The following is a 53390-nucleotide window of genomic DNA, read 5'->3' on the forward strand; positions in this document are numbered from 1 at the left end:
ACACCAAGGACAGCCCGGTCTTCGTCTTCCGCAACGCCGGAAACGACCATCTCAACATCGTCTATCGCCGGCCCGATGGAAACATCGGCTGGATCGACCCGTCCACGACCAAGGTCGCACAAGGATAAGAGCCGGCCGCACGAGGGGTGAGGACTGGTGACGGCAGGCGAACAAGGGATTTTCAAGCATGGATCTGAGCGATCTTATCAACGTTCCGGCGATACTGCCGGCGTTGAAGGCGAACTCCAAAAAGCAGCTGTTGCAATTGCTTTCCGAACGGGCAGCCGCGATTTCGGGCATTCCGGAGCGGGAAGTGTTCGACACCATCCTGCAGCGTGAACGGCTTGGCTCGACGGGCGTCGGCAACGGCATCGCCATTCCGCATGGCAAGCTGGCCGGCGTGAAGCGCATCGCCGGGGTTTTCGCCCGGCTGGAGACGCCGGTCGATTTCGAATCGCTGGACGATCAGCCGGTYGATCTTGTGTTTCTGCTGCTGGCGCCGGAAGGGGCCGGCGCCGACCATCTCAAGGCCTTGTCGCGCATCGCGCGGGTGCTGCGCGACGCCGACACGGTGGCCAAGATCAGGGGGACGCGTGACGCCGCGGCAATCCACGCGCTTTTGTCGGATACCCAGGCCTCGCACGCGGCCTGACATTTTCTGATTGGAACATCCAGCCAAGGGCCGCCACGGGCGGCCCTGTCCATTTTAAGCCCGGCGCGCCTGACTTAGTGAATGGCGACCGTGGTGAGGTCGTTTTCCATGGCGCCGGCCAGCGCGCGGTCACGCGCATCCGAAAGCAGGATCGGCTGGCCATTGGCGGCAAACAGCGCCCACAGTTCCATGCCGGGCGCGATTTCACCGAGGTTCGGGAAACGGCCGAGCAATTCGTCGCTCGAGACCTTGCGCAGATAGGCGACCGAGCCCTCGCCGAGATGGGCGAATTCGCCGCTGGTCATGGTGAGATTTTCATCAGTTCTGGTCATTTCAAAGCCTCCTTGGCGCGAGGACGCCGTTCAAGGCCATCCCGCATGAGAGCCATCGGTAAAGATCAGTCTTTCACCGATATGTTTATTTTCCGTACCAGCCGTTCGGACTCCGGCCGATCAAGATCGATCGACAAAAGGCCGTTCTTCAGTTCCGCCGCGATCACCCGCATGCCGTCGGCCAGCACGAAACAGCGCTGGAACTGGCGCGCGGCGATGCCGCGATGAAGAAACTCGCGCTCGGTATCGTCGGACTGACGGCCGCGCACGACCAGCTGGTTTTCCTCCGTGGTGACATCGAGATCGCTTTCGGCGAAACCGGCGACCGCCAATGTGATGCGCAACCTTTCGGTCTTGCCGTCGGCGCCGCTGAGGCGTTCGATGTTGTAGGGAGGGTAGCTGTCGCCGGACTTCGCCAGGCGTTCCAGGGTCTTTTCCATGGCGTCGAAACCAAGGAGAAGCGGGCTGGAAAAGGGCGTCATTCGGCTCATGTTACACTGTCCTCTGTAGAGCGACATAAAGTGGAAAAACCCAGATGGCATTTTTCCCGGTGGTCTTGATATGGTCCGCCCCGCGACCAAGTTCAAGCCATCAAAAGACCCGCCCAAAAAGACCAGGTCGTGGACTCACAGGAATGATCGACATGGCGCTTGAAACGGCCAGCAGATGCAAGGAGAAGCGCGCAGGTCGGGATTGTCTTCCCCGGTCGAGCGGTTCGACTTGGCAGCCCGCAGCCGCTTCGGCGTCATCCCGGATTCATCCCAAGTCCATGGCTTCGCCAAACAAGGAATTGAAATGCCTCAATTACGCAAGATCATCATCGACACGGATCCCGGCCAGGATGACGCCGTCGCCATATTGCTGGCACTCGGCAGCTCCGAGCTGGAGATCGTCGGCATCACAGCCGTTGCCGGCAACGTGCCGCTGAAGCTTACTGAAAAGAATGCCCGCAAGGTCTGCGAGTTGGCCGGCCGGCCGGACATCAAGGTCTATGCCGGCGCCATCCGGCCGTTGATGCGCGAACTGGTCACCGCCGAGGAAGTGCATGGCAAGACCGGTCTCAACGGGCCGCAATTGCCCGAACCGACGATGAAGCTGCAGGACCAGTATGCCGTCGATTTCATCGTCGAGACGCTGATGAAGGAAGAGAGCGGCACCATCACGCTTTGCGCGCTCGGCCCGCTCACCAACATTGCGCTGGCGCTGATCCGCGAACCGCGGATTGCACAGCACATCAAGGAAATTGTCCTGATGGGCGGCGGCTTCTTCGAAGGCGGCAATGTCACACCGTCCGCCGAGTTCAACATCTATGTCGATCCRCAAGCCGCCGACGTCGTGCTCAAATCCGGCATTCCGATCGTGATGATGCCGCTCGACGTCACCCACAAGGCGCTGACCACCGCCAAGCGCACGCAGGCCTTCCGCGAACTTGGCACCAAGGTCGGCACGGCGACCGCCGACATGCTGGAATTCTTCGAGCGCTTCGACGAGGAGAAATACGGCACCGACGGCGGGCCGCTGCACGACCCCTGCGTCATCGCCTATCTGTTGAAACCGGAGCTGTTCAAAGGCCGCACCTGCAATGTCAGCGTTGAAACCACCTCGGAACTGACCATGGGGATGACCGTCATCGACTGGTGGGGCGTCACCAAGCGGCCGAAGAACGCCATGGTGATGCGCGACATCGACCATGATAGCTTCTTCGCGCTGCTGGTCGAGAGGCTGGGGCGGCTTTAGCCCTCCTGATCGCATGCCGCCCTGCTGCAATTAGTGGGCGGCATGCGTGGGTCACTCACGCGCGAAGCAGACGAAAGGTGTCGGCACCGTATTTGTGATGGTGTCGTTCGATCGGAACATCCGATCCGACAATGTGCGGTGCCTCCACCTCACCATCGATAAATACCAAGGCATTGCTGCCGTTGAGACGGATTCCGTATCTATAGTACAGCCCTCGGCCGACAGCGCTTTTTGGATTGAGAGGCATCAGCGCCACGTTTTCGACGACGCCTCTCACAATCTGCGTGCCGACAACCGGGTTGTTTTGGCTCATCGCAATTGGGATGATCTCTGCAAACGCAATTGCGCAAAAGAAAGCGACGCCGATCACTGCGTCGCGATATTCTTCTTGAAACAGAATTAGTCGATTTCTAAGAGAAAGCCGTTTTTGGCCCATTCTCTACATTTGAGTGGAACAAGAGTCCACTTCAATAGAGCCGCTCCAAAATATGTTGACCAATTCGTTCCTGAGAAATGCCGACCAGGGCCGTTCACTCGCGAAGCAACCGGAAGGTATCGATGCCGTTTTCACGATGCTGCCGTTCGATCGAAACGCCAGATCCGGCGGCTCGCGGCACTGCGTCGTAGACGAACACCAACGGGCTATTTTCGTCGAGACGGATTCCGTAGAGGTAGCGGAACCCGCCCGTCAGCCCGGTATCAGGTGCTGGAGAAGCGTCGAGCACGGTGACGACTGTACCTGTCAAGCGCTCCAGAGTGACTATCGGGCTGCTCTGCCTTGCAATCGGGATGCCGATCACAAGAATACAGGCGCCAACGATCAGGCCAGTAATAGCGATACCCTTGAGATTCTCCCGCAGGAGTATGAAGGCGAGGGCGAACTGCGCTTTTGCCATATGGCTCAATCAGCAAAACGGTAAGAGACGGAACCGTTGTCGTGGATAGCGCGCTCAAGCCTTGCGTTTGAGCCGATGCGGTGCGGTTCCTCGTCGTCGACGAGCACCAACGAGTTGTCGTTGAGGGACAGCGCGTATGTGGTGCCGTGGCCTTTGCCCCAATAGACGCTTTTGATCGTTGCCTCGAACACGTCAACAGATCGGATCGGACTCACTTCATTTGCAAGCCTGAGGAAGAACAGGGCTACCAAAGTTGCAAAGAAGACGCCTATGATGATTGCACCCGGCGTATCAAGTCGTGTTTCCGACGAAGTCCGCGGCACGAACTCTGGCCCCCTTTGTTCGTCAATTCATGTGGAGACCAGAAATCCCAATTTCAATGCATCTGTTTGATGCCCTGACGAACGCATGTCGCCAGTGTCGGTGCTTTCACGGCTTGCGAACTACTTCGACCGTGAAAACGCCAGCCACAGGCCGCCGCCGACCAGGAAGCTGCCGCTGATCCTGGACATGAGCTTGATGCGGCTGGCCGACAGCAGGCGCCCGGCGCGGCCGGCGGCCAGTGCATAGGTCGAATCCGAGATGGCGGCGAAGATCATGGCAGTGAGGCCCATGACCACGATCTGCAGCGAGTAATTGCCCTGAGGCGCGATGAACTGCGGAAAGAAGGCGCCGAAGAACACCAGCGTCTTGGGGTTGCTGAGCGCTACCAGCAGGCCCTGCAGGAAGAAGCCGCCGCGCGGTTTCCTTGCCGTTCCGTCGGCGTTCAGCGTGCCCTTGGAACGGAACATCTGCACGCCCATCCAGATCAGATAGGCGGCGCCGATCAGCCGTACCCATTCGAACCAATGACCCATGCCCGAGATCAGCGTGTTGAGGCCGATGCCGACGATGGCGATCATCACGGCAAGCCCGGCCTGCGTGCCGGCGACATTGGCGAGCCCGGCGCGGGAGCCATGGCGGATGCTGTTGGCGATGATCAGCGTGACCGTTGGGCCGGGCACCAGGATGATGACGATGCAAGCGAGGACATAGGCGGCGTAGAGTTCCAGCGACATGATTTTTCCTCAAGGATGCCGCCAGGGCGGCGCGGACTGACGGCAATCAATGCATAGCAGCGCAGCCGGCGCAAGCCGGCACGCCAAGCTCTGCGATACGCCATGCACCGGTTCAGGCGCCGGTCTGCCACGGCAGCGTTGCCTCATAGGCGGCTGCCGCCTTGAGCACTGCAAGATCGCCGCGTGGCCGGCCGATCAACTGCATGCCCATTGGCCGGCCCTTGTCGTCGAAGCCGACCGGCACGTTGACCGCCGGGCAGCCGCCCAGGGTGGCGAATGCGGAAACCTGCATCCAGCGGTGGTAGCTGTCCATCGCCCGTCCGGCGACCTCGCGTGGCCACGGCGTGCCGACTTCGAAGGGGAAGACCTGCGCGGTYGGCAGCGCGATCAGATCAAAGCGGTCGAAGATCGACAGCAGCGTGCGATGCCAGGATGTGCGGATGACCGAGGCCGCGCGGATCTGCGGCGCCGTCAGCCGCATCGCGTTCTCGACCTCCCAGACGGCTTCCGGCTTGAGCAGGCCAAGCTTCGAGGGATCGTCATAGTGGGTTTTGAGCGCACAGCCGCTGCTGGCCTGGCGCAGTGTGACAAAAGCCTGCCACAGCGCTTCGAAATCGAAATCCGGCTGCAGAGGTTGCCAGGGGAACGAGACCTGCGCCAACCGGCCAAGCGAGGTCTCGCAGAGATCGAGAATCCCGGCTTCGACCGGCAGATGACCGCCGAGGTCGCCGAACCAGCCGATGCGGCCGCCAGTCGTCCCTGTCGCAAGCCCATCGAGGAACGAGCCAGGTTTCTCATAGGACAATGGCGCTTGCGGATGATAACCCGCCTGCACGTCGAGCAGCAGGGCCATGTCGCGGACGTTGCGGCCCATCGGCCCATCCACACCCATCTGCGCATGAAAGACCTCGACGTCGGGTCCGCCGGGAACTAGCCCTTGCGACGGGCGGAAGCCAAAAACATTGTTCCAGGCGGCCGGGTTGCGCAGCGAGCCGCCAAAGTCGCTGCCATCGGCGACAGGCAGCATGTCCAGCGCCAGCGCCACCGCCGCGCCACCACTCGAGCCGCCGGCGGTCAGCGCCGGATCGAAGGCGTTCAGCGTCGGCCCGAACACATTGTTGTAGGTGTTGGAGCCAAGCCCGAATTCCGGAACGTTGGTCTTGCCGATGATGATGGCGCCGGCGTTGCGGATACGCTCGACGAAGAAATCATCCTCCTGCGGCAAGAAATCGGCGAAGATCGGCGAGCCGAGCGAGGTCCTGAGGCCTGTGGTCGAGGCGAGGTCCTTGATGGCGATCGGCAGGCCGAACAACGAGCCGGTTTCGGCATCTGCCCGTCGGGCATCGGTAGCGTCGGCCTCGCGCAGGATGTCGCCACGGTCGCGCAAGGAGACGATGGCGTTGACCAGCGGGTTGACCGCCTCGATCCGGTCGAGGAATGCCGTCACCACCTCGCGGACGGAAAGTTTTCGTTGGCGGATCGCGTCGGCAAGTGCGACCGCGGACAGGCGACAGATGTCGCTGGCCGGCGCCACGGCATGTTTCGTCTGAGGGCGCAGCATCTCAACGCGTTTCCTGCAATGCCTGGTCGACATCCTTGGCCAGCGGAATCGCCGGCTGGGCGCCTGGCTTCAGGCAGGCCAGCGAGCCCGCCGCGCCGGCGCGCGCCAGCGCCTGTTCGAGCGTCAGGCCGGATGACAGGCCGGCGGCGAAATAACCGCAGAACGTGTCGCCGGCGCCGACCGTGTCGACAGGGGTGATCTTCATTGCCGGAACGGTCAGGAAATCGCTTGGCGTCGCCGCCATCACGCCGTCGCCGCCGAGCGTGACGACGATGGTGCGGCCGGTCTTCCCGGCATAGTCTCGCATGCGCGCCGCCCGGTCGCGGCCGTTGAGAGACAGCGCCTCGCCATAGAGGTCGAATTCGGTTTCGTTGGCGACTGCATAATCGGCCTTGGCAAGAAAGGCCGCTGCTTCGCCTTGGAAAGGCGCGGTGTTGAGCACGGTGATGGCGCCAGCCGCCCTTGCCTGGTCGAGCGCGGCACCGACGGTCGCCAGCGGGATCTCATGTTGCAGGAGTACGATATCGCCCTTTTTGAAGAAGGCTTTGGAGAGGTCGCCGGGCAATACGGACGCGTTGGCGCCCGGCACCACGGCGATGATGTTCTCGCCGTCGTCGCCGACCATGATCAGGGCTGTGCCCGTCGACGCAAAAGTCTCGGCGACGCCGGACAGATCGACCTTGCCGTCGCGCAGCAATGCCAGCGCCTCGGCGGCGAAGCTGTCCTTGCCGACGGCGCCGACCATGCGCACCGGGGCGCCGGCGCGTGCTGCCGCCAGCGCCTGGTTGGCGCCTTTGCCGCCGGGCGCGGTGGCAAAGGTCGAGCCGGCTACTGTTTCGCCAGGGCTCGGCAAGCGGTCGACATTGGCGATCAGGTCGAGGTTGATCGAGCCGATAACGATAATCAAGCAAGGCCTCCTGCCAGCACGAACTCAAATATTGGAGCGTCTTTTGTGCGTCCGGGCGAACGCAGGTCGTTCCTATCGTGCGGGAAGCTAGCCTGTAAGGCCGCGGCTTGCCAGACCACGCGAATGGTCCAGCTCGATTTGTGCCTATTCACAACGCAAGGTGACCGTGCCCTGGTAGTTGCCGGCGGGAAAGATACCGCTCGACTTGGTGGCGGTGAGGTCGACCTGCATGGGGTGGGTGCCGTTGACGACACGCTGCGGCACGCTTCCGGAGGTGTCGACGCCGGTGCCGTCGAGGCGGTAGACGGTGCTGAAGTTGACGTTGGTACCGCCGCCGCTTGGCGCTGACGAGAACGAGGCGGGCGCCGGCGCGGAAACGGAATAACAGTCGAGCAGGTTGAGCAAGGTGCAAAGCAGCGAACTGGCGGTGATGGTGGCGGTCGCACTCGACCCGCCTGCCTGTTTGGAGCCCAGGATGCTGATGGCAGGATTTGCGGTCATCGTTCCCGACGCCCCGACCATGATGGTGCAGGTGCCGATGATCGCCGCTCGCGCCGGAAGGCAGAGGCCGGCAAGTGCCGCGGTCGCAAGCAGCGCGCGGCTATTTCTTCTTCTTTTTCTTGCCATCGCCATTTCCGGTCCTGATGCTCCAGCCCTCGTTGGCCCATCCGGGTGATGCGACCGCGGGAGCGGGAGCGCTGGTGGCCACGCTCGCCGTCGGGCCGTCGGCGCCGAGGCCCATTTTGAGGAGTTTCAGCTCCAGTTGCAGGCGCTCGACCTCAAGCTCGTAAAGACGGCTGCAATCGACGCGCTTGGGCGAGCGCCCGATCGGGATCACCACGCGGCCGTAGGTGGCGAGGTCATTGTTCGACCGGTTGTTGCCTCTGATGACGCCGAGGTCGACATAGGCGCCGGTACCCGATACCGCCGAACGGCAGGTGGTGCCGTCGGAAGCGTGGACCTCGTCCTGCCCCTGAGGCAAGGTTACGCCGGGCAGGTTGAAGCCGCTCTCATTCTGGTTGAGATTGTAGACATCCTCGGCCAGAACCGGCGAAATCCCCGCAGACATCGCTGCAAGTGCGACTGTCAGGATTTGCGGTGCCCAAAAAACTTGCCGCATATCTGTGCCTTTATCTGCGTCTGTTGATTGGGAAAAGGGATGCTTTCGGTACAGATACGCACTTTACGCTCGGCGGCGCCGCTGAAGGGCACGACCACAAGGACAGGACGCGAAGCCTGGGAAGCCAGTTGGAAGGCACTCGGAGAGATCCTGGCGGCCACCGGCTGAAAATCCTGATCGTAGACATGGATTTCGACCCTGATCTTCTGGTCGTAGGGATTGGCCGGGAATACGCGGACCGCGAAGACGTCGGTGAAGCTGTTGACCTCGCCCCGCATCGGCGACATCGACTGGGCAGCGGCGGCAATGGGCAACAGGCCGACGGCCAGCGCCGTCGCCAAGGTTCGAGCATGTGTCAAAGGCCCCTCCTTCCGAGAGCTTATTCGCAGCGCACCGTCACCGTTGCCTGGTAGTTTCCGGAGGCGAAGCGGTTGCTGCCGCCCTTGGTGCCGGCGAGGTTGACCGAGACGAGGTCAGCGCCGGGTGTGCCGAGGCTGGTGGCCGAGCCGGTCTCGGCGATGGAGTGCGTACCGGCGGCGGAGTAGGTCGGTGTCCAGGTGGTCGACGTGGTGTCGGCAGCGGGCACAGTGGTGATGGTGACCGGGTCTACGCTGAGCGATACGCCTCCGGTGGTGGTCAGCGTGACCGTTCCGGCCAAGCCGCCGCTGTTGTGCGAGCTTAGCGACTGAAGATCGGGGCTCACCGTCATCGTGCCGTTGGTGGCGACCACAAGCGTGCAGGTTGCGGTGATCGTGCCATTGAAAATGACATTTTGCGTCGTGGCCAATGCGGACTGTTCAATACAGGCGACCAGCAGGGCTGCGCCGAAGACGGCGCGAAACGATGTCATCGAGACCTCCCATTAAGCCGGATAGTCCGAGTTAATATGGGTCATCATCACTTTATCGTAGTTAATTTAGAGTTAATTCAAATAATTACTGAAAATAACAATTGCTAAACCAGAGGTTGCCTTTAGTTGCAATCAAGAAAATCTGATGCAATAATCGCAGTTATACTTGATAATTCTGGCATTTATAGATTCTGCAAGAGGCGCTTGGAAAATCGACATTCACGACACTTGCCCTGCTTCCCAGCCTAAAATGGCACGTTTGCGGGTCAGACCCCAGTGATAGCCGGTGAGGTCGCCGGACTTGCCGATGGCGCGGTGGCAGGGAACCACGAAAGAGAGCGGATTGGCGCCGTTGGCAGCCCCCACGGCACGGCTGGCGCTCGGCGCGCCGATGCTGGCGGCGATCGAGGAATAGGTGCGGGCCTTGCCCATCGGTATGTTGAGCAGCGCCTCCCAGACGCGAACCTGGAAGTCGGTGCCGATCATGACGACATGCAGCGGCTGGTCGGGGCGCCACAGCGTCGGGTCGAAGATGCGCGCCGCATAGGGCCCCGTCGCGGCCATGTCCTCGACATAGATGGCGTTCGGCCAGCGGCTGGACATGTCGGCGAAGGCGGCGCGTTCCTCACCCGGATCACTGAAGGCGAGGCCGGCAAGTCCGCGGTCGGTAGCCATGATCAGGGCAGTGCCGAACGGCGAGGGGTGGTAGCCGTAGCGGATGGTGAGGCCTGCGCCGCGCGTCTTGTAGTCGCCCGGCGACATCGCTTCATGGGTGACGAAGAGGTCGTGCAGCCGGCCGGGGCCGGACATACCCAGCTCGAATGACGTTTCGAGCAGCGGCATGCCTGAATCCAGCAGCTTGCGGGCATGGTCCAGTGTCACCGCCTGCAGGAAGGCTTTTGGCGACAGGCCGGCCCAGCGGGTGAAGAGTTTCTGCAGGCCGGTCGGCGTCTCGCCGACCTCCTCGGCCAGTTCTTCCAGCGATGGCTGGTCGCGATAGTCGAGGCTGATCTTCTCGATGGCGCGGCGCACGATTTCGTAGTCGCTGCCTTCGGGCGTGATGTCCTTTTTGAGAACGGCCGTCTGTGTGCTCATGGAACTGTCTCCTTGGGCAGGAATATCGCCCCTTGGGGCGTCGATCGCCACCCGAAACTTGCCTTCTTGCGGCGCGTACCCAGATAGACTCGGGTTTTCGAGAGCTGTTCCATCCCGATGAGGTCGGGATGGGGCTCTGTCTGTTTGTATGAGCATGATCTTTCCCGAATTCCACTTTTTCGGGATCATGCTCTGATTAGGAATCGCACATGGCTGGCGAGAAGATACATCTGACCGGGGAAAAGGGGACGTTGCTGTTGACGCTCTACGGCAAGGCTCTGGAGAGCAGGTTGCCGGATACGCTGCTCGGGGATCATTTCGCCGACGAGGCGGTGCGCAAGATCGACTACGATTTCTCCAGGCTCAAGGTCGACACCAATCTTGGCGTCGGCCTGGCGATCAGGGCAAAGACGCTGGATGTCCATGTTCAGGACTTTCTCGCGAGAAATCCCGACTCCATCGTGTTGCATCTGGGATGCGGGCTCGATACGCGCATATTTCGTGTCGATCCGCCACAGGGCGTGGACTGGTTTGATGTCGACTACCCTGAAGTCATCGAGCTCAGACGCAAGCTGTACCCGTCCCGGGCCCATTGCCACCTGATCGCCTCGTCGGTGACCGAACCGGATTGGCTGGCCTCGGTGCCGCGCAATCGCCCGGCCATCGTGGTGGCGGAAGGCCTGACGCCCTATCTCCCAGCCAACGAGGGACCACGCCTGTTTGCGCGGCTCGTCTCGCATCTTGCCAGTGGCGAACTGATGTTCGACGCCTACAGCCGTTTTGGCCTGAAGCTGCTTCGCCTCAATCCGGCCATCAAGGCGACGGGTGCCCAGGTGTATTGGGCGATCGACGATCCGCACGACCTGGAACTGGCCATCCCAAAGCTACGGTTCGTCGATGACATCTCGGCCTACAAGCCTGAACACGCCGCCCGCATGGGCTGATTCGCGAAGCTGTTCGTCCGCCTTTGGAGACACATTCCAGCCCTGCGCAAGGTCGGCAGGCTGTTGCGCTACCGGTTCTAGACTCAGCGCGTCTTGGCGGTCGCCAGCGCCCGCGAAAAGGCAGTGGCGAAGGTCTCGCGATCGTCGGGATTGAGGAAACCGCCGATCGGCACGTTCTGTCCCTGTGCTTCCACTGTCATCCTGGTGATGCCGATCTCGGCGTGACGGGCGACCGAAAACCGCGCCCAGAACGGGTTGAAGCGATGCGCTTCCGATTTTCCGGATGGCGCGGTCTTGCGGATGTCGAGGCTAGTGCGCGAGACCGACACCTCCTCGCGGGCACGCGCGGCACGATAGTTGGCGCGGAAAGCGATGTAGACGGCGACTACGTCGAGGCCGAGGAAGCCGAACACCGGCCAGGCGCCACGCGACAGGAAAAAGGCGCCTGTCACCAGCCAGCCGAACAGCAGCGCGCCCATCAGCAAGGCAAAGCCGGTTTTGCCCAGGGACCGGTGCGGGGTCAGCAGCGCCTGAAAGAATGGCTCGTCGGCCTGAAATGAGGCGTTTGTGTCGCTCATGGCGGGATATTATAGGAAGGAAATGGCGAGCCCCAAGTCCAAAGAATCATCCATGCCCAAAAATGAGCTGTTGCCCGGCCGGCGCGACGGGTCGAACGCCAAGCCGCGTCCGCGGCCGGTGCGGCGTTCGTCGCGCTACAGCGCGGCCGAAGTGCACGAGATCTTCCGGCGTTTTGCCGTCCAGCGGCCTGAGCCGAAGGGCGAGCTCGAACATGTCAACGCCTTCACATTGCTGGTGGCGGTGGTGCTGTCGGCGCAGGCGACCGATGCCGGCGTCAACAAGGCGACGCGGGCGCTGTTCAAGGCCGCCGATACACCGCAAAAGATGCTGGCGCTGGGTGAAGCCAAGGTTGGCGACCATATCAGAACCATCGGGCTGTGGCGCAACAAGGCCAAGAACGTGATGGCGCTGTCGCAGGCGCTGATCCGCGACCATGGCGGTGATGTGCCTGACGACCGGGATCAACTGGTCAAGCTGCCGGGGGTCGGGCGCAAGACCGCCAATGTCGTGCTCAACATGGCCTTCGGCCAGCATACGATGGCGGTCGACACCCACATCTTCCGCATCGGCAACCGGCTCGGGCTGGCGCCCGGCAAGACGCCGGAACAGGTCGAGCAGGGACTGTTGAAGATCATCCCGGACGAATACATGCGCCACGCGCATCACTGGCTGATCCTGCATGGCCGCTATGTCTGCAAGGCGCGCAAGCCTGATTGCCCGGCCTGCGTCATTGCCGACATCTGCAAGGCGCAGGAGAAGACGACCGATGTGCCGGCACCGCTGGTGCCGATAGCTCCGCTAGAAACGGTTGCCGCCGGCGATCAGTAGCCGTAGCCGCGTGCCATCGCCGCGGCGAAGACCGGGATCAGCAGGAAGATGAACGCCTCGGCGCGGACATAGGTTTTGACGGATGCAAGCTCTACTGCCGGCACCAGGAACGAGGGGTTGGCGCCTGCCTGCCTTTTCCAGGAWATGATGCGGACGGTCGGGATGATCGACAGCAGGCCGACGATGCCAAACGCCGCCATCTTGGCCCAGAACACCCAGTTGTAGACGTAGAATTCCCAACCCTTGAGGCCATAGAAGACGCGGCCGATGCCAACGATGATGATCAGCGCGGCGATGATCCCATAATGACGGTCGATGCCGGCGAGCCGCTTGAGCGTGGCGGCGGCCAGGTCGCCGCGGATCAGCACGAATTCGGCACCGATGATCCCTGCTAGCGAAAACACCAGCAGATGGTGGACGATGGCAAGCACGAGATCGGTGGTGTCCATGCTTTTTCCCTGGGTTTGACGGCACAAGCCCGTGCCTGAAAGGATTGCGCTTGCAGATGCTGAATCAGCGTGTCGCGAAAATAGCATCGTCGCGCCGAATTCCCATAGCGGAGCTTGAGACCATGTTGCCCACATGGGTGCCCGTCGTATTTGTGGCGCGGCTTAGCGCGATTTTCTCGCCTGGAAGATGACATGCCCTGCCTTGGCCCTTGCCTGGCCCGGGCAATTTGCTACGCGCCGGTGGATAAGCGAGGCAATCCCATGAACAATCCGCGAGCGACCATCGCCCCTGTGATCGAGACGCAGCGAACCATCCTGCGGGCACACCGGCTGGGAGATTTCGACGCCTATGCCGTGATGTGGACCGATCCCGTGGTCACCCGTTTCATCGGCGGCAAGCCGCGCACGCGCGAAGAAAGCTGGATGCGCTTCCTGCGTCACGCCGGCCTGTGGTCGCTGCTCGGCTACGGCTTCTGGGCGATCGAGGAAAAGGCGACGGGCCGTTTCATCGGCGAGGCCGGGTTCCACGACCTGAAGCGCGATATGCAGCCGTCGATCGAAGGCATTCCCGAGGCCGGCTGGGCGCTCGCTCCGGCCATTCATGGCGCAGGCTTCGCTACCGAGGTGGTTGGCCGCGTCCTGGCATGGGGCGAAGAGATTTTCGGGCCCGCTAAGACCGTCTGCATCATCGATCCGGAAAACGCCGCGTCGCTGAACGTTGCTCTGAAATGCGGCTACCGGGAAGTAGTGCGGACCACCTACCACGACGCCCCGACCATTCTGCTGGAGCGACTGCCCTGAGCGGCGTCATCGACTGGAGATCCCCGCGCGGCCAAGCATAGATCGCAGTGCGCCTGTCGCCAGCAATGGCGACGAGGCGGGCCGTGCCAAGAACCGCCGTGTGGTTCTGGTCAAATTGAACTGACGCAGCTCCGGCTGCGGCGCCTTCGACCCCACTACGACACGGCGTCCGCGGCGAGGCTCGCCTGCTCGAGCATCGAGGCGTCCTCGCCGAAGGCGCGGGTGGCGCGCGCCGCTGCCTCGAGCAGCGGGCGTTTCATGCGCTGAAGGAACGCGGCGTCGACGCGCGAGCTGGGGCCGGCCAGCGTCAAGGCGCCGAGCAGGGCCCGGCCCGGACCGAACACCGGCGCCGACACGCCCGCCGTCTCTGGGTCGCGGTCGCCGACGGCGAGACAGTTGCAGGTCTTGCGGATGGTCTCGTAGGGTTCGCCCTGCTGGCCGGAAAACGCCGCAAGCACCCGGCCGCCCGACCCAACCAGCAGAGGCAGCACGTCGCCTTCGCGTATCGTGTAGCGGATCGGGTGCTTGGATTCGACGCGGTAGAGACAGGTGCGGACGTCGCCCGAGCGAACATAGAAGGCAACGCTCTCCCAGCTTTGCTCAGATAGGTCGCGCATGATCGGCAACAGGACGTCGATCGCCACCACCGAACGCTGATAGAGCGCGCCGAGCCGGAAAGTGGCAGGTCCTACGCGGTAGCGGCCATCGTCCAGGCGCTCGAGCAACTGCCCACGCAACAAGGAATGCGCAAGCCGCAGGATGGTGCTCTTGTAGAGGCCGGTACGGGCCGCGATTTCGGCCAGGCTAAGCGACCGGTCGGCCGTGGTGAAGGCGTCGAGGATGGCGATCGCCCGATCAAGCGCGGCAACCCCTTCGGTAGCCGCGTGCCGGATGTCTGGATCAGCCGATCTGCTTGATGAGTCCATTGCAGTTCCCAATTCGGAGAAGGTCCTAAGCAGACACCGCTGGCTTCGCCAACGCGTCGTCTGCTTAGGTTTCTTTGTTTGCAGCAGGTTCTTGTCGCAAAACCGCGGGACACTTCTGCGGAACCTGCTTAGCGGAGCCACTGTGTCGCGCTGCCAATGCGTTCTGTCTAGTAGAATATCGTTCCCGTTGACAGAACTCGGTAACATCTGCTTGAACTCGATTACGGGTCTGGATTCAGGCGCGTTTTGGCAGGCACCGGAGGAGGTGTCGTGATCTGGAGGAATCCCATGCTGAACAGACGCAGATTTTTGATGAGCACGGCGGCGGCAGGCGCTGCCGGCTTTGCAGGACTACATCTCTCTCCCGCTTTCGCCGAAGGCGCGCCGCAGATCCAGATTTTCGTGCCGGCGGCACCTGGCGGCGGCTGGGATCAGACAGGGCGCACGATGGATCAGGTGCTGCGCAGCGAAAAGCTGATCTCCGGTTCGCAGATCACCAATGTCGGCGGCGCCGGCGGCACGGTCGGGCTGCCGCAGTTCATCAACCAATGGAACGGCAAAGGCAATTCGCTGATGGTTGCCGGCATGGTCATGGTCGGTGCAATCATCGCCAACAAGGCTGCCAACAATCTGACGCAAGTCACGCCGATCGCGCGCCTTACCGGCGAGTTCGAGGCCTTGGTGGTGCCGGCGGAGTCGCCGTTCAAGACGGCAGCTGATTTCGTCGCCGCACTCAAGGCCGATCCGACAAAGGTTCCTGTCGCTGGCGGCTCGGCCGGTGGTTCGGACCACATCCTGTTTGGGCTGATCGCCAAGACCGTTGGCGTGCCTGCGACAAACCTGTCCTACGTGCCGTTCGCCGGTGGCGGCGAGGCACTGTCGGCGCTGCTCGGCAATCAGGTGGCGGCCGGCATCTCCGGCTTCGGCGAGTTCTCCGAGCAGGTCAAGGCGGGCGCGCTGCGGCTGCTTGCCATCTCGGCCGACAAGCGCCAGGACGGCATCGACGCGCCGACGCTGAAGGAAGCCGGCATCGATGTCGAGCTGTTCAACTGGCGTGGGGTCTTCGCACCTCCCGGCGTTTCCGATGCCGACAAGGCGGCGATGATCACGCTGGTCGAGAGCATGGCCAAGAGCGATGCCTGGGCGACCGAGTGCAAGAACCGCAACTGGACGCAGATCCTGCTCACCGGCGACGATTATGCGAAATTCGTGGCCGAGGATACGGCCCGCATCGAGGCCATCCTGAAAGACCTCGGGCTCGCCTGATCTTCCCAAAAAGGGGCGGCGCGCGCCGCCCCTTCTCGCATGGAATGCAAAGCCGGCACTGCGGAGAGCACCGGACGTGCGGTGCCGGGCATCTTGGCCAGCCATCCTGGGCCCGTTTTCTTGGGGAGGACACTCATGAGCAGCAGTGACCAGCAGGCGGCGCCGTCGCGCCTTGCCGTGCCGGAATTGTTGATCGGCGTCGGGCTTCTGGCCTGCGCCGGCGCTGTAGCCTGGCAAACGCTGGCGATTCCGGTGTCGCCGCTCTACTCCAAGGTCGGCCCGACCGTCTTTCCCTACCTCACCATGGTCGGTCTGGTGGTGCTTTCCCTGTTGCTCATCCTCGCGGCGCTTCGCGGCGGCTGGCAACCGGAGGAGGAAAAGGAAACGCCGACCGACTGGAAGGCGATGGGTTTCGTCGTCATCGGCCTCGTCGCCAATCTGCTGCTGATCCAGCCGCTGGGCTTCACGGCGGCATCCGTCATCATGTTCGTTCTGGTCTGCTACGGCTTCGGCAGCAAGCGCACACTGCGTGACGTAGGGCTCGGCTTGATCCTGGCGCTGGCCGCCTATTTCGGCTTCGCCAGGGCGCTCGGTGTCAACATCGGCGCCGGCTTCATCGAGAACCAGCTGAACACGGTGATCGATGCGATCATCGGCACGTTTGGAGCCTGACGCCATGGAAACGCTCGGCCATCTCGCACACGGCTTCTCGGTCGCCTTCACCCCTGTCAATCTTCTGTGGTGCCTGCTCGGCACCACGCTCGGCACCGCCATCGGCGTGCTGCCCGGTCTCGGGCCGGCGCTGACCATCGCCCTGCTTTTGCCGATCACCTACCAGGTGGCGCCGGAGGCCTCTTTTATCCTGTTCGCCGGCATCTATTACGGCGCCATGTATGGCGGCTCGACAACGTCGATCCTGCTCAACACGCCTGGCGAAAGCGCCACCATCGTCACCGCGCTGGAAGGCAACAAGATGGCGCGGTCCGGCCGCGGTGGGGCGGCACTTGCCACCTCGGCGATCGGTTCCTTCGTCGCGGGCACCCTCGGCACCTTGGGCGTCGCCTTCCTGGCGCCGGTGGTGGTCAAATTCGCGCTCGCCTTCGGCCCGGCCGAATATTTCTCGCTGATGGTATTGGCCTTCATCACGGTTTCGGCGGTGCTCGGCTCCTCGTCCGTGCGCGGCCTCACCAGCCTGTTCGCCGGTTTCGTCATCGGCATGATCGGCGTCGACCTGCAGACCGGCCAGCCGCGCTTTACCTTCGGCATGACCGAACTGCTTGACGGCGTCGACGTCATCATCTGCGCCGTCGGCCTGTTCGCCGTCGGCGAGACACTCTACATGGCTTCGCGCCGCTATGCCGGCAAGGACGAGATCGTGCCGCTGAGGGGCTCGCTCTACATGACATCAGCCGAATGGGCGCGTTCCTGGAAACCCTGGCTGCGCGGTGCGGCGATCGGCTTTCCGATCGGCGCCATGCCGGCAGGCGGCGCCGAAATCCCGACCTTCCTGTCCTACGCAATCGAAAAGAAGCTGTCGAACCACAAGGAGGAATTCGGTACGGTTGGCGCCATCGAAGGCGTTGCCGGCCCTGAAGCCGCCAACAATGCGTCCGCTGCCGGCGTGCTGGTGCCGATGCTGACGCTCGGCCTGCCGACCTCGGCGACGGCGGCGATCATGCTGTCGGCGTTCCAGAGCTATGGCATCAATCCGGGGCCGCTGCTTTTGACGACGCAGGGCGACCTCGTCTGGGGACTGATCGCCAGCCTGTTCATCGCCAACGTCATCCTCGTCATCCTCAACCTGCCGCTGATCGGGCTGTGGGTGCGGCTGTTGAAGATCCCAGCGCCGCAGCTCTACGCCGGCATCCTGCTGTTCGCCACGGTCGGCACCTATGGCATCTCGCAATCGCCTATCGACCTCGTCATCCTCTATTTGCTGGGGGCGGCCGGGTTCCTGATGCGGCGCTTCGATTTCCCGACCGCGCCGGTCATCATCGGCATGATCCTGGGGCCACTCGCCGAAACCCAGTTCCGCCGGGCGATGACCATCTCGAATGGCGACTGGTCGGTGTTCTACAAGCATCCGCTGTCACTGACGCTGCTGACGCTCGCCTTCATCGGCCTGGTCGGGCCCCATATCTGGGCCTATGTCGAGCACCGCCGGCGGCGCGGACCGGAGCATGTGCCGGGCGATGCCTGATCGATTTGAGCTGTCATGACCGAATTGCTTTCCGGTATCCGCGTCCTCGACCTGACCAACGTCCTGGCCGGCCCCTATTGTGCCTATCAGCTGGCGCTGCTCGGGGCCGACGTGATCAAGGTCGAGGTCCCGCAAGGCGGCGACCTGGCACGCCATCTCGGCGGATCGCCAACGCTCAACAGCGCCGGCATGGGCGCCTCGTTCCTGGCGCAGAACGCCGGCAAACGATCGGTGGTGCTCGACCTCAAGAAGCCGGCCGATCGCGAACGCTTCCTCGATCTGGTCGCGAGCGCCGATGCGCTGGTGGAGAACTTCCGCCCCGGCGTGATGGATAGGCTCGGCCTTGGCTACGAGGCGCTCAAGGCGGTCCGCCCCGGCCTTGTCTATTGCGCGATATCCGGTTTTGGCCAGACCGGACCGATGCGTGACAATCCCGCCTATGACCAGATCATCCAGGGCCTGTCGGGGATCATGAGCATCACCGGCACGCCGGAAACGGCGCCGCTGCGGGTCGGCTATCCGGTCGCCGACACGCTTGGGGGGCTGGTCGGCGCGTTCGCCATCGCCTCGGCGCTGGTCCGACAGAAGACAAGCGGCGAGGGCGCCTTTCTCGACGTCTCGATGCTCGAATGCACGCTCTCGGCGCTCGGCTGGCCGGTCTCCAACTACCTGACGGCAGCGGTCGATCCGCAGCCTATGGGCAATGAGAACATGACCGCTGCACCCTCCGGTGCCTTCCGCACCGGCGACGGACTGCTCAACATCGCCGCCAACAAGCAGGAGCAGTTCGTGGCGCTGTGCCGGCTGATCGGGCGGGCGGAGCTGGCGGTGGATCCGCGCTTTGCCGAGCGCGAGACCCGCAAGCGCAACCGTGCGGCGCTCAAAGTCGAGATCGAGGACGCCCTGGCGGGCGCCGCGGCGGCAGTCTGGGAAGAGACGCTCAATCGCGCCGGCGTGCCCGCGGGCAGGGTGCTGACGATCCCGCAAGTGCTGGCCGAGCCGCAAGTGCTCGAACGCCAGGTGACCGCGAATTTCGAGGGCGTGCCGGGTATGGACAGGCCGCTGACGGTTCTGCGCGGCGGCTTCATGGTCGATGGCGCGGCACCCCTGCCGACGAAGCCGCCACCGGCGCTGGGCGAGCATATGGACGAGGTTTTCGCCGATCTGCCGCCGCGCGCCAAGACAAAGGCACGGGCATGAGCACCGAGAAGAAGACCGGCCGTGAGCGCGGCGAGGAATGGTGGCAGACCGATATCATCGAGATGCGGCCCGGTGTCATCCGGCTGCGCGGCTATGAAATCCAGGATCTGATCGGCCGCGTCAGCTTCCCGGCGATGATCTGGCTGATGTTGCGTGGCGAGTTGCCCAGTGAGGACCAGGCGGCGCTGCTCGGCATTGCGCTGGGCGCCGCCGTCGACCATGGGCCGCAAGCGCCGTCGATCGCGATTGCGCGCATGGCTGCAACCTGCGGCGTCGGCATCAACAGCGCCATGGCCTCGGCCATCAACGTGCTCGGCGACGTGCATGGCGGTGCCGGCGAACAGGCGTTGACCTTCTACGGTGACATCGCTGTCGCGCTCGACGGTGGCATGACGCTGAATGAAGCCGTCTCGACGCGGCTCGACCGGTTCTTCGCCAAGGAGAAGGGTTATGTGCCGGGGCTCGGCCACCGTTTCCATCCGGTCGACCCGCGCGCGCCGCGCCTGCTGGAACTGACCCGCGCGTTTGCCGCGCGTGGTGTCGTCAATGGACGCTTCGCCGACATCGCCGAGGCGATCGAGGCGGACGTCGCCCGGCGCAAAGGGAAAAAGATACCGCTCAACATCGATGGCGCCACCGCCGTCATCTACGGCGAACTTGGCTTTCCGCCGCCGCTGACGCGCGGGCTTTTCGTGCTGTCGCGCTCGGTCGGCATCCTGGCGCATGCCTGGGAACAGTCACAGCAAGTCGAGCGAAACAAAGGGCCGCTGCCGCGCGAATGGTTGTGGGCCTATACCGGCGCGCCGGTGCGCCCCTTTCCCGAAGCGGACGACACGACCGAGTGAAAGTCCAGCCTCAGGCGAGGTCGAGTGGCTCGGGCTTGGCAATCATCAAGTTCGCCACCAGGCTCGAAAGGTCCGGCTCATCGATGAGCGTGGCCGCATCTGCGGCCGGCAGCCAGGCCCGCTGCCGCCGTTTGGCTTCCTGCCAGTCGGCCAGTTCCTCAGTGACCTCCAGCAGATAGACGATGACGTCGACGCGGACGAAGCGGTTGGCCAGCCGTTTCCAATAGGAGTAGCTGCCCGCCGGCTCCTTCAGCGTCTTGCCGAGCACGCCGGCTTCCTCTCGCGCTTCGATGGTGGCCGCCTTGCGTCCGCTCTTGCCCTTCATCGGCCAGCCCTTGGGGACGATGAAGCGTCTTGTGGTTCGCGATGTGACCAGCATCACCTCGACATCGCCACGCGCGTTCAGCCGAAACGGAATCGCCGCCACCTGACGGATGCTCTCGCCCTTCTTTGCCTTGCGTACGGCCTTCTTCTTGGTGGCTGCCATTCGTGGATCCAGTCGATGTAAATGCCGCATAGCGCGACAAGGCATCGTTGCAAAACCAAAACTTTCGCGTGTGCCGAAAGACACTCCGAATACATAAGTCGGCTAATAAATGAAAAACGCCGGCTTGTCAGCGGCAATTGCTCAAGACGGTGGCGCCGATTATCTGCGTCGTACAGCTTGGCTTGTATTGTGGCACCACCGGTTGCGGCTGCTGGACGATCTGGCGGTCCTGGGCACGATACTGCTGCTGTTGCTGCTGGTAGAGCTGCCGCTGCACCCGATTCTGCAGGATTTGCAGGTCGTTCTGCCGGATCAGCGCGTTGTTGCCGTTGACGGAATTGAGGGCTTGCGCGGAAGCCGGCAGGCAAGCGCCGGCCAGCACAGCCGTCGCCAGCATTGCCGATGTGAAAACCATCGATGGTCGAAACGCCGACATCCGCTCATTCCCGCGTGAAGAAGTCACAGCCTTAATATAGGGCGTCTGTGCGGCTGTGCCATATCTTGGGGCTGATCGAAACAATATCGGTTTGTCGACCGGCGAAGGCCACCTCGCGGCGGCGGAGAATCTGCCTGACAACCCCGCATTGCACTTGACGGAGGTCGTCGATTCGCCGCTCTATCGGTCGGCGCCCGTCGTGAGCTGAGTGGCGTCAATGGCGCCGGCCGTCAGCTATGACGGCGCCTCCGGCGAAACGGTTTTAAAAGAACGCGATCGGCGCGTCTCTCAAGGTCAGCATCCAGCTGGCCCCAGGCGAAGCCGGGCGGGAGGAGTCCTGATGAGGAAGTACGCGTATTTCGTGGCAATGCTGGGTCTAGCCTGCGTCGTCGGTGTGCCGGCCATGGCGGCGCAAACCAAGACCGCGGCGGCGCCGGCCGCCGATGCGCCGCAACTGCCCGGTGGCGCGTCGGCGCTGTCCGAGACCCATGGCGACTGGACGGTCAATTGCCAGATTTCAGGCGCGACCAAGACCTGCAGCCTGTCGCATCAGCAATTCAACAAGCAAAACAACCAGCGCCTGCTGGCGATCGAACTGTCGAGCAAGACCGGCGAAGATGCCGCCGGTACACTCGCCCTGCCGTTCGGCCTGGCGCTGGCCAAGGGCGTCAGCCTGAGCATCGACGACCAGAAACTGGATGGCAGCCTGCCATTCAACACCTGCCAGGTCGTCGGCTGCCTGGTGCCGGTCGCGTTCGATGCGACCCTCACGCCGCTGCTGAAGTCAGGCACCACCCTCAAGATCGATGCCTTCGCGGCCGACACCGGACAAGCGGTGACCTTTTCCATTCCGCTCAATGGTTTTGCCGGCGCCCTTGCCCGAACCGCGGAGCTTTTGTCCAATTGACCGCAGGGTCACGCAGAGCCAAATGACCTGAAAGCGCGCCGTCGTTCCAGCGCCACCCGCTCAAACGACGGTCGTCTTCAGCCGTTCGGCGATAAGGGCGGCGAGCCGCGCCGCCACCTCGTCCTTGCTCATCTCTGGCCATTCCTCGACGCCGGCCCTGGACACGATCCGCACCCGATTGCGATCACCGCCCATCACGCCCGAAGGACCGATGCCGCTTTCGTGCGACACGTCGTTGGCCACGATGAAATCGGCGCCCTTCTTGCGAAGCTTGGCCTCGGCGTTGCGCAAGAGATCCTGTGTTTCGGCGGCGAAGCCGACCACAAGGCCAGGTCGCTGGCTGTGGTGGCCAACCCCGGCGAGAATGTCGGGATTCTCGACCATGCGCAGAACCGGCGGTCCTTCGCCGGCGACCTTCTTGATCTTCTCACCGGCCGAGTTCTCGCTGCGCCAGTCGGCAACGGCGGCGACGAACACCGCGGCGTCCGCTGGCAGAAGCTGCTCCACCGCATCGCGCATCTCTTGCGCCCGTTCGACATGGATGGTCTTCACCCCGGCGGGATCGGCGATGTTGACCGGACCGGAGACGAGGCGGACATCGGCGCCGAGCCTGGCCAGTGCCGCCGCGATGGCGTGGCCCTGCTTGCCTGACGAACGATTGGCTATGTAGCGCACCGGGTCGATCGGCTCATGCGTCGGGCCGGAGGTGACGATGATCCTGCGTCCCGACAGCGGCTTGGGACTGACATCAAGCAGCGCCTCGATGGCGGCCACAATCTCCAGCGGCTCGGCCATGCGGCCTTCGCCCGCCTCATTGCTTTCGGCCATCTCGCCCTTGGCCGGACCGATCAAGGCGACGCCATCCTTCTGCAACGTCGCGCGGTTGCGGCGTGTCGCCGGATGCGCCCACATTCTTGGGTTCATGGCTGGCGCCATTAATACGGGCTTGTCGGTGGCGATCAGCACCGTCGAGGCAAGATCGTTGGCATGGCCGTTGGCAAGCTTGGCCATCAGATCGGCGGTAGCAGGCGCCACCACCAACAAGTCGGCCTCGCGCGACAGCCTGATATGGCCGACATCGTGTTCGTCATTGCGGTCGAACAGTTCGGTGAAGACATGGTCGGCGGAGAGCGCGCCCACCGACAGCGTGGTGACGAATTCCTGAGCGGCTGATGTCATGACCACCCGCACCGCGGCACCTCGCTCGCGCAACCGGCGGATGAGATCGAGCGCTTTGTAGGCCGCGATGCCGCCGCCGATGATGAGCAGGATGCGCTTGCCGGAGAGGCCGCGCGGCAAGGCTTTGCCTGCGCGTGCGGCAGCGGGAGTCGCTACGCCGTGCGAACTGGTCAGTTCGCGGAGGGTTTTCTCGATCTGGTCGATGCGGCCCATAGAACCGATCTGCCCGTCAACGGCGGCCCGGATCATCACCCGCGCCTGCTCCTCCATGGAGCGGTCGTTCTCCGCCGCCAATCGGCGCAGCAGTTCCTTGACCTCATCGTCCAGATTGCGGATCGTAATGCTGGCCATATGATTGCACTCTGCCGCAGTTGCTGAATGCAATGATAGCAATGCAATCAGAGCGCTGCAAGTTGCGGCGCCCGGATGTGGCTGGGCTATAGGATCTTCCAGGCGATATAGACCAGCGTCAGTGCGATCACCCATAGCGCCAGGCGGCCGGAGCGGCTGTAACGCGCCTCGGCCTTGCCGATGGCGCGGGCGGTGGTCTCGTCGAAGCGCAAGCCGTGCTCGGCCATCAGGTCGATCTCACGTGACAGCCGATCGGTGCGCGCCGCAAGCTCGGGCGCCTGGCGGGCCAGCGTCAGCAGCGCCTTGGCGCCATCGCGCGCATCGACCATCATGCCACGCGGGCCGAGATTGCCGGCGATCCAGCCACTGACCACCGGCTCGGCCGTCTTCCACATGTTGAAGGCCGGGTCGAGAGTGCGCGCCACGCCCTCGACCACCACCATGGTCTTCTGCAGCAGGATCAGTTCCGGCCGCGTCGCCATGTCGAAGAGTTCGGTCACTTCGAACAGCAGCGTCAAAAGCTTGGCCATCGAAATGGTCTCGGCCGGCTGGCCGTGGATCGGCTCGCCGATCGCCCGGATTGCTTGCGCAAAGGCCGCGACATTGTGCTGGCGCGGCACATAGCCGGCTTCGAAATGCACTTCGGCGACACGCAGGTAGTCGCGGGTGATGAAGCCGTAGAGGATTTCGGCGAGGAAGCGGCGCTCCTTCTTGCCGAGCCTGCCGGCAATGCCGAGATCGACGGCGACTATGGTGCCATTTGCTTCGACAAACAGATTGCCCGGATGCATGTCGGCGTGGAAGAAGCCGTCGCGCAGCGTGTGGCGCAGGAACGACTGGATGAGATTGGCGGCGATTGTCTTCAGGTCGTGACCGGCAGCGGCAAGGCCGGCAATGTCGTTCATCTTGACGCCGTCGACCCACTCCATGGTCAGCACGTCGCGGCCGGTGCGCTCCCAGTCGACGGATGGCACGCGAAAACCGGGATCATCCTTGGTGTTTTCGCCGAGTTCCGAAAGCGCGGCCGCCTCGAGGCGGAGGTCCATCTCGATCCTGGTGGTCTGCGCCAACGTCTCGGTGACTTCGACCGGCCGTAACCGGCGCGACGACGGGATGTACTTCTCCTGCAAGTGGGCGGCGAGGAAATAGCTTTCGAGATCCTGGAAGAAGTGGCGGCGCACGCCCGGCCGGATGACCTTTACAGCGACCTTGGTTGCAGCGCCGTCATGGATGGTTTCGGCAGCGTGGACCTGGGCGATGGAAGCGGCTGCGACCGGGTCGCCGAATTGCGCGTAGAGATCGCCGACCTTGCGCCCGAGCGAAGCCTCGACAGCGGCGATCGCCTCGGCTCTCGGGAAGGTGTGCATCTTGTCCTGCAACATGGCGAGATCGAGCGCCATGTCGTTGCCCACGACGTCGGGGCGTGTCGCCAGGAACTGGCCGAGCTTGACATAGGACGGCCCGAGCCGGACGACCGCCTTGGCCAGGCGGTCGCTGCGCTCATAGGCCAGTGCGCGGCGGCGGGTGAACAGCCGCGCCAGCCGCCAGCCGAACTTCGGCAGGCCCGACAGTTCCTCGCCCGGCAAGGCGGCGACGACGCCTTCGCGCACCAGCACCCAGCCCGCCCGTACGAGCCGAAACCCAGCGCTGACGGTGCTCATGGCCGTGCCCGTCCTACCGGTTCTTCGAACCGGCATGGCGCACGTCGACTGTGAGACATGCGGTCCAGCCTCAAAGCTTCCAGCCCGAATGAAGTGCCGCGATGCCACCGGAATAGTTGCGGAAGGAGACGCGATCGAAGCCGGCACGGGAAATCATCGTCGCGAAATTCTGCTGGTTGGGAAACCTGGCGATCGATTCGACCAGATAGGAATAGGGCTCGCCGTCGCCGGTGACCATCTTGCCGATCTTCGGAATGGCGTTGAACGACCAGGCTTCATAGGCCTTGTCGAGCAGCGGCATCTCGACTTCGGAAAATTCGAGGCAGAGGAACCGACCGCCCGGCTTCAGCACGCGGAACGCTTCACTGAGCGCGACATCGATGCGCGGCACGTTGCGAATGCCGAAAGCGATGGTGTAGGCGTCGAATGTCGCGTCCGCAAAGGGCAGTTCCTCGGCATTGGCCTCGACGAAGTCGGTGTTGCCGGACAGGCCTTTCTTCTCGGCTCGATCGCGGCCGACGGCGAGCATCGAGCCATTGATGTCGAGCACGGTGGCGTGGGCATTGCCGTGGCTCGCATCGACGATGCGGAAGGCGATGTCACCGGTGCCACCGGCAACGTCGAGCACGCGCCAGCCCATCCTTTTGGGAGGATGGAGCCAGGTGACCATGGCATCCTTCCACAGCCGGTGCAGGCCGGCCGACATCAGATCGTTCATCAGGTCGTATCGGTTGGCAACCTTGTGGAAAACATCGTTGACCAGGGACTGCTTGTCGCCAGCCCCTACACGCTTGAAACCATAGGAGGTTTCCATGCCGCCCGCGGCCGTGGTTCTCTCAACTGACATTTTTTTGATCCGTCATAAAACCGGCGGGACCATAGCCGATCGATGGTGCGGGCGCTATTGTTTAAGGCGCGGTGTTCAGCCGCGCTTCCAGGTGTTGGATTTTCAAGACTTGGACTGACCGACGGGATGATTGAATGCCTTTGAAAGCGGAATTGCACTGCCACATTGAAGGGGCAGCGGCGCCTGAACTCGTCATCCGCCAGGCGCAGAAATACGGCAAGGATACTTCGCCCTATATCCAGAACGGTTCATTCGTCTGGCATGATTTCACATCCTTCCTCGCGGCCTACGATTTCTCCGCCGATCTGTTCCGGACGGAGGAGGATTATGCGCGGCTGGCCGACCATTATCTGACCAGCCTCGCCCGCGACGGCGCTATCTATTCCGAGGTGTTCACTTCGCCCGACCACGCCACGAAAGCCGGGCTGTCGCCCAAGGCCTATACCGACGCGCTTGGCGAAGGCATGGCACGGGCCAAGGCCAAGACAGGCATCGAGGGCCGTATGATCGTCACCGGCGTACGCCATGTCGGCGTCGAGTCGATTGAGCAGGCGGCACGCTTCGCGGCGCGCTGCGGGCATCCGCTGGTCACCGGCTTCGGCGTCGCCGGCGACGAGCGTATCGGTGACATGGAGGACTATGTCAGGGCCTTCGAGATTGCACGCGAGGCCGGGCTGGGCATCACCATCCATGCCGGCGAACTGACCGGCTGGGAGACCGTCAAGGCGGCGCTCGATCACATCCGTCCCTCCCGCATCGGCCATGGCGTGCGCGCCATCGAAAACCCGGACCTTGTCCGGCGCATTGCCGATGAGGGCATCGTGCTGGAGTGCTGCCCCGGCTCCAACATCGCGCTCAAGGTGTTCGACAGTTTTGCCGACCATCCCTTTCCGGCCCTGCAGGCGGCCGGCTGCAAGGTGACGCTCAATTCCGACGATCCACCCTATTTCTGGACCTCGCTGAAGCGCGAATACGAAATCGCCGCCGAGCATTTCTCGATGACCGAAAAGGCGCTGACCGCCGTCACCAGAACGGCAATCGAGGCCGCTTTCGTCGACCGAAAGACCAAGACCGCGCTTCTTGCCCGCCTCAACGGCGCCTCGCGCTGATTTCTACCGACAAAGCTGTGGTCGGTGCTGGCCAAACGGTTCCTTGGCCGGCGTATTGCCGCTAGGGTTCACTCAAGCAGCTTGAAGCGCGGCGCGTCCGAAAGGGACCATGCGCGCACATTCGGGCGCAGGCATCAGGAGAACACCATGCAGGGCGTCACCGTCGTCGACCATCCGCTTGTCCAGCACAAGCTGACCATCATGCGCAAGAAGGAGACCTCGACGGCCGGCTTCCGGCGGCTGCTGCGCGAGATCTCGCTGCTGCTCGGCTATGAGGTCACCCGCAACCTCGAACTGACGACGACGACTATCGAAACGCCGATCGAGACGATGGAGGCGCCGACGCTGGAGGGCAAGAAGCTGGTTTTTGCCTCGGTGCTGCGCGCCGGCAACGGCTTGCTCGAAGGCCTGCTCGACCTGGTGCCGGCGGCCCGCGTCGCCCATATCGGCCTCTACCGCGACCATGAGACGCTGGAAGCGGTCGAATACTTCTTCAAGGCGCCGAGCGACCTAGCCGACCGTCTGGTGATCGTCGTCGATCCGATGCTGGCCACCGCCAATTCGGCGATTGCGGCGATCGACAAGCTGAAAGGGCGCGGCGCCACCAACATCCGCTTCCTTTGCCTGCTGGCGGCGCCCGAAGGCATCGAGCGCTTCACCAAGGCGCATCCGGATGTTCCCGTCTTCACCGCTTCGATCGACCGCCAGTTGAACGAGAAGGGCTACATCATGCCTGGGCTCGGTGATGCCGGCGACCGTATGTACGGGACCAAATAGTACCAGGCAAAGTTGCCTGGTACTATTTACCAAATGTTTACGCAAAGGCGTGGTTTTGGCGTGCGTTAAAGCGGCAATCACCATCCGGGCTTATGGATCGGCCGTCACGAAGGCCAATCCATGCTGCGCAAACTTCTCATCCTTGGCGTTTTCGCCGGCACATCGGCATCGATACCGATCGTGTATCAGTCGAATCCGCAAATCATCGAAAACCTGCTGAGGTCGTCGATGACGGGCAAGGCCGCGGTCGAAGCCGAGCCGAACGTCAATCTGGCAGTGGTGCCCGACAAGCCGGCCACGCCGCTGCTGCTTGGCCGCAAGGTCATCGTTACGGCTGACGAGCGCGGACATTTCTCGTCGGCCTTCAAGCTCAACGGACGCCAGGTCGACGGCATGATCGACACCGGCGCCACGCTGGTTGCCATCAACACCTCGACGGCACGCAGGATTGGCCTGTCGCTGAACCCTTCCGACTTCAGCCACGAGGTCAGCACCGCCAACGGCTCGATCAAGGCTGCGGTGGCAATGATCGACCGGCTACAGATCGGCAGCATCACGGTCAACGACGTCCAGACCATCGTGCTCGACGACAAGGCACTGCAGACCAATCTGATCGGCATGAGCTTCCTCAATCGGCTTGGCAAATTCCAGGCCGAGAATGGGACGCTGCTGCTCGTTCAATAATCTGCCGCGCGGAAGAATTCGCAATTAGCCGCGTGGAAGGATCCGCCGGATGACCGACTTGTCGGCGGCCGGCTTCGAGGCGCCAATCGCATAGGCCGAAATCACGGCGGCGGCCGCCGCCTCGGCATCGGCCAATGAGCGGGCATGGATCAGCGCCAGCGGCTCGCCAGCCCGAACCTCCGCGCCGACCGGCAGCAGCCTGGTGATGCCGACCGTGTGATCGACCTTGTCGTCCGGCCGCGTCCGTCCGCCTCCCAGGCCAACCACGGCGAGCCCGATGTCGCGGGTCGTTATGCCGGTGACGAAGCCGTCTTCGGTCGCCTTGACAGCAAACTCGGTCGCCGCCACGGCCAAGTATTTTTCCGGTTTCTCGATGAAATCGGCGGGACCGCCGAGCGCGGCGACCATGCGTGCGAAAGTGGCGGCGGCGCGGCCGCTGGCAAGCGTCTCGGTAGCGCGCCGCATGCCATCCTGGTTCGACGACACCAGTCCCGCCGATTGCAGCATCTCGGCGGCGAGTGCCAGCGTCACGTCCTCCAGTCGACGATCGCGAAGACGGCCGGTCAGGAAGTCGACGGCGTTGCGCACCTCGACCGCGTTGCCGGCGGCCGAGGCCAGCGGCTCGTTCATGCCGGTGATCAACGCCGAGGCCTTCAGCCCCGCGCCATTGGCGATCTCGACAAGGCTGTTGGCAAGCGCGGTCGCGTCCCGCGACTTTTCCATGAAGGCACCGTTGCCGACCTTGACGTCGAGCACCAACGACTGCAACCCGGCCGCCAACTTCTTCGACAGGATCGAAGCGGTGATCAGCGGCACCGATTCGACCGTGCCGGTAACATCCCGGATCGCGTAGAGCCGTCGATCTGCCGGCGCGAGGTCCGCGGTCTGGCCGATAATGGCGCAGCCAGTTTCAAGCACCGCCTTGCGAAACAGCGCGATATCGGGCTGGCTGGCATAGCCGGGGATCGCATCCATCTTGTCCAGCGTGCCGCCGGTATGGCCAAGGCCACGGCCGGAGATCATCGGCACATAAGCGCCGCAGGCAGCGACGATCGGCGCCAGCATCAGCGAGACATTGTCGCCGACGCCGCCTGTCGAATGTTTGTCGGTCACCGGGCCGGGCAGGTCCGACCAGTCGAGCACGTCACCGGAATCGCGCATCGCCAGCGTCAGTGCCACCGCCTCGTCGCGGCTCATGCCGTTGAAGAACACCGCCATGGCGAAGGCGCCGACCTGGCCGTCCGAAACGGCCCCTTCGGTGATGCCTTCGACGAAGCCGGCGATCTCCTGCGCCGACAGCTTCAGGCCATCGCGCTTGCGTCGGATGATTTCCTGGGGAAGCATCAGCTCTCCAGCAGTCCGTCGCGGAACACGCGCTGCAGGATCGTTGCCAGCCGCGCGCCGCCGATCGGCGCCATGTCCTTGGTCTCCTGGTGCGAGAGCTCGGCCCCGGTCATGCCGGCCGCCAAATTGGTGATGACCGAGCAGGCGGCGACCCGAAGTCCGAGGAAGCGGGCAAGAATGACCTCCGGCACGGTCGACATGCCGACCGCATTGGCGCCCATGATGCGCGCCATGCGGATTTCGGCGGGCGTTTCGAAGCACGGGCCCGAGAACCACATGTAGACGCCGTTGTGAAGTGCTGTGCCGGTTGCCTTCGCCGCCCGTTCGATCGCCTTTCGGATGCCGGCGTCATAGGCTTCGGTCAGGCCGACGAAGCGGCTGTCGCTGGGCTCGCCGATCAGCGGATTGGTGCCCGAGAAATTGATGTGGTCCGATATCAGCATCACCGAGCCTGGCGGCATGTCGGGATCGACCGAACCGGCGGCATTGGTGAGGATCAGCTTGGTGATGCCGATACCGGCCAGCACTTCCAGCGCCGGCCGCATCGCGGCCGCGTTGCCGTGCTCGTAGTAATGGGCGCGGCCGGACAGCATCAGCACCGGCACGCCGGCAAACAGCCCCGCCACCACTTGGCCAGCATGGCCGGAGACGCCACTTCTGGGAAAGCCCGGCAGGTCGGCGTAGGAAATGCGGATCGGATCCTCGATCTGGTCGACCAGCCCGCCCAGGCCTGAACCCAGCACCAGTGCGGTCGACGGCGCCAGGCCGTCCAGCCTTTCGACGAGATGGTCGAGCGCCTTTTCCTTCATCGCAGCCAACTCTTCATTTCAGCCAGTTCTTCGTTCAACCAAGTCTTCATTTCAGAACGTCGCCGCGGAAACCGTAGGGCAGCATGTCGCCCATGGTCACGGTCTCGGCCACGCCGGCATTGTCGCAGAGATAGAGTTTTGTTTCCGGCCGGCAGAATTCGGCCAGTCGCTGCCGGCAGCCGCCGCAAGGCGAGCATTTCGCCATGCGTTCGGCAAGGACGGCGATTTCGACGATCTTGCCGCCGCCACCCATGATGTAGTGGCCGAGCGCGGTGGTCTCGGCGCACCAGCCTTCCGGATAGGAGGCAATTTCGATGTTGGCGCCGGCAAAGACGCGCCCGTCCTCGGTGCGCAAGGCGGCGCCGACCGGGAACTTCGAATAGGGCGCATAGGCCTTGGCCATGGCAGCTTTGGCCGCTTCGAACAGATCATGCGACATTGGTTCGTTCTCTCCGACGATCGTGTCCAAAACCCGGCGCCTACGCCGGTCAGCGCTTCGACCTCAGCGTTCCTTGACGTAAGGCACGCCGCCGGCGCGCGGCGGGATCGCCTTGCCGATGAAGCCGGCGAGCAGGATGACGGTGAGGATATAGGGCAGCGCCTGCATGAACTGCACCGGCACCTTGCCGATGATGGGCAGCGGCGAGCCTTGCAGGCGGATCGCCGCCGCATCGAGGAAGCCGAACAAGAGGCAGGCGAACATGGCGTTGACCGGCTTCCACTTGGCGAAGATGAGCGCGGCCAGCGCGATGTAGCCCTTGCCGGCGGTCATGTCCTTCACGAAGCCGCCATTCTGCACCATCGACAGATAGGCACCGGCGATGCCGGTCAGCACGCCGGTGCAGATCAGCGCCCGGTAGCGCAGCCAGGCGACCGAGATACCGGCGGTGTCGACGGCGGCCGGGTTCTCGCCGACGGCGCGCAGCCTGAGGCCGAAGCGGGTGCGAAACAGCACCCACCAGGTGAACGGCACCATCAGGAAAGCGAGATAGACCAGGATCGAGTGGCCCGACAGAAGCTCGGCATAGATCGGTCCGATGATCGGCACGTCGTGGATGGCGTCGGCACCCGGCCAGGTGATGGCCTCGAAGCGCTCGCCCGGTTGCAGCGCCGGCGTGCGCCCGCCTTGCTGGAACCACGCCTGGCCGAGGATGATGGTCGATCCGGCGGCGATGAAATTGATCGCCACGCCAGAGACGATCTGGTTGCCGCGGTGGGTGATCGAGGCAAAGCCGTGGACCATGGCAAAGGCGACGGAGATCAGGATGGCCATGCCGAGGCCGAGAAAGGCCGAATGGAACACGGAAGCGGCCGCGGCACCGGCGAAGGCGCCGACCAGCATCTTGCCTTCGAGGCCGATGTCGAAGATGCCGGCGCGTTCCGAATAGAGGCCGGCAAGGCAAGCGAGCAGCAGCGGGACCGAGAGGCGGATGGTCGAGTCCAATGTCTGGACGATTGCGTTGAACACATCCATCTCAGGCACCCTTCCCCTTGACCGCTTCCATGCCGACCGATCGCGGACTGAACGAGGCGAACAGCGCCTGGATGTAAGGCCTGAACATGTGCTCGAGCGCACCGGCGAACAGGATGACCAGACCCTGGATGATGACGATCATGTCGCGGCTGATCGCCGGCATTTCGAAGGCAAGCTCGGCGCCGCCCTGGTAGAGCATGCCGAACAGGATCGCCGCCAGCACGATGCCGACCGGGTGCAGGCGGCCCATCAGCGCCACGGCGATGCCGACGAAACCGGCGCCACTGACAAAGTCGATCGCGACATTGTGCTGGTCGCCCATCACGGGGTTAAGAGCCATCATGCCGGCCAGCGCGCCGGAGATCATCATGGCGGTGATGATGATGCGGGTTTCCGAAATTCCGGCATAGCGCGCCGCCTTCGGGCTGTGACCGTAGGTGCGCATCTCGTAGCCAAGCTTGGTGCGCCAGATGAGCAGCCAGACCAGGAAGGCCATGACCAGCGCCAGCAGGAAGCAAACATTGAGCGGCGCCGAGCGGATCTTGGCGCCGAACAGTTCGATGATCCAGTTGAGCTTCGGCAGTTCCGCGCCGGCGAGGAAGTTGCGCGTCTGCGGCGCTTGCGACCCTGCCGGCTTCAAGGGGCCGACCAGCAGGTAAACCATGATCGAAGCGGCGATGAAGTTGAACATGATGGTGGTGATGACGATGTGCGAGCCGCGCTTGGCCTGCAGATAGGCGGGGATAAGCGCCCACAACGCGCCCACGACCGACGAAGCGACGATGGCCAGCGGAAATGTCAGCCACCATGGCAGCACGCTGTCGAAGGAAAGACAGACGACGGCGATGCCGAGGCCGGCGATGTAGGCCTGTCCCTCGGTGCCGATGTTGAACAGGCCGCAATGCGCTGCCACCGCCACCGAAAGCCCGGTGAATATGAAGGTCGTGGCATAGAAGAGGGTGAAGGCAATGCCTGTGCCCTTGCCGAAGGCGCCTTCGACCAGGATGACTGCGGCGCGCAACGGGTTCTCGCCGACCAGAAGCACGACGAAACCGGCGACGACGAAGGCAACGAACAGGTTGATCAGCGGGATCAGGCCGTAGTCGGCCCAGGCCGGCAGTTTGGCGTAAGGCGTGCTCATTGGGCGGCCTCCTGGTGCTCTACACCGGCCATCAGCAGGCCAAGTTCGCCTTCGGTCGCTTCCGGGCCGCGCTCGCCAACGATGCGGCCGGCAAACATCACCAGGATGCGGTCGGAGAGCGAGCGGATTTCGTCCAGCTCGACCGAGACCACCAGCACCGCCTTGCCCTGGTCGCGCATGGCGATCAGGCGCTTGTGGATGAATTCGATGGCGCCGACATCGACGCCGCGTGTCGGCTGGCCGACGATGAGAACACCCGGGTCCTGTTCCATTTCCCGTGCCAGCACGATCTTCTGCTGGTTGCCGCCGGAGAAATTGGCGGTCTTCAGCCGGCAGTCGGCCGGCCGGATGTCGTATTTGGCGATCTTGTCCTTGGCATCGTTGCGGATGGCATCGATGTTGAGGAACGGCCCTTTCAAATAGCGAGGGTCGTCGTGATAGCCGAGGATGGAATTCTCGTTCTCCTCGAAAGCCAGCACCAGCCCGACGTGATGGCGGTCCTCCGGCACATGGGCGAGGCCGCGGTCGCGCAATTCGCCCGGATCGGCGGCACCCGTCAGGTCGATCGGCTTGCCGTCGAGCATGACCGAGCCGGAAACGGCGTGCCGGATGCCGGAAATCGCCTCAAGCAGTTCGGATTGCCCGTTGCCGGCGACGCCGGCGATGCCGACGATCTCGCCGGCGCGAATGTCGAAGGAGATGTCGTCGACCATGGTGACGCCGCGCGTATCCTTCACCGTCAGGTTCTTGACCGCGAGCTTGACGGCGCCGGCATCTGCCTCGCCCTTTTCGACCCTGAGCAGCACGCGCCGCCCGACCATTAGCTCAGCCAGTTCCTCGACGGTGGTCTTCTTGGTCTCACGCGTCGCCACCATCGTGCCCTGGCGCATCACTGACACCGTGTCGGTGATGGCCATGATCTCGCGCAATTTGTGGGTGATCAGCACCACCGTCTTGCCCTGTTCCTTCAGCTGCCCGAGGATGCGGAACAGGTGGTCGGCCTCGGCCGGGGTCAGCACGCCCGTTGGCTCGTCGAGGATCAGGATCTCGGCGCCGCGATAGAGCGCCTTCAGGATTTCCACACGCTGCTGGAGGCCGACAGGCAGTTCCTCGATGATCGCATCGGGATCGACTTCCAGCCCGTATTCGCGTTCGAGACGCTCGAGTTCGGAGCGCGCCTTGGCGATGCTCCGCTTCAGCAGCGCGTCGCTCTCGGCGCCCAGAATGATGTTTTCCAGCACGGAGAAATTGTCGACCAGCATGAAATGCTGATGCACCATGCCGATGCCGAGCGCGATGGCGTCATTGGGTGTCTTGATCGAGGCCGGCTGGCCGCCGACGTGGATCTCGCCGCTGTCGGCCTGGTAGAACCCATAGAGGATCGACATCAGCGTCGACTTGCCGGCGCCGTTCTCGCCGACAATGCCATGGATGGTACCGCGTGCGATCTCCAGATTGATGTCGCGGTTGGCGCGCACGGCGCCAAAACTCTTGTTGATACCAATCAACTCGATTGCGGCTTGCGCCATGCAGCCTGTCCCACTCTTATTTTTTATCGCTTGGTCAAAACGCCTAGCATGACACTCCGCCCGTGCCAATTGGCGGAGCATTGGTCACTCTCGACAAATCCCGGTGTGCTTGTCAATTTCCAACGTGGCCGGGGCCTTCACATTCGCTACTATGGCAAAGGTGAAATTGACATCGCGGCGCAAGGCGTCGCCATGCGCTGCGAGGCATTATGCTGCCAGACTGGGGACTTTGAATGATCATGCCCGCCGACCGGCTGACGACGCTGGAGATCCGCGCCGCCGAACAGGAGAAGACCATCGAAGAACTGTCAGGCCAGATCGCCGAGCAGTGGAAGGTGATCGAGCGCATGCAGCGCAAGCTCGATGCGCTGACGGACCGCTTCCTGGCGCTGGAGGAGCAGGCGGCGCCGGACGTGCCGGTAACCAAGCCGCCGCACTGGTGAGGAAGAAGGGGAGGGGGAAGTCATGGCCAGTGAAAGCGATCGCGTTGCGCGCGCCGGCGACTATGTGCTCGGCCAGATGAACGATGCGGAACGCGAACGGGCCGAGCGCGACCTGGAGATCGACGCTGCCTTCCGCGACGCGGTCGTGCAACTTGCCGAACGCATGCATGTCTTCGACCGGGCCAAACCGGCTGAAGGCGAAGAGCGTTGGACGGAGATCACGCAGCGCATTGCCGACCTGCCGCAGATGCGCACCTCCGGTCTGGGCGGCAGCGATGCCAAATCACCGACGGTGATCCGAAGCCTGTCGCAGCGGCCGCACGGCATCGGCCTGCATGCGCTCGGAGGTCGGCGCGGATTTGTCGTCACTGTCGGGCTGATCGTGGCCTTCGCGCTGGGTTACCTGTCGGGCAAGCTATAGGCGAAGTTGGCGCGACATCAGCGCCATCGTTTCGTCATCCTGGCCGAAGATCTCCACCGTATTCCAGCCAAGGTTTGCGTAGAAATCACGCGCATCCCATGCGTAGAGATGGAGTGTCTCGACGCCCAGCGACGCTGCGTGGGCTTCGGTTGCCCTGACCAGTGCGGTGGCGATGCCTTGGCCTCGATGGCGGCTATCGACGACCAGCCCGGCCAACCATGGCGTCAGATCATGCGCGGGCTCGAGTTCGCGGCGAACCAGCAGGCATGTCCCGACCGGCACGTCGCCGATCCGGACCACGAAAGCCGCTTCGAAGCCGTCACCGGCGAGCAGTTCGCGAAGCCCTGCCGCATCCTCTTCAATGGTCCTTCCCGTCCCCTTGAAAAAGGAGGCAAGGCGCAATTGTGCGACCGCTGCTACATCGCTCTCCTGCATGGGTTCGATTGTCGGCTGCATTGCTGTCCTTGGCACTGCCGCATCGCGCGAACGCTTGTTCGATCCGGAAAAGGCAAAAACCGCCGGGCTTGCGCCCGGCGGTTTTGCAGATCATGGCTGTACGTCCGTGCCGATCAATACGGGCAGGCGTTGTCAGCGGTGTAGTCGTGCACTTCGAGCTTGCCGGCGATGATGTCGGCCTTCGCCTTCTCGACCGCCGCCTTCATCTCGTCGGTCACCAGCGCCTTGTTGTTGTCATCCATGGCGTAGTCGACGCCGCCTTCCTTGAGGCCGAGATTCTCGACGCCACCCTTGAAGGTGCCGTTCTTGCCGTCCAGGAAGGCGGTGTAGACGGCAACGTCGACGCGCTTCAGCATCGAGGTCAGCACCTTGCCGGGCTGCAGGCCGTTCTGGTTGGAATCGACGCCGATGCCGAGCTTGCCGGCATCCGCCGCCGCCTGCAGCACGCCGACGCCGGTGCCGCCAGCCGCGGCATAGACCACGTCGGAGCCCTGGTCGATCTGCGTCTTGGCGATCTCGCCGCCCTTGGCCGGGTCGTTCCAGGCAGCCGGCGTGTCGCCGGTCATGTTCTGGATGACGTCCGTCGCGCCGGCCGACTTGGCGCCGCCGACATAGCCGCATTCGAACTTGCGGATCAGCGGAATGTCCATGCCGCCGATGAAGGAGACCTTCTTCGACTTCGAAGCCATCGCCGCCATGATGCCGACGAGATAGGAGCCTTCATTCTCCTTGAATACCAGCGAGCGGACATTGGGCAGATCGACGGCATCGTCGATGATGGCGAAGTTGAGGTCAGGATATTCGGTCGCGACCTTCTTCAGCGCATCCTCCCAGGCGAAGCCGGCCATGACGATCGGGTTGCGGCCGTCCTCGGCGAAGCGGCGCAGCGCCTGCTCGCGCTGCGAGGCGTTGGACACCTCGAACTCGACATAGGCGACGCCGGTTTCCGTCTTGAATTTCTCGGCGCCATGAAAGGCAGCCTCATTGAAGGATTTGTCGAACTTGCCGCCGAGATCATAGAGGATGGCCGGCTGGACATCCGCGGCGAAAGCCGGAAGAACCATTGCGGTTGCGGCCAGGAGGCCGAGAACGATACGTTTCATGTGATCCACACCCTGTCGGTTATTTTTTCCGTTACGCGCCGCATGCCGGCCCGGTTCTTCGGCAGGCATACGACATCAGCCAGGAGTGTATTTCCCTCCCGCTCGGCGGCAATCTGGCACGGCCCGAAACAAAATTCACGCGGAATTTTGACCTTTTGGAAAAGCATGGCGCGGGCAAGCCGCACTGCGGCTCGATCCTTGCGCCAAGGGCGTCAGGCGGAGATGGCAGCCGGGATCCAAGAGATGCCGGTGCCCTTGAGGTTGCAAGTGCCGTAGGGGTTCTTCGCGAGATATTGCTGGTGGTCGCCTTCGGCGAAGTAGAATTCAGGCGCCGGCGCGATCTCTGTGGTGATTCTGCCATGGCCGGCCACGCGCAAAGCGGTTTCATAGGCATCGTGCGAGGCGCTCGCGGCCCGCAATTGCGCATCCCCGAATGTGTAGATCGCGGAGCGGTAGGTGGTGCCGACATCATTGCCCTGGCGCATGCCTTGCGTCGGGTCGTGGCTTTCCCAGAACAGCTTCAGAAGCGCGGCATAGGAGACGATTTTGGGGTCGTAGACGACCAGAACCACTTCGGCATGGCCGGTAAGGCCGGTGCAGGTTTCCTGATGGGTCGGATTGGGCGTGATGCCGCCGGCATAGCCGACCGCAGTGACCCAGACGCCTTCGAGCTGCCAGAACAGCCGCTCCGCGCCCCAGAAACAGCCGAGCCCGAACAGCGCCCTCTCAAAGCCCTCGGGATAGGGACCCTTGAGAGGCTTTTTCAGGACGTGATGCCTGGAAGTCGTCGGGATCGACCGGGCGCGGCCCGGCAACGCCTCGGACGGCTTCGGCAGATTGAGCTTCTTGTTCAGCATGTCGCTGAGAAAGAACATGCGCGGTCTCCGATGGTGGGACACAAGAAGTGGTCTATCGTTCGAGCATCGGGTTTTCCCAAAGACCGGTGCCCGCTTTTGGGTCCGCCCCTCTATCTCTTTGTTTTGACGCAATTCCGGATGGAAAACCGTTTCACACTTTTCCTGGAATTGCTCTAGGTGGCGGCGAACTGTCCGGGGCGTCGCTGCCGCCTGTAGCCGATCGCATAGAGCAGGAGGGCCAACACCGCGAACACGGCGAAGCCCGGCTGGTTGAGCACCCAGGCGATGGCGACGTCCCACAGCAGCGGACCGGCCTTGGTTCGCACCAAGGTCTCGAAGGCGGCCCGCGTGTCGGGCGAGACCGCCAGCCAACTAGCGTTGAGCGGGGTCAGCACCAGCGCCGAAGCCGCCACGGTCCGCGTCGCGTCGAGCACCGCCATGATGACTGAAATCGACAGCGCGACCATCGCGGCAAGTCGAAAGAGCAAGCGAAACATCCAGGACCCTTTTCCTCCCGGCCAGTCCTCAGGCTCCTCCCGAGGGTCGTCCGGTTTCAAATGAGAGATAGAATGCGCGTGGCGGGTTCGCAATCGCCTTACGCGAATTTGAAGCCCGGCCTATGCCGCCGGCTTGCGTTTGCGCCGATGGACGCGCCAGACGGCGAAAAGGCCACCGGCAATGGCGCCGACGACCAGCCCGGCCAGGCCGATGAACACGGCAAAATAGCCGCAGGCGCCCTCGAAGCAGCTCATGTCGGTGGCATCGGCAATCACCGAGCCGGCGAAGAATCCACCGACGGAGCCGATGACAGCGCCGAGGATGATGCCGAGCAGGGCGGCGACAACCGAGACGAAGACAGGCGGGCTTTCGGTTTCAGGATTGGCGTAGACGGTCCCGGCTTCGGAACCGCGGCGCAGCAGATAAATGCAGAGAACCCCGATGGCGATCGCGGCACCGGTGACGACAAGCGCCTGGCCCGAGAAGACGAAATCGGAAATCGTCAGCACATAGGCCTGCCTCGCCAGCAGCCAGATGATGGTGGCGATCTGCCAGATGGTGAAATGGCGCGGGAAGCGGGCCGAGCGGCCGAAGGCGAGGCCGAGCAGATAAAGCCCCCACAGGACGGTGATGATGTCGACGGCAAGCCCGCTATAGACGAGATAGAAGACCCTGTCCGGCAGGCCGTAGTCGCCGACCAGTCGCCAGCCGGAGATCAGGCCGTAGGCCGACCATGCCATAACGAAGATGAGCCATCCCGGCGGCACGAAGGACAGGCCGCTGTCCGGTGGCCTCGCTGGCGTCTGTCCATTGCTCGATGTCATGTCCGGACAATGCCCCCGCAAAGTCTTTCCACCACGAGACAGGCGACCCCGGGCGAAGTCAAGCGCCGCCAGCCTTGCGGCCTTGCCTGTGCACATCATTCGGGTGGCGGCGCCTCAAAACGGGGGCGCCGGCAGGCTCGCGAAACGCTGTGTGGCCGGCAAAGCGAATAGACTGCCGTTATGGCTTGGCATTCGGCGCCGGATCGACTAGATGAGCCCCGCGCCTGTTGCTTCGACGGCTCAGGTGCAGGGGAGAGGCGTTCGCTGGTTGGCGGCGCCGGCGCGGAGTTCCACGCCATAGTCCCAAGGGAGGTGCATCTCCCCAACCCGCGCGGCGAAACCGGCCGGCGCGACATGCATGGATGGAGAGGTGGCCGAGTGGTTGAAGGCGCACGCCTGGAAAGTGTGTTTACGGGAGACCGTAACGCGGGTTCGAATCCCGCTCTCTCCGCCATTTCCATACCCCCAAAAGCCTTATTTCGCGCCATTCCCAAGCTCCCTATTGACCGTTACAACTTGTAAATTGCACATTCCGTGCAACATACTGTGTAACAAATGGGGTTTCCACATGCGCCGATCGGCACCGGCCAAGCCGCACAAGCGTGACGGCACCTGGTATCTGATACGGCGCGTACCGAAAGAGTTTGCCGAACTCGATCGCCGCGGCCTTGTTCGAATAAGCACCGGCATCGCGGTTGCCGACGATCCTCGCGCCGTGCGCGGCAAGGAAGTCGTCAAGGCGCTGGCGGCCGAGCTTGACGCCTACTGGCGAGGTTTGCGCGACGGCCAGTCGGCCGAGGGTCGAATACGGTTCGAGGCGGCGCAGACGCGAGCCCGGGCGCTGGGGCTGGTCTACCAGACCAACAAGGAGCTCGGCGAAGGACCGCTCGACGATCTGGTCGAGCGGATACGTCTCTTGATCGAAAAGAACGCTGTCGAGGACGAGAAGGAAGTCGCGGCCGTCATGGGCGGCGAAGAACGGCCGGCGATACGCCTGACCGGCTTGGTCGAGGAGTTCGAGAAGATCGAAAGTCAGAGTCTGCGGGCGCTGTCCGAGCGCCAGTTGAAGAAGTGGCGCAACCCAAAGAAGCGCGCCCAGGCAAACCTCGTCGAGGTTGTGGGCGACATGGACATCAGCGCCTTGACCCGTGGCCATGCCATGAAATTTCGCGAGTGGTGGCAGAAGCGGATTGCGGCCGAGGACCTCGACATCGGTACCGCCAACAAGGACATCGGCCACATATCGAAGATGCTCTCCGCGATCGAGACGGCACACCAGATGAACCTTCCGCCCGTTTTCAAGAAATTGCGGCTGTCGGGCGAAGTGGCGGTCCAGCGCACGGCGTTCAGCGCCGAGTTCGTGCAAGGGAAGATCCTCGCCGACGGCGTGTTGGCGGAGCTCAACGTCGAGGCGCGCCACCTGGTGCTGCTGATCGCGGATACCGGCTTGCGCCTGTCCGAAGCGGCGAACCTGCTGCCGCAGCGCATCCTGCTTGATCACGCGGTCCCGCATGTGCAGGTCCGGCCGGATGGCCGCGTCTTGAAAACCGATCACTCGGAGCGCGATATCCCGCTGGTGGGCTGTGCGCTTGCCGTGATGAAGCTGCACCCGAAGGGCTTTCCGCGCTACCTCGACAAGGCCGATTCGCTTTCTGCGCTGGTGAACAAGTTTCTGGAGAACGCAGGCCTGCTGCCGACCGATAACCACAGCCTGTACAGTTTGCGACACACATTCGAGGACAGGCTGACCGCCGTGGAAGCTCCCGAAAAGGTTGTCGCGATGCTGATGGGACACAAATGGCATCGACCGCGATACGRCATCGGCCCGTCGCTCGAGCAGAAGCAGCGCTGGCTGGAGATGATCGCGTTTAAACCGCCTGCGCACCTTTGAGCCCTCCCTTCATGATGGAGGCGAGAACCTGCTGCGCGCGATCGCGCTTTCCGGCTCTCTGGCGCAACTCGTCGACCTCGCGCTCCAAGCGCTCAAACGTGTGCACGTAGGCGTCGCCATGCCTCACCACGAGGAAGGCAGCCACAGCTAGGCACTGTTCGAGCTCGGCGATCGTCATCTCGTCAGCATCCCGCCCGCGATGAAGCCGGCGCAGAACACCAAACCCGGGTGCTCCATGATCCAGACCCAGACCCAGACCCTTGAGGCACGGCCGAGTTGGGGCTCGGTCGCAACGACAGGCTTGGCCTCGGCTCTCCAATAGTCGATCGGCATCACATGGGCGCCGGCGCAGACGTCAGCGATCCGCTGAAACCTCCGGGCGGTCTCGGTTGGCCCCTTCAGCGTCGACATGCGGCGCGCCAGCGCGTCGGTCAGCATTTCGCACGCCGTCGCGTCGTGCACGGCGAGTTGCGCGTCGTGAACGTTGCGGCTGGAGAAGAGGCTGTCGGTCATTCCGCAGCTTCCTTGCGGGCCTCGTGCCGGGCGAGCGTGGCGAGCCGGCCGCGAACGCTGTTCGGCATGCGGCCCATAATCTTGCCGATCTCGCTGTAGGTCTTGCCTTCGCCTTCGAGCACGAGCAGCTGGGCGTCGTCGTCGGCCGTGAAGGTGATGACCTCGCGCCCATTCCGGACATAGCTYCGGTATTTCAACGTCGGCGGTACCCGGCGACGGGTGTTGGGGCTCTCGATCCCTCCGACAAGGCAGTACCAGGAGATCGCCCCCTCGCTCAAATTGAGACGCTGGCCGATCACGCCATAGGACAGGCCCTTCTCCCGCAGATCCGCGATTAGGGCCTTCTGCTCGTCGTTGAGGTTCGGCCGCTTGGTCATTTCGCCCTCGGGCCACTATAGGTCGCCGGCCGCAGCTCGGGCGGGAGCCAGCCTGTGGGCACCACATTTGACACGGCGTAGCCGACGAGCTCTGCCTTCTTCAGCTTGTCGGCCTTGCGTGCCTCGTCTTCGTTCAGCGCCTCGCGGATCGCCGTGATCACGATCGGCTTCGCCGCGCCGCTGAAATAGTCCTGGGCGTCGAACGTCTGGCGAAGCGCCTCGGTCATGGTCGCCGTCGGCGAATACCTGCGGGTGAAGCGGATTCTTGACGCCTATCGCGGCAAGAAGCACGCCGCGGCCGACACCATCGCTCAGCAGTGGCTGAAATTCAGCCGGTTGGGGATCGGCAAGAATGGCAAGGCGAAGGCTGCCCAGCTGGCCGACCTGATGCATGCGGCAACGCTCGCCGGCGCCGACCCATCGAAAACCGACGAAGAGACCCGTTTGAAGCCTGGCTACGACGCGCTGCGCGCTCAGTACCAGGCATTGCCACTGGCCGGCCGGGAGTTGTTCAAGACCGTGCGCGACGCCTACAAGGGGCAGGCCGACGAGCTGGACAAGATCCTGCTCGACAACGTGCGCAAGGCGCAGGAGATCGCGCAGCGCCAGGCCGACGAGCAGTTCCAGGAGGAGCTCGCGCGCATCGACGCCGCACGGATGTCGCCGGCGGCGCGCGCCGATGCCCGGGAAGAGGCCGAGCAGAACTATGCGGCCCAAAGCACCAAGGCCAAATGGTCGATGAAAGCGCGCCTCACCAAGATGCGCATCGCCTTCGAGGCCTCGCGCGTCGAGGAACCATATTTCCCGCTGGCGCGCTTCGGCCGGTACTTCGTCATGGTGCGCGACGTCGACGGCAAGGTGCTTACGTTCTCGCGCCGTGAGAACGCCGCCGATCGCGACAGGCTGGCGGCTGACATGCGCCGCGCCTACCCGACGGCGACGGTGGAAGTTGGCGTCACCGAAAACGGCGCCGAGATCCGGCAGGCAATGGACCCGCGCCTTGTCGCCGAAATCGAGCAGATCGTGGGCGGTGCCGGCCTCGACAGCGCCACTATGACGACGGTGCTCGACCAGATTTGGCAGCGGTACCTCACCACCATGCCCGACCTGTCGACGCGCAAACGCTTCATCCACCGCAAGGGTGTTGCTGGCTTCGATACCGACGCGCTGCGCGCCTTCTCCTCGCACATGTTCCACGCCGCGCATCAGATGGGCCGGCTGAAATATGGCCTCGAGCTGCAGGAGCTCACCAACAACGCGGCCGACCAGGCGCGCAAGTCCGACGACGTCACCAGGGGCATGACGTTGGCCAATGAGCTGAAGCTGCGCCACAAGTGGGTGATGAACCCGACCGGCGGCCGATTTGCGCAGACCATGACGTCGACAGCCTTCGTCTGGTATCTCGGCGCCACCCCAGCGGCGGCCGTCGTCAACCTGACGCAGACGCCGATGATTGGCATTCCGATGCTCGCCGGCCACTTCGGCAGCTTCACGCGGGCCGCCGCGGCGGTGCTGAAGGCCTCCTACGATTCGGTGGCGGGGGATATGGCTCAGTGACCCGGGCGAACCTGTCGGCCGACGAGCGCGCCGCCATGGACGCCTTCCACGAGTCAGGCCTGATCGATAAGACGCAGTCTCATGACCTCGCCGGCGTCGGCGAGACCGGTATCGACTATTCGCCGCTGCGCGCCCGGGTGATGGCCGTCATCTCATGGGGCTTCCACCGCACCGAAGTCTGGAACCGTGAAGTAACCGCGCTGGCGGCCTACCGCATGGCCAAGGCGGCAGGGCAGGACTACAGCGACGCGGTCGACACCGCGCACGATCTGACCTGGAAGACGCACTTCGATTATTCGAATGCCAGCCGGCCGCGCATGATGCAGAACGACTTCGCCAAGGTGGCGCTGGTGTTCCGCTCCTACAACATCAACATGCTCTACCGGCTATTCCGAGATCTCCGGCAGTCGTTCAAGGGTGAGACCAAGCAGGCGCGTCGAGAGGCGCGGTACCAGCTCGCCGGCGTCACCGGCATGATGGCGCTGCTCGCCGGTGCGACGGGTGTGCCGGCGTTCCACATCATGATGGCGCTGGCCGGCGCGCTGTTCGGCGACGATGACGATCCGATGGACTTCGAGACGCACTTCCGCAAGGACGTCGAGGACATCCTCGGGCCCGAGCTCGGCGGCGTGGTGCTGAATGGTGTCCCCGGCCACTATCTGGGCGTCGACCTCACCAGCCGCATCGGTATGCCCGATCTCTGGTTTCGATCGCCGACGCAGGATCTGCAGGGCAAGGACGAGTTCGACTATTGGGTGCTCAACTCGATGGGCGCCATGCTCAGCCTGGCCGGCGACCAGTGGAAGGGGATCAACCTCATCAAGGATGGCAACACCGCCAAGGGCATCGAGACCATGGCGCCGAAGTCGATTCGCGATCTGCTGAAATCCTACCGCTACGCCAACGAGGGGGTCACCAACCTCAACGGCGACAGCATCCTCGATCCGTCGCAGATCGACGCATGGGACGTCATCGCACAGGCTGCAGGCTTCACGCCGGCGAAGATCGCAGAGACCTACGATCGCAACTCGGCGCTGATGAATGCGGAGAAGCGCGTGCAGCGCCGGCGGACGGTGCTGATCAACACCTTTGCCATGGCCTACCGGATGGGAGACGACACCGGCCGCGCGGACGCGATGGAGGCGATCAAGGCGTTCAACAAGGACCCCATGGGCAAAACGACGGCGATCACGGCCGACTCGCTGCGGAGATCTCTGCAGGTGCGCAAGCGCAATGCCGACAAGCGCGAGGATGGCGTGCTGATCGAGAACCGACAGCTGGGCAAAAAACTGCGCGACATGCTACCGGAGCCGGTCTATCGGTGAAATTGCCGCTATACATCAGCCGTTAACTGACCCAAAAGTTTGGCTTGAAATGCGTCGGTAGGGTGATGGGCGGCTACTAGCGCAAAAGGAAAATTGCGCATATTGTTCTTGTGTCTACAAATGGGGGTACACAAATGCGATACGTTATAAGTGCCATCGCAAGCATTTTGCTGATTTTTAGTTCTTTTGGCGCCGCCTATGCGAGTTGCGGATATAAGAGTGATGGCGAATACCACTGCGGTGATAATTGCGGTTACAAAAGTGACGGCAAATATCATTGCGAGTGACGGGAACAATAAAGGGCGCCACTGGCGCCCTTTTCTGTTTTAAACCACCAGCCTTCTGCGACGCCTTGCTAGGCGTCACCTCACCATCCGCACGCGCCGCCTACGGCGCCTCGTGCCAGTATTGCCTAGCTGTTTTGGGGAAAAAGAGATGGGGAAACTACTGCTCGCCGTGCTGCTGCTCGTGGCGTCGCCGGCATTGGCCGACGAGTTCTGCAACGGGTTCGAGGAAGGCTACAAAACGATCAAGGGCGACATGGTGCTGGTCCCACTCTGCCCTCTCGAACCGCTGACTCCGCTGGGATCGAATTCGTATCGCGAAGGTATAAAAGCCGGGATTGCTGCGGCGTCACGCGATAACTGATCACAGCTGATCTGACTGGGCTCGCGCATACCCCTCCTGCTGTTCTTGCCACCTCAAGCATAAGCGGGGTCGCATACGGGACTTTTTCAGCGGCGCGAACTCTGGTAGATAGTGCCACCTCCCGCGCATGACGTGCTGGCCCTCATCGGAGCCCCCGTCATGACCGTTTCTCGCGAAAAGGAATCCCTCGCCCGAGTTCTGGCGCACGAGGGAGAGTATAGCAATCACCCGGCGGACCCCGGCGGCGCCACCGTGAAGGGCGTCATCCAGCGCGTCTATGACGCCTATCGCAAGGGCAAGGGACTGCCCACTCGCTCGGTGAAGCTCATCACCACCGACGAGCTGAACGACATCTACGACAAGCAGTATTGGGACGCCGTGAAGGGCGATCTACTGCCCGACGGCGTCGACTACGTGGTGTTCGATGGCGCGGTCAATTCCGGCCCCGGCCGCTCGATCATGTGGCTTCAGCAGGCCTTGCGCCCGGTATACACCGGCCGCATCGATGGCGTGCTTGGCATGGGCACGCTGACCGCTCTAAAGGCGATCAACAACAACGACGCGCTGATCGATCGCATCTGCGATGCGCGCATGAACTTCCTTCGCCATCTCGGCACCTTCCCGACCTTCGGCAAAGGCTGGACCACTCGCGTCAAGGAAGTCTGCGCGATCGGCAAGGCCTGGGCCACCGGCGAGACGCCACAGGCGGCAAATTTCGTCGACGGCGGTCAGGCGAAAGCGATGGTCGAGAACGCCAAGCCAGCACCGTCCACCGCGCCGGCCGATGCGGCGATCGGCGCCGGCGGCAGCGGCCTTGGCGTCACGGGCGTCTTGAAAGGCCTTCAGGAACAGCTATCGCCGCTGTCTTATGCCAGCGAGTGGATCACCCAGATTGTCGTCATGCTGGCCCTTGTGAGCGCCTTGCTGGTGATCGGCGGCGGCCTCTATCGCCTTTACACAAACCGCAAGGCAAAGCGCCTTGCTGAAGCGCTCGGTACCGCGCCGGCATGACTTGGCTCATCACGTTCGTCGCCAGCGTCATAGGCGTTCCCCGTCCTGTGGCGGGGCTGCTGGCATGGGCGCTGATCGCCGCTGCTATCTCCGGAACAATTCTCGCTGGCTACGAGCTCATCAAGCATTGGGGCGCCGACGAGGCTCGGGCCAAGATCGAGAAGGACAATCAGGATGCGATACACGAGGGCATTGAGGTCAGCCGTTTTTTTGACGACTGCACTGCTGCTGGCGGGCTGTGGGACTTCCGGCGTCAGCGGTGCTCCAGCCCTGCGGCAGGCGATCGGTAGCAGCCTGGCCGGGGCGCAGGGCAAGACGCTGGTCGATCAGAACAAGATCGACCGGACGATGGCGCCGGGGTGCGCCGTCAACCTCTACACCGCGGCCGAATGCGACCGGCACACCAAGGCCAGCGCCACGCGGCGCGTAGAGCTGAAGGCAACATAATGAGACGCCAAGATAGCGACCCGGGACAAACCTGAAATGACCGCCAGTCTCAACCAGATCTACAAGGCGATCGGTTCGCTCGAGGCGTCGGTTACGAACCTGGCCAAGGCCATCGAGGAATCGGACAAGCGCGCCGACGCCAGCAATCGGCGGGCAGATGACCACCGCGCCGCGATCCACAAGCGCGTCGATGACTTGGTCGGCGAGGTCAGCGACATCAAAACCACTGTCGAAACGATGAAAGAGGACGTGACGGACAGCAAGGAGATCACTGACGAATTCAAAGAATGGAAGCAGCGAGGCATTGGTGCGCTGTTCGTCGCCGGCATCGCCGGCACGGCCCTTGGCGGGACGATCGTCGGGTTTCTTGTCTACTGGTGGGACGCCATCCTGCGCCTTCTGAGATCTGCCTGAGATCCGCGAGCCGCGCAAGATCGAATGGCAATTACGGGCAGGTCCGTATCATCATGACCGCGCCCGAGGGGGGCAGGAACTGGAAAGCCTGAAAGCCAACATAGCCGCCGAAACCGTTCTTGGCATTCATCTCGCCGCAAACAGCCTGATAGTCGGCGCCAGGCGGAGTAAAGCGCGAAAGGTTGCGCAGCTGGAGCGAGGAAGGATCTTTGACGACCTCGGAAACCGCCTGGACAACGGCCTGCAGCAACTCGGCCGGCAAAGCGGCGCCTGACTGGTCGACCACCTCCTGGCCAAGCGCGCTGCCGGCACAAGCCACGGAAAAACCGGCAATCAAAGCAACTCTAAACATCTCAACCCCCCAATTTGCGATTCGCAGTTACAGAAGCGGCTTCGGCCGGGTGGGGTTCTTTTTTCGCGTCTGCCGCGTTTCGGCTGAAGCGGGCTGGCCTATTCTGGGTCACCTTGATTCAYGATCACCAAGTCGTCCAAAAAATGTGTTTGGTCTGTTTCAGTCCGATCCGCCAAGTTCGAAACCTTGTCCGAGTGACGAAGGAAGAAGAGGAAGTATGGGTCGGTGATTGTGAGCGCGTCACCATCCCACGACAGAGGGCTGGTGCCCGGCTGAACCTCCTCGGCAATGCCGTTCATCTGTTCCAAAGCAGAGGTGATGCTCGACCCGATAGGCGGTTCTGAAACACAGACCTCTCGCACCCTGGCGAGAATCCGCTCGTAAGAGAACGCGAGTTCGGCTGGATCCTGCTTGATTGCCAGCAAAATTGCCCGGTAAACATCACCCTTGCTGCCGTCTCGGAATTCGTGGGTCTTTCGCTCRGTGCCTCTTGTGCGAGGCCCGGTATGCAAAGCGACGAGCATTTTTGTGAAGTCGGTGAGGCTCGACGTCCGAAGCAACGTGTCGTGAATATCGAAGATGTTGACGTCGACTCGCTCATGGGTGGCGATGGGCTCGCGGATATTCAGCTTGAACCCGAGATTCAGACAGATGCTCTGCATCAACTGTGGTGAACCGAACGCTTCTGTCGCCAATTGGCGTTCAACCGATGGCGCCAAATCGACGTTGAGAGCGTGAAACCCTTTTCGCGCGATCTGCTGTAACTCGTCCAAAGTCCAATATGCCAAGTCGACAGCCGCCACCCGTCCACGAAGCTCCGGGTTGCTCCGCACGACATCGTCGGCGCGATGCGGCACTGACGCCGTTACAATGTGCACGCCATTTTCGGCTGCAGCCTTTATCTGCCGACCAATCTCTTCGCGGAACTCTTCTTTTATGTAGTGAAAGTCATCGATGAAGACGGCAAATTCGCTGCCGGTGAGTTCTTTGATCACTTGAGAGAGGCCGCCCCTGGCGTAGGTCTTCGAGGTATCCTCAACCCAACCCAGGGTGCCTCCCATCTCAGCCTGCGCACCGCCTTCTGCCACGAACGGCACTTTGATCTTTCCGCCAGCATTTGCGGAAACCGACAGTCCATTCGACCGGCCGGTCGAAATGGAAGTCTCGGAAGGTGCTCCCATCCAATTAAGAACCCGATCCCACAAGTTTTCGGGGGAAGTGATCGCTGCGCCAATGACTGGTATGAGGAGGTCTTCTGGGATTACTTTCTTGACAAGAACCGTCTTGCCAGATTTGGACGGGCCCGACACCGAAATCACCATATTTGGTGTTTCGTAGTAGTCTCTCAACCGCCGTTCCAACATATGATCAGCCCGATCAACATAGGTGATCGTCGGAATGTCGTTCGGTGTGAAGACCTGTTGAATTTTCATTTGGTACCCCGCCAAGTATAAGGGGATCCTTACACATCCGAACGTGCTTCGTGTCAACCAGTCGGGCGGTGTCTCCTCAGCCTCCATCTTCATAACCATTTTCACATTCAATTCGGCTAAAATGCAACCAAAACGGCCCGCGCGCCTTGAATCGCGTCTGGAGTTTTGTGCATGCGTAACGCCGAGGACCGGCTGAAATTCATGAAGCAGCAGGAACCGATCCTGGTGCTCGAGCCGCCCGTCAGCGACGACTGGCTCCACGAAATCAAGTATGACGGTTTCCGCACCCAGCTCATCCTTGATTGGGCCGGCGGCCGCGCGTTCACCAGGACCGGCATCGACTGGTCCAAGCGCTACTGGCCGATTGTCACCGCGCTGGAAAAGCTGCCAGCAAAGGCACTGATACTCGACGGCGAGATGATCGCGCCCGAAGCGGATGGCCGACCAAACTTCCACCAGATCCACTCCCGCATGGCGTGGAACGCCGAACTGCTCGCCTTCGTCGCCTTCGACATTCTACACAAGGATGGGCAGGATCTGCGGGGCCTGCCGGCGATCGAGCGCAAGGCGATCCTTTGGGACTTGGTGAAACCTGCCGACGGGATCATCCAGTATAGCCAGCACGTCGAGGGCAACGGCGCCGAGTTTTTCGCAGCGGTCGACAAGATGGGACTCGAGGGGATCGTCTCGAAGCGCAGCTACAGCCCCTATCGCAGCGGCAGGAGCGATTCCTGGGTCAAGGTGAAATGCTGGGATGTCGATGACCTCGACCTGATCGGAGTGAAACGAGAGCCCGGCAAGCAGACCGAGGGGCTGTTCGCAAAGGACGGCAAATATGTCGGCAAAGCCGTCATCGCGACAACCCGCGCGATCAAGGATCGCCTGTGGCGCCGCATTGAGCGCGACCGCGCTGAACAACCCGCCGGCGTGCCGACGGCGGTCGCTGATCCCGGCGTCGAATGGGTGAAGCCGGGTCTCACCGCCCGCGTTCGTCATCTGCGCGGTGAGCCGAAGCTCCGGCACGCCTCGGTACAGGATTTCAGGGAGGTAGGTCATGCCGATTCGACGAAAGGCAACTGAGGCCGGCATTTTCGACGAATCTGAGGTAGCCTTGCTTGGGCGGGTTTTTGAACAACTCAAGCTAGACAATCAGTCGCCGTACGCTCGCGAGGCAATCGCGTCCCGCATTATCGCGAACTATATGGCCGGCGTCACGGATGAAGATGAGCTGGTCTCACTCTCCAAACAGCCGCTAGGAAGGTAGGTGGGAAATGGCGGTGGCTAAGAAGGACCAAGAGCGGATCATCTACGCGTGGATGTATGGCGCGCAGGCGCGCAAGGACGGCAAGGAGCGCGCCGTCCCTGAGTTCTGGCAGGAACACGCCGACGCCTGGCTGCAGGGTTTTGATGGCGCGCCCATTGCCGGTTCCGGCAAGGCCAAGCCGGTCAGCGATAAGATGGAAGCTGAGGTCGATGAGGCGGCGATGGATGAGCCGCCCGCTGGAACCTAGTCAGTTCGGAGAGCTTGTGGCCTCATGAGCACGCGCGGCAACCAATTTCCTTCACAAGTGGATTTCAAACAATGTTCCCGACACGGTCGGGGCGGACGTCATCTCAGTTGCCGAGCTGACGCAGAAGCTGTTCCGAGACGCTAAGGCGGTCGGCATCGGCAGCACCGAGATCGAGGAAGACACCGGGAGCGTCTACGAGGCGATCCTTGACGCTATCGTTCATCATGACGCCGGCGTGGCGGACTGAGGTCACGTGGCTACCGGCACGGCCAAACGTCGCGCAGAGCGAAAACCACCCCTTGAGTCGTGCCAAGCGTCCACTGTTCTGGATGCTTTTGAGCCCAATTTACGAATGCCTGTCGACTAGCGCCGCGACTGACGGCGGATGACGGGCACGTCGCAAACCGTTTTAGAACGGGGTCTATCGAAGGATTGTTCTTGGCGATGATCCCATTCAAGATCATGACATCAGACACCCCCCCGACATATCCAAGGCAATAAAGGAATTCGGAAGCAGTCATTTCGGAGTTACATTGATCCAACAGGCCTTGGACGTTCGCCGGTTCAGCCGAAGCGTTTGACGAGAACAGCCCTGCGGCGATCAAAGCGAGAACCCCAACTCGTTTCATGTCCCCTCCGTCTTCGCGCGCAGAGGAAGCACGCGATTGAGCCCAAGTGCAGGCTGACCTATATCGGATGGATGTTCAAGCAGGCGGTGTGATGTCGGCTGATAGATTGAAGGTCCACGAAGCCGACGGCGGCTTTCAGGTGCTGGAAGAGGGCGAGGCGATCGCCACCTTCGCTACGATCCTGGAAGCCGCCGGGTTCGTTCGCGATCGAGGCGCGCGGCTATGGCTCGATTGGGGGCGGACGGTCATCGCGGCCCGGTCGAGGCCGCACGACTTCTCTTGCAGCTTCCTGGGCTCGGACAGCGTCGGCCGCATCCTTGGCGAGCAACACGGCCCGAGTGCTGGAACCTGGTTCTGGTCGATCTCCACGCATGACGACCGCTGGCGCAAGCATGGTGGTCAGCGTGGCCGCGAAGCGACCAAGGATCAGGCGGTGGCCGAACTTGAGCGCGAGTTCACCAATTATCTCGCGTCACCGCAGCCTCAGCCTTCCTCCTATGCCCGGGCAAAGGGCGTCTAGCGAGAATCCGGGGTTGGGCAAACCTCGCAACCGTATCCGTTCGAGCCGTGGCGGGGGCGACGACGGGCGAGGAGGCCTTCGCGGATAGAGAGGAAGGCCGGGGGTGCGCAAGACGATTGTCCGAGGCTCTATTTCACTCAGCGGCCAAAGCTTGAAACTATCCGTCCTTGCTGGAGTTCTGCGGGAAGTCACGACGAGAAGAGCATGTTTCAACGTCGGCGCTCGGGCCGGCGTGGARTTACCAAATGCCATCGTCGTGGCCGAGAAAGCCCCGACAGCGCCAGACAATATTCCCATTATTCCCTGCATACACCGGGAAGCGCTTGTGAAGGAGTATGACTGTTTGCTACATTAGCTATTGCGAATAAAAGGGTCTATCGTGCCACCATCTGGGGGTCGCCAGCTCCGACAACCGCGGCTTTCAGGTGAAACTCCGGATGTAGCAAGTTTTGGAGAGTTGGTGATGGCAAAGAATACACCGGCGACCATCGACGGAACTGATACCGGAACCATCACCGAAGACGGGAACAACTCCCCCGCGTTCGGGATGTTGACAATTGATGACCCTGATCCCGGCGAATCTTTGTTCGTCAATAGTGTCGATAAAGGCGCTTATGGTGTTTTCGAAATGAGATCGAGTGGGACATGGGAGTACAGGGTCGACGGTAGGGAGCAGGCTCTTCAAGGAGGGGAAGTAGTTACCGAGCAGCCTTTTGTTATAACCTCCAAAGACGGTACAGTTCACTTAATAACTATCACGCTTACTGGCAGAAATGACGATCCAGTGATTGGAGGAACTGATACTGGCTCCGTGACAACAGCCCGGAACCAGAATGTCGCCGCTGGAAACTTGACGATCGCCGACCCTGACCACGATGAGGGATTCTTTCAGAAAATCGACATCCCACATAAGTTAGGTACACTTAGTTTAAAAAAAGATGGCTCCTGGAAATATAAACTGACCGCTTCGGTACCAGCGGGACAGATGCTAACAGATCCGTTTACGGTCAATTCGGCCGATGGCACCAGCCACCCCATAACTATTACAATATATGGCGCAACCGGTGCCACGGGAGCCACAGGCGCAACCGGCGCCACGGGTGCCACAGGCGCAACCGGTGCYACGGGAKCCACAGGCGCAAYCGGCKSCACGGGTGCCACAGGCGCAACCGGTGCCAC

The 53390-nt window shown here is 62.7% G+C and carries 68 protein-coding genes and 1 tRNA gene (1 of these 69 running past the window's edge); 29 read left to right on the forward strand and 40 right to left on the reverse strand.

Annotation, left to right across the window (positions count from 1 at the left end; translation table 11 throughout):
- Both AC1D0I_RS21840 and ptsN read left to right on the forward strand, forming a co-directional pair.
- Window positions 1–128 (forward strand): sigma 54 modulation/S30EA ribosomal C-terminal domain-containing protein (locus AC1D0I_RS21840; RefSeq protein ID WP_477397750.1); only part of this gene is annotated, 128 nt, incomplete at its 5' end.
- 59 nt (window positions 129–187) lie between these two features.
- Window positions 188–652 (forward strand): PTS IIA-like nitrogen regulatory protein PtsN, encoded by a 465-nt coding sequence (ptsN, locus tag AC1D0I_RS21845; RefSeq protein ID WP_013529589.1) that lies wholly within the window; start codon window positions 188–190, stop codon window positions 650–652.
- A gap of 74 nt (window positions 653–726) precedes the next feature.
- Here the strand turns inward: ptsN and AC1D0I_RS21850 are convergent, their stop codons facing one another.
- Both AC1D0I_RS21850 and AC1D0I_RS21855 read right to left on the reverse strand, forming a co-directional pair.
- Complete coding sequence (locus AC1D0I_RS21850) at window positions 727–984, reverse strand: BQ00720 family protein (protein WP_095084707.1); 258 nt, start codon at window positions 982–984, stop codon at window positions 727–729.
- 65 nt (window positions 985–1049) lie between these two features.
- Window positions 1050–1475, reverse strand: a complete 426-nt coding sequence (locus AC1D0I_RS21855; RefSeq protein ID WP_095084706.1) for an Hsp20 family protein — start codon at window positions 1473–1475, stop codon at window positions 1050–1052.
- A gap of 304 nt (window positions 1476–1779) precedes the next feature.
- Here AC1D0I_RS21855 and AC1D0I_RS21860 point away from each other — a divergent pair, with 304 nt between their 5' ends.
- Entirely contained in the window at window positions 1780–2721 is a 942-nt protein-coding gene (locus AC1D0I_RS21860) for a nucleoside hydrolase (RefSeq protein ID WP_477397626.1), read from the forward strand.
- A gap of 55 nt (window positions 2722–2776) precedes the next feature.
- On the opposite strand, the gene AC1D0I_RS21865 is transcribed toward AC1D0I_RS21860, so the two are convergent.
- The 11 genes from AC1D0I_RS21865 to AC1D0I_RS21915 form a co-directional block, all read right to left on the reverse strand.
- On the reverse strand, window positions 2777–3157 hold the full coding sequence (locus AC1D0I_RS21865; protein ID WP_477397627.1) for a hypothetical protein: 381 nt from the start codon (window positions 3155–3157) through the stop codon (window positions 2777–2779).
- Window positions 3158–3251: 94 nt separating this feature from the next.
- Entirely contained in the window at window positions 3252–3617 is a 366-nt protein-coding gene (locus AC1D0I_RS21870) for a hypothetical protein (RefSeq protein WP_477397629.1), read from the reverse strand.
- A 5-nt stretch (window positions 3618–3622) separates the two neighbouring features.
- Window positions 3623–3940, reverse strand: coding sequence for a hypothetical protein (locus AC1D0I_RS21875; RefSeq protein ID WP_477397631.1), 318 nt, complete (start codon window positions 3938–3940; stop codon window positions 3623–3625).
- A gap of 120 nt (window positions 3941–4060) precedes the next feature.
- A complete protein-coding gene (locus AC1D0I_RS21880; protein ID WP_095084705.1) occupies window positions 4061–4675 on the reverse strand; it encodes a LysE family translocator in 615 nt (204 codons plus the stop codon).
- A 112-nt stretch (window positions 4676–4787) separates the two neighbouring features.
- Window positions 4788–6236 (reverse strand): amidase, encoded by a 1449-nt coding sequence (locus AC1D0I_RS21885; protein ID WP_477397633.1) that lies wholly within the window; start codon window positions 6234–6236, stop codon window positions 4788–4790.
- Between the two features lies 1 nt (window position 6237).
- Entirely contained in the window at window positions 6238–7143 is a 906-nt protein-coding gene (locus AC1D0I_RS21890; protein WP_477397635.1) for a ribokinase, read from the reverse strand.
- 144 nt (window positions 7144–7287) lie between these two features.
- Window positions 7288–7770, reverse strand: coding sequence for a hypothetical protein (locus AC1D0I_RS21895; protein WP_477397637.1), 483 nt, complete (start codon window positions 7768–7770; stop codon window positions 7288–7290).
- Entirely contained in the window at window positions 7745–8263 is a 519-nt protein-coding gene (locus AC1D0I_RS21900) for a hypothetical protein (protein WP_457151908.1), read from the reverse strand. The genes AC1D0I_RS21895 and AC1D0I_RS21900 overlap by 26 nt, the downstream gene beginning before the upstream one ends.
- On the reverse strand, window positions 8230–8622 hold the full coding sequence (locus tag AC1D0I_RS21905) for a hypothetical protein (protein ID WP_477397638.1): 393 nt from the start codon (window positions 8620–8622) through the stop codon (window positions 8230–8232). The genes AC1D0I_RS21900 and AC1D0I_RS21905 overlap by 34 nt, the downstream gene beginning before the upstream one ends.
- A 20-nt stretch (window positions 8623–8642) precedes the next feature.
- The gene (locus AC1D0I_RS21910; RefSeq protein ID WP_457151910.1) at window positions 8643–9113 is read right to left on the reverse strand and encodes a hypothetical protein; all 471 of its coding nucleotides are present in this window, start codon (window positions 9111–9113) and stop codon (window positions 8643–8645) included.
- 219 nt (window positions 9114–9332) lie between these two features.
- Window positions 9333–10208, reverse strand: a complete 876-nt coding sequence (locus AC1D0I_RS21915) for a methylated-DNA--[protein]-cysteine S-methyltransferase (RefSeq protein ID WP_477397640.1) — start codon at window positions 10206–10208, stop codon at window positions 9333–9335.
- A gap of 209 nt (window positions 10209–10417) precedes the next feature.
- Between AC1D0I_RS21915 and AC1D0I_RS21920 the strand changes: the two genes are divergently transcribed.
- The gene (locus AC1D0I_RS21920; protein WP_477397642.1) at window positions 10418–11152 is read left to right on the forward strand and encodes a class I SAM-dependent methyltransferase; all 735 of its coding nucleotides are present in this window, start codon (window positions 10418–10420) and stop codon (window positions 11150–11152) included.
- 83 nt (window positions 11153–11235) lie between these two features.
- Here the strand turns inward: AC1D0I_RS21920 and AC1D0I_RS21925 are convergent, their stop codons facing one another.
- Window positions 11236–11730, reverse strand: a complete 495-nt coding sequence (locus AC1D0I_RS21925) for a DUF2244 domain-containing protein (protein ID WP_477397644.1) — start codon at window positions 11728–11730, stop codon at window positions 11236–11238.
- Between the two features lie 22 nt (window positions 11731–11752).
- Between AC1D0I_RS21925 and nth the strand changes: the two genes are divergently transcribed.
- Window positions 11753–12559 (forward strand): endonuclease III, encoded by an 807-nt coding sequence (nth, locus tag AC1D0I_RS21930; protein WP_477397645.1) that lies wholly within the window; start codon window positions 11753–11755, stop codon window positions 12557–12559.
- On the opposite strand, the gene AC1D0I_RS21935 is transcribed toward nth, so the two are convergent.
- Complete coding sequence (locus tag AC1D0I_RS21935) at window positions 12553–13008, reverse strand: DUF2214 family protein (protein ID WP_477397647.1); 456 nt, start codon at window positions 13006–13008, stop codon at window positions 12553–12555. The two genes, nth and AC1D0I_RS21935, sit on opposite strands and share 7 nt — an antisense overlap.
- 261 nt (window positions 13009–13269) lie before the next feature.
- Here AC1D0I_RS21935 and AC1D0I_RS21940 point away from each other — a divergent pair, with 261 nt between their 5' ends.
- On the forward strand, window positions 13270–13809 hold the full coding sequence (locus AC1D0I_RS21940) for a GNAT family N-acetyltransferase (RefSeq protein WP_477397649.1): 540 nt from the start codon (window positions 13270–13272) through the stop codon (window positions 13807–13809).
- A 155-nt stretch (window positions 13810–13964) separates the two neighbouring features.
- On the opposite strand, the gene AC1D0I_RS21945 is transcribed toward AC1D0I_RS21940, so the two are convergent.
- Entirely contained in the window at window positions 13965–14735 is a 771-nt protein-coding gene (locus AC1D0I_RS21945; RefSeq protein ID WP_477397651.1) for an IclR family transcriptional regulator, read from the reverse strand.
- Between the two features lie 288 nt (window positions 14736–15023).
- Between AC1D0I_RS21945 and AC1D0I_RS21950 the strand changes: the two genes are divergently transcribed.
- From AC1D0I_RS21950 to AC1D0I_RS21970, 5 genes are all read left to right on the forward strand, one after another.
- Complete coding sequence (locus AC1D0I_RS21950; protein WP_457150941.1) at window positions 15024–16001, forward strand: Bug family tripartite tricarboxylate transporter substrate binding protein; 978 nt, start codon at window positions 15024–15026, stop codon at window positions 15999–16001.
- Between the two features lie 135 nt (window positions 16002–16136).
- Window positions 16137–16673: a tripartite tricarboxylate transporter TctB family protein gene (locus AC1D0I_RS21955; protein WP_477397653.1), complete on the forward strand. Its 537-nt coding sequence runs from the start codon at window positions 16137–16139 to the stop codon at window positions 16671–16673.
- 4 nt (window positions 16674–16677) lie between these two features.
- The gene (locus AC1D0I_RS21960; protein ID WP_477397654.1) at window positions 16678–18201 is read left to right on the forward strand and encodes a tripartite tricarboxylate transporter permease; all 1524 of its coding nucleotides are present in this window, start codon (window positions 16678–16680) and stop codon (window positions 18199–18201) included.
- A 15-nt stretch (window positions 18202–18216) separates the two neighbouring features.
- Window positions 18217–19401 (forward strand): CaiB/BaiF CoA transferase family protein, encoded by a 1185-nt coding sequence (locus AC1D0I_RS21965; protein ID WP_477397656.1) that lies wholly within the window; start codon window positions 18217–18219, stop codon window positions 19399–19401.
- On the forward strand, window positions 19398–20246 hold the full coding sequence (locus tag AC1D0I_RS21970) for a citryl-CoA lyase (protein WP_477227925.1): 849 nt from the start codon (window positions 19398–19400) through the stop codon (window positions 20244–20246). Before AC1D0I_RS21965 ends, AC1D0I_RS21970 begins: the two co-directional genes overlap by 4 nt.
- A 10-nt stretch (window positions 20247–20256) precedes the next feature.
- On the opposite strand, the gene AC1D0I_RS21975 is transcribed toward AC1D0I_RS21970, so the two are convergent.
- Both AC1D0I_RS21975 and AC1D0I_RS21980 read right to left on the reverse strand, forming a co-directional pair.
- Complete coding sequence (locus AC1D0I_RS21975) at window positions 20257–20733, reverse strand: NUDIX hydrolase (protein WP_477397658.1); 477 nt, start codon at window positions 20731–20733, stop codon at window positions 20257–20259.
- Window positions 20734–20860: 127 nt separating this feature from the next.
- Window positions 20861–21169 carry a hypothetical protein gene (locus AC1D0I_RS21980; protein WP_477397660.1) on the reverse strand — a complete coding sequence of 103 codons (309 nt, stop codon included), beginning with the start codon at window positions 21167–21169 and terminating at the stop codon, window positions 20861–20863.
- Between the two features lie 217 nt (window positions 21170–21386).
- Here AC1D0I_RS21980 and AC1D0I_RS21985 point away from each other — a divergent pair, with 217 nt between their 5' ends.
- The gene (locus tag AC1D0I_RS21985; RefSeq protein WP_477397661.1) at window positions 21387–22076 is read left to right on the forward strand and encodes an invasion associated locus B family protein; all 690 of its coding nucleotides are present in this window, start codon (window positions 21387–21389) and stop codon (window positions 22074–22076) included.
- A gap of 60 nt (window positions 22077–22136) precedes the next feature.
- On the opposite strand, the gene coaBC is transcribed toward AC1D0I_RS21985, so the two are convergent.
- From coaBC to ubiE, 3 genes are all read right to left on the reverse strand, one after another.
- Window positions 22137–23606, reverse strand: a complete 1470-nt coding sequence (gene coaBC, locus AC1D0I_RS21990) for a bifunctional phosphopantothenoylcysteine decarboxylase/phosphopantothenate--cysteine ligase CoaBC (protein WP_477397663.1) — start codon at window positions 23604–23606, stop codon at window positions 22137–22139.
- A gap of 86 nt (window positions 23607–23692) precedes the next feature.
- Window positions 23693–25267 (reverse strand): 2-polyprenylphenol 6-hydroxylase, encoded by a 1575-nt coding sequence (gene ubiB / locus AC1D0I_RS21995; RefSeq protein WP_477397665.1) that lies wholly within the window; start codon window positions 25265–25267, stop codon window positions 23693–23695.
- Between the two features lie 70 nt (window positions 25268–25337).
- Window positions 25338–26114 (reverse strand): bifunctional demethylmenaquinone methyltransferase/2-methoxy-6-polyprenyl-1,4-benzoquinol methylase UbiE, encoded by a 777-nt coding sequence (gene ubiE, locus AC1D0I_RS22000; RefSeq protein ID WP_477397667.1) that lies wholly within the window; start codon window positions 26112–26114, stop codon window positions 25338–25340.
- Window positions 26115–26248: 134 nt separating this feature from the next.
- On the opposite strand from ubiE, the gene AC1D0I_RS22005 reads away from it, so the two are divergent.
- From AC1D0I_RS22005 to AC1D0I_RS22015, 3 genes are all read left to right on the forward strand, one after another.
- Entirely contained in the window at window positions 26249–27223 is a 975-nt protein-coding gene (locus tag AC1D0I_RS22005; RefSeq protein WP_477397669.1) for an adenosine deaminase, read from the forward strand.
- A 147-nt stretch (window positions 27224–27370) separates the two neighbouring features.
- On the forward strand, window positions 27371–28000 hold the full coding sequence (gene upp / locus AC1D0I_RS22010; RefSeq protein ID WP_095084682.1) for a uracil phosphoribosyltransferase: 630 nt from the start codon (window positions 27371–27373) through the stop codon (window positions 27998–28000).
- Between the two features lie 120 nt (window positions 28001–28120).
- Window positions 28121–28684, forward strand: coding sequence for a TIGR02281 family clan AA aspartic protease (locus AC1D0I_RS22015; protein ID WP_477397671.1), 564 nt, complete (start codon window positions 28121–28123; stop codon window positions 28682–28684).
- Between the two features lie 24 nt (window positions 28685–28708).
- On the opposite strand, the gene deoA is transcribed toward AC1D0I_RS22015, so the two are convergent.
- The 6 genes from deoA to AC1D0I_RS22045 all read right to left on the reverse strand — a co-directional run bounded on the left by deoA (window position 28709) and on the right by AC1D0I_RS22045 (window position 34981).
- Window positions 28709–30028 carry a thymidine phosphorylase gene (deoA, locus tag AC1D0I_RS22020; RefSeq protein WP_477397673.1) on the reverse strand — a complete coding sequence of 440 codons (1320 nt, stop codon included), beginning with the start codon at window positions 30026–30028 and terminating at the stop codon, window positions 28709–28711.
- Window positions 30028–30837, reverse strand: a complete 810-nt coding sequence (locus tag AC1D0I_RS22025) for a purine-nucleoside phosphorylase (protein ID WP_477397675.1) — start codon at window positions 30835–30837, stop codon at window positions 30028–30030. The genes deoA and AC1D0I_RS22025 overlap by 1 nt, the downstream gene beginning before the upstream one ends.
- 46 nt (window positions 30838–30883) lie before the next feature.
- The gene (gene cdd, locus AC1D0I_RS22030) at window positions 30884–31276 is read right to left on the reverse strand and encodes a cytidine deaminase (protein ID WP_477397677.1); all 393 of its coding nucleotides are present in this window, start codon (window positions 31274–31276) and stop codon (window positions 30884–30886) included.
- Between the two features lie 63 nt (window positions 31277–31339).
- Window positions 31340–32311, reverse strand: a complete 972-nt coding sequence (locus tag AC1D0I_RS22035; protein ID WP_095084677.1) for an ABC transporter permease — start codon at window positions 32309–32311, stop codon at window positions 31340–31342.
- Window position 32312: 1 nt separating this feature from the next.
- The gene (locus AC1D0I_RS22040) at window positions 32313–33452 is read right to left on the reverse strand and encodes an ABC transporter permease (protein WP_095084676.1); all 1140 of its coding nucleotides are present in this window, start codon (window positions 33450–33452) and stop codon (window positions 32313–32315) included.
- Window positions 33449–34981 carry an ABC transporter ATP-binding protein gene (locus AC1D0I_RS22045; protein WP_477397679.1) on the reverse strand — a complete coding sequence of 511 codons (1533 nt, stop codon included), beginning with the start codon at window positions 34979–34981 and terminating at the stop codon, window positions 33449–33451. The genes AC1D0I_RS22040 and AC1D0I_RS22045 overlap by 4 nt, the downstream gene beginning before the upstream one ends.
- A gap of 236 nt (window positions 34982–35217) precedes the next feature.
- Between AC1D0I_RS22045 and AC1D0I_RS22050 the strand changes: the two genes are divergently transcribed.
- Together AC1D0I_RS22050 and AC1D0I_RS22055 are read left to right on the forward strand one after the other, a co-directional pair.
- Window positions 35218–35424: a SlyX family protein gene (locus AC1D0I_RS22050; RefSeq protein ID WP_123151274.1), complete on the forward strand. Its 207-nt coding sequence runs from the start codon at window positions 35218–35220 to the stop codon at window positions 35422–35424.
- Window positions 35425–35446: 22 nt separating this feature from the next.
- The gene (locus AC1D0I_RS22055) at window positions 35447–35845 is read left to right on the forward strand and encodes a hypothetical protein (protein ID WP_477397681.1); all 399 of its coding nucleotides are present in this window, start codon (window positions 35447–35449) and stop codon (window positions 35843–35845) included.
- Here the strand turns inward: AC1D0I_RS22055 and AC1D0I_RS22060 are convergent.
- From AC1D0I_RS22060 to AC1D0I_RS22080, 5 genes are all read right to left on the reverse strand, one after another.
- Window positions 35840–36301: a GNAT family N-acetyltransferase gene (locus tag AC1D0I_RS22060; RefSeq protein WP_477397683.1), complete on the reverse strand. Its 462-nt coding sequence runs from the start codon at window positions 36299–36301 to the stop codon at window positions 35840–35842. The two genes, AC1D0I_RS22055 and AC1D0I_RS22060, sit on opposite strands and share 6 nt — an antisense overlap.
- Window positions 36302–36414: 113 nt before the next feature.
- Window positions 36415–37404, reverse strand: coding sequence for a BMP family lipoprotein (locus tag AC1D0I_RS22065; protein WP_477397685.1), 990 nt, complete (start codon window positions 37402–37404; stop codon window positions 36415–36417).
- A 212-nt stretch (window positions 37405–37616) separates the two neighbouring features.
- Window positions 37617–38279 carry a peptide-methionine (S)-S-oxide reductase MsrA gene (gene msrA / locus AC1D0I_RS22070; RefSeq protein WP_477397687.1) on the reverse strand — a complete coding sequence of 221 codons (663 nt, stop codon included), beginning with the start codon at window positions 38277–38279 and terminating at the stop codon, window positions 37617–37619.
- Between the two features lie 155 nt (window positions 38280–38434).
- Window positions 38435–38758, reverse strand: coding sequence for a hypothetical protein (locus AC1D0I_RS22075; RefSeq protein ID WP_184876821.1), 324 nt, complete (start codon window positions 38756–38758; stop codon window positions 38435–38437).
- Between the two features lie 120 nt (window positions 38759–38878).
- Window positions 38879–39583 (reverse strand): hypothetical protein, encoded by a 705-nt coding sequence (locus tag AC1D0I_RS22080; RefSeq protein ID WP_477397689.1) that lies wholly within the window; start codon window positions 39581–39583, stop codon window positions 38879–38881.
- A 364-nt stretch (window positions 39584–39947) separates the two neighbouring features.
- Here AC1D0I_RS22080 and AC1D0I_RS22085 point away from each other — a divergent pair.
- Window positions 39948–40037 (forward strand) — tRNA-Ser (locus AC1D0I_RS22085).
- Window positions 40038–40298: 261 nt separating this feature from the next.
- On the forward strand, window positions 40299–41474 hold the full coding sequence (locus tag AC1D0I_RS22090) for an integrase (protein ID WP_477397691.1): 1176 nt from the start codon (window positions 40299–40301) through the stop codon (window positions 41472–41474).
- Here the strand turns inward: AC1D0I_RS22090 and AC1D0I_RS22095 are convergent.
- Genes AC1D0I_RS22095 through AC1D0I_RS22110 form a run of 4 tightly spaced genes read right to left on the reverse strand, consistent with a single transcriptional unit; the run spans window position 41452 to window position 42591 of the window.
- Window positions 41452–41652, reverse strand: a complete 201-nt coding sequence (locus AC1D0I_RS22095; RefSeq protein ID WP_477397693.1) for a hypothetical protein — start codon at window positions 41650–41652, stop codon at window positions 41452–41454. The genes AC1D0I_RS22090 and AC1D0I_RS22095 overlap by 23 nt on opposite strands.
- Entirely contained in the window at window positions 41649–41987 is a 339-nt protein-coding gene (locus tag AC1D0I_RS22100; RefSeq protein WP_477397695.1) for a hypothetical protein, read from the reverse strand. The genes AC1D0I_RS22095 and AC1D0I_RS22100 overlap by 4 nt, the downstream gene beginning before the upstream one ends.
- Window positions 41984–42364 (reverse strand): hypothetical protein, encoded by a 381-nt coding sequence (locus AC1D0I_RS22105; RefSeq protein WP_477397696.1) that lies wholly within the window; start codon window positions 42362–42364, stop codon window positions 41984–41986. Before AC1D0I_RS22105 ends, AC1D0I_RS22100 begins: the two co-directional genes overlap by 4 nt.
- Window positions 42361–42591, reverse strand: coding sequence for a hypothetical protein (locus tag AC1D0I_RS22110; protein ID WP_477397698.1), 231 nt, complete (start codon window positions 42589–42591; stop codon window positions 42361–42363). The genes AC1D0I_RS22105 and AC1D0I_RS22110 overlap by 4 nt, the downstream gene beginning before the upstream one ends.
- On the opposite strand from AC1D0I_RS22110, the gene AC1D0I_RS22115 reads away from it, so the two are divergent.
- The 6 genes from AC1D0I_RS22115 (at window position 42590) to AC1D0I_RS22140 (ending at window position 47766) form a co-directional block, all read left to right on the forward strand.
- Window positions 42590–43921: a PLxRFG domain-containing protein gene (locus tag AC1D0I_RS22115; RefSeq protein ID WP_477397700.1), complete on the forward strand. Its 1332-nt coding sequence runs from the start codon at window positions 42590–42592 to the stop codon at window positions 43919–43921. The genes AC1D0I_RS22110 and AC1D0I_RS22115 overlap by 2 nt on opposite strands.
- The gene (locus AC1D0I_RS22120; protein WP_477397702.1) at window positions 43918–45246 is read left to right on the forward strand and encodes a PLxRFG domain-containing protein; all 1329 of its coding nucleotides are present in this window, start codon (window positions 43918–43920) and stop codon (window positions 45244–45246) included. Before AC1D0I_RS22115 ends, AC1D0I_RS22120 begins: the two co-directional genes overlap by 4 nt.
- 435 nt (window positions 45247–45681) lie before the next feature.
- On the forward strand, window positions 45682–45894 hold the full coding sequence (locus tag AC1D0I_RS22125; RefSeq protein WP_477397704.1) for a hypothetical protein: 213 nt from the start codon (window positions 45682–45684) through the stop codon (window positions 45892–45894).
- A 159-nt stretch (window positions 45895–46053) separates the two neighbouring features.
- Complete coding sequence (locus AC1D0I_RS22130) at window positions 46054–46905, forward strand: glycoside hydrolase family 108 protein (RefSeq protein ID WP_477397705.1); 852 nt, start codon at window positions 46054–46056, stop codon at window positions 46903–46905.
- A 210-nt stretch (window positions 46906–47115) separates the two neighbouring features.
- Entirely contained in the window at window positions 47116–47352 is a 237-nt protein-coding gene (locus AC1D0I_RS22135; RefSeq protein ID WP_477397706.1) for a hypothetical protein, read from the forward strand.
- Between the two features lie 36 nt (window positions 47353–47388).
- Window positions 47389–47766, forward strand: a complete 378-nt coding sequence (locus AC1D0I_RS22140) for a DUF1515 family protein (protein ID WP_477397708.1) — start codon at window positions 47389–47391, stop codon at window positions 47764–47766.
- 31 nt (window positions 47767–47797) lie between these two features.
- Here AC1D0I_RS22140 and AC1D0I_RS22145 read toward each other — a convergent pair whose 3' ends face one another.
- Complete coding sequence (locus tag AC1D0I_RS22145) at window positions 47798–48118, reverse strand: hypothetical protein (protein WP_477397710.1); 321 nt, start codon at window positions 48116–48118, stop codon at window positions 47798–47800.
- Between the two features lie 98 nt (window positions 48119–48216).
- Window positions 48217–49551 (reverse strand): hypothetical protein, encoded by a 1335-nt coding sequence (locus tag AC1D0I_RS22150; protein ID WP_477397712.1) that lies wholly within the window; start codon window positions 49549–49551, stop codon window positions 48217–48219.
- A 171-nt stretch (window positions 49552–49722) separates the two neighbouring features.
- Between AC1D0I_RS22150 and AC1D0I_RS22155 the strand changes: the two genes are divergently transcribed.
- The gene (locus tag AC1D0I_RS22155) at window positions 49723–50631 is read left to right on the forward strand and encodes an ATP-dependent DNA ligase (RefSeq protein WP_477397714.1); all 909 of its coding nucleotides are present in this window, start codon (window positions 49723–49725) and stop codon (window positions 50629–50631) included.
- A 191-nt stretch (window positions 50632–50822) separates the two neighbouring features.
- Window positions 50823–51062 (forward strand): hypothetical protein, encoded by a 240-nt coding sequence (locus tag AC1D0I_RS22160; RefSeq protein ID WP_477397715.1) that lies wholly within the window; start codon window positions 50823–50825, stop codon window positions 51060–51062.
- 103 nt (window positions 51063–51165) lie between these two features.
- On the opposite strand, the gene AC1D0I_RS22165 is transcribed toward AC1D0I_RS22160, so the two are convergent.
- Window positions 51166–51315 (reverse strand): hypothetical protein, encoded by a 150-nt coding sequence (locus tag AC1D0I_RS22165; protein WP_477397717.1) that lies wholly within the window; start codon window positions 51313–51315, stop codon window positions 51166–51168.
- A 4-nt stretch (window positions 51316–51319) separates the two neighbouring features.
- Entirely contained in the window at window positions 51320–51691 is a 372-nt protein-coding gene (locus tag AC1D0I_RS22170; RefSeq protein WP_477397719.1) for a Rap1a/Tai family immunity protein, read from the reverse strand.
- 91 nt (window positions 51692–51782) lie between these two features.
- Here AC1D0I_RS22170 and AC1D0I_RS22175 point away from each other — a divergent pair, with 91 nt between their 5' ends.
- Together AC1D0I_RS22175 and AC1D0I_RS22180 are read left to right on the forward strand one after the other, a co-directional pair.
- Window positions 51783–52211, forward strand: a complete 429-nt coding sequence (locus AC1D0I_RS22175) for a hypothetical protein (protein WP_477397721.1) — start codon at window positions 51783–51785, stop codon at window positions 52209–52211.
- 547 nt (window positions 52212–52758) lie between these two features.
- Window positions 52759–53390 carry the 5' portion of a VCBS domain-containing protein gene (locus AC1D0I_RS22180; RefSeq protein WP_477397752.1) on the forward strand. Its footprint extends 643 nt past the window's final position, so 632 of the gene's 1275 nt are visible here — the first part of the coding sequence; the start codon lies at window positions 52759–52761; the stop codon falls past the right edge of the window.

This window comes from Mesorhizobium sp. P2_D1, from assembly GCF_056404455.1.

Bases quoted from the DNA above. Each gene is read 5' to 3' on its own strand.
- AC1D0I_RS21850 (WP_095084707.1), bottom strand. From the start codon at position 984: ATGACCAGAACTGATGAAAATCTCACCATGACCAGCGGCGAATTCGCC.
- AC1D0I_RS21855 (WP_095084706.1), bottom strand. From the start codon at position 1,475: ATGAGCCGAATGACGCCCTTTTCCAGCCCGCTTCTCCTTGGTTTCGAC.
- AC1D0I_RS21865 (WP_477397627.1), bottom strand. From the start codon at position 3,157: ATGGGCCAAAAACGGCTTTCTCTTAGAAATCGACTAATTCTGTTTCAA.
- AC1D0I_RS21870 (WP_477397629.1), bottom strand. From the start codon at position 3,617: ATGGCAAAAGCGCAGTTCGCCCTCGCCTTCATACTCCTGCGGGAGAAT.
- AC1D0I_RS21880 (WP_095084705.1), bottom strand. From the start codon at position 4,675: ATGTCGCTGGAACTCTACGCCGCCTATGTCCTCGCTTGCATCGTCATC.
- AC1D0I_RS21895 (WP_477397637.1), bottom strand. From the start codon at position 7,770: ATGGCAAGAAAAAGAAGAAGAAATAGCCGCGCGCTGCTTGCGACCGCG.
- AC1D0I_RS21900 (WP_457151908.1), bottom strand. From the start codon at position 8,263: ATGCGGCAAGTTTTTTGGGCACCGCAAATCCTGACAGTCGCACTTGCA.
- AC1D0I_RS21910 (WP_457151910.1), bottom strand. From the start codon at position 9,113: ATGACATCGTTTCGCGCCGTCTTCGGCGCAGCCCTGCTGGTCGCCTGT.
- AC1D0I_RS21915 (WP_477397640.1), bottom strand. From the start codon at position 10,208: ATGAGCACACAGACGGCCGTTCTCAAAAAGGACATCACGCCCGAAGGC.
- AC1D0I_RS21920 (WP_477397642.1), top strand. From the start codon at position 10,418: ATGGCTGGCGAGAAGATACATCTGACCGGGGAAAAGGGGACGTTGCTG.
- AC1D0I_RS21925 (WP_477397644.1), bottom strand. From the start codon at position 11,730: ATGAGCGACACAAACGCCTCATTTCAGGCCGACGAGCCATTCTTTCAG.
- nth (WP_477397645.1), top strand. From the start codon at position 11,753: ATGGCGAGCCCCAAGTCCAAAGAATCATCCATGCCCAAAAATGAGCTG.
- AC1D0I_RS21940 (WP_477397649.1), top strand. From the start codon at position 13,270: ATGAACAATCCGCGAGCGACCATCGCCCCTGTGATCGAGACGCAGCGA.
- AC1D0I_RS21945 (WP_477397651.1), bottom strand. From the start codon at position 14,735: ATGGACTCATCAAGCAGATCGGCTGATCCAGACATCCGGCACGCGGCT.
- AC1D0I_RS21950 (WP_457150941.1), top strand. From the start codon at position 15,024: ATGCTGAACAGACGCAGATTTTTGATGAGCACGGCGGCGGCAGGCGCT.
- AC1D0I_RS21955 (WP_477397653.1), top strand. From the start codon at position 16,137: ATGAGCAGCAGTGACCAGCAGGCGGCGCCGTCGCGCCTTGCCGTGCCG.
- AC1D0I_RS21960 (WP_477397654.1), top strand. From the start codon at position 16,678: ATGGAAACGCTCGGCCATCTCGCACACGGCTTCTCGGTCGCCTTCACC.
- AC1D0I_RS21965 (WP_477397656.1), top strand. From the start codon at position 18,217: ATGACCGAATTGCTTTCCGGTATCCGCGTCCTCGACCTGACCAACGTC.
- AC1D0I_RS21970 (WP_477227925.1), top strand. From the start codon at position 19,398: ATGAGCACCGAGAAGAAGACCGGCCGTGAGCGCGGCGAGGAATGGTGG.
- AC1D0I_RS21975 (WP_477397658.1), bottom strand. From the start codon at position 20,733: ATGGCAGCCACCAAGAAGAAGGCCGTACGCAAGGCAAAGAAGGGCGAG.
- AC1D0I_RS21980 (WP_477397660.1), bottom strand. From the start codon at position 21,169: ATGTCGGCGTTTCGACCATCGATGGTTTTCACATCGGCAATGCTGGCG.
- AC1D0I_RS21985 (WP_477397661.1), top strand. From the start codon at position 21,387: ATGGCGCCGGCCGTCAGCTATGACGGCGCCTCCGGCGAAACGGTTTTA.
- coaBC (WP_477397663.1), bottom strand. From the start codon at position 23,606: ATGGCCAGCATTACGATCCGCAATCTGGACGATGAGGTCAAGGAACTG.
- ubiB (WP_477397665.1), bottom strand. From the start codon at position 25,267: ATGAGCACCGTCAGCGCTGGGTTTCGGCTCGTACGGGCGGGCTGGGTG.
- ubiE (WP_477397667.1), bottom strand. From the start codon at position 26,114: ATGTCAGTTGAGAGAACCACGGCCGCGGGCGGCATGGAAACCTCCTAT.
- AC1D0I_RS22005 (WP_477397669.1), top strand. From the start codon at position 26,249: ATGCCTTTGAAAGCGGAATTGCACTGCCACATTGAAGGGGCAGCGGCG.
- upp (WP_095084682.1), top strand. From the start codon at position 27,371: ATGCAGGGCGTCACCGTCGTCGACCATCCGCTTGTCCAGCACAAGCTG.
- AC1D0I_RS22015 (WP_477397671.1), top strand. From the start codon at position 28,121: ATGCTGCGCAAACTTCTCATCCTTGGCGTTTTCGCCGGCACATCGGCA.
- deoA (WP_477397673.1), bottom strand. From the start codon at position 30,028: ATGCTTCCCCAGGAAATCATCCGACGCAAGCGCGATGGCCTGAAGCTG.
- AC1D0I_RS22025 (WP_477397675.1), bottom strand. From the start codon at position 30,837: ATGAAGGAAAAGGCGCTCGACCATCTCGTCGAAAGGCTGGACGGCCTG.
- cdd (WP_477397677.1), bottom strand. From the start codon at position 31,276: ATGTCGCATGATCTGTTCGAAGCGGCCAAAGCTGCCATGGCCAAGGCC.
- AC1D0I_RS22035 (WP_095084677.1), bottom strand. From the start codon at position 32,311: ATGGATGTGTTCAACGCAATCGTCCAGACATTGGACTCGACCATCCGC.
- AC1D0I_RS22040 (WP_095084676.1), bottom strand. From the start codon at position 33,452: ATGAGCACGCCTTACGCCAAACTGCCGGCCTGGGCCGACTACGGCCTG.
- AC1D0I_RS22045 (WP_477397679.1), bottom strand. From the start codon at position 34,981: ATGGCGCAAGCCGCAATCGAGTTGATTGGTATCAACAAGAGTTTTGGC.
- AC1D0I_RS22055 (WP_477397681.1), top strand. From the start codon at position 35,447: ATGGCCAGTGAAAGCGATCGCGTTGCGCGCGCCGGCGACTATGTGCTC.
- AC1D0I_RS22060 (WP_477397683.1), bottom strand. From the start codon at position 36,301: ATGCAGCCGACAATCGAACCCATGCAGGAGAGCGATGTAGCAGCGGTC.
- AC1D0I_RS22065 (WP_477397685.1), bottom strand. From the start codon at position 37,404: ATGAAACGTATCGTTCTCGGCCTCCTGGCCGCAACCGCAATGGTTCTT.
- msrA (WP_477397687.1), bottom strand. From the start codon at position 38,279: ATGTTCTTTCTCAGCGACATGCTGAACAAGAAGCTCAATCTGCCGAAG.
- AC1D0I_RS22075 (WP_184876821.1), bottom strand. From the start codon at position 38,758: ATGTTTCGCTTGCTCTTTCGACTTGCCGCGATGGTCGCGCTGTCGATT.
- AC1D0I_RS22080 (WP_477397689.1), bottom strand. From the start codon at position 39,583: ATGACATCGAGCAATGGACAGACGCCAGCGAGGCCACCGGACAGCGGC.
- AC1D0I_RS22095 (WP_477397693.1), bottom strand. From the start codon at position 41,652: ATGACGATCGCCGAGCTCGAACAGTGCCTAGCTGTGGCTGCCTTCCTC.
- AC1D0I_RS22100 (WP_477397695.1), bottom strand. From the start codon at position 41,987: ATGACCGACAGCCTCTTCTCCAGCCGCAACGTTCACGACGCGCAACTC.
- AC1D0I_RS22115 (WP_477397700.1), top strand. From the start codon at position 42,590: ATGGTCGCCGTCGGCGAATACCTGCGGGTGAAGCGGATTCTTGACGCC.
- AC1D0I_RS22110 (WP_477397698.1), bottom strand. From the start codon at position 42,591: ATGACCGAGGCGCTTCGCCAGACGTTCGACGCCCAGGACTATTTCAGC.
- AC1D0I_RS22125 (WP_477397704.1), top strand. From the start codon at position 45,682: ATGGGGAAACTACTGCTCGCCGTGCTGCTGCTCGTGGCGTCGCCGGCA.
- AC1D0I_RS22130 (WP_477397705.1), top strand. From the start codon at position 46,054: ATGACCGTTTCTCGCGAAAAGGAATCCCTCGCCCGAGTTCTGGCGCAC.
- AC1D0I_RS22140 (WP_477397708.1), top strand. From the start codon at position 47,389: ATGACCGCCAGTCTCAACCAGATCTACAAGGCGATCGGTTCGCTCGAG.
- AC1D0I_RS22145 (WP_477397710.1), bottom strand. From the start codon at position 48,118: ATGTTTAGAGTTGCTTTGATTGCCGGTTTTTCCGTGGCTTGTGCCGGC.
- AC1D0I_RS22155 (WP_477397714.1), top strand. From the start codon at position 49,723: ATGCGTAACGCCGAGGACCGGCTGAAATTCATGAAGCAGCAGGAACCG.
- AC1D0I_RS22160 (WP_477397715.1), top strand. From the start codon at position 50,823: ATGGCGGTGGCTAAGAAGGACCAAGAGCGGATCATCTACGCGTGGATG.
- AC1D0I_RS22170 (WP_477397719.1), bottom strand. From the start codon at position 51,691: ATGAAACGAGTTGGGGTTCTCGCTTTGATCGCCGCAGGGCTGTTCTCG.
- AC1D0I_RS22175 (WP_477397721.1), top strand. From the start codon at position 51,783: ATGTCGGCTGATAGATTGAAGGTCCACGAAGCCGACGGCGGCTTTCAG.